This is a genomic window from Candidatus Binatia bacterium, from assembly GCA_036493895.1.
Lineage (GTDB): Bacteria > Desulfobacterota > Binatia > UBA1149 > CAITLU01 > DATNBU01.
Genome location: DASXOZ010000019.1, coordinates 56,994 through 114,664, shown reverse-complemented (window position 1 = coordinate 114,664; position 57,671 = coordinate 56,994). Strand labels below are relative to the sequence as shown.

The 57,671-nt window shown below is 66.2% G+C and carries 41 protein-coding genes (2 of these 41 cut by a window edge); 16 read left to right on the top strand and 25 right to left on the bottom strand.

Features of this window, described 5'->3' with window-relative positions:
- The 5 genes from VGK20_05565 to VGK20_05545 all read right to left on the bottom strand — a co-directional run.
- On the bottom strand, positions 1 to 527 hold the start of the coding sequence (locus tag VGK20_05565; GenBank protein ID HEY2773502.1) for an acyltransferase. The gene continues 805 nt to the left of window position 1, outside the view; only the first 527 of its 1,332 coding nucleotides appear in the window; its start codon is at positions 525 to 527; the stop codon falls past the left edge of the window.
- 286 nt (positions 528 to 813) lie between these two features.
- Positions 814 to 1,269: a hypothetical protein gene (locus tag VGK20_05560; GenBank protein ID HEY2773501.1), complete on the bottom strand. Its 456-nt coding sequence runs from the start codon at positions 1,267 to 1,269 to the stop codon at positions 814 to 816.
- Positions 1,266 to 1,928 carry a hypothetical protein gene (locus VGK20_05555; GenBank protein ID HEY2773500.1) on the bottom strand — a complete coding sequence of 221 codons (663 nt, stop codon included), beginning with the start codon at positions 1,926 to 1,928 and terminating at the stop codon, positions 1,266 to 1,268. The genes VGK20_05560 and VGK20_05555 overlap by 4 nt, the downstream gene beginning before the upstream one ends.
- A gap of 133 nt (positions 1,929 to 2,061) precedes the next feature.
- On the bottom strand, positions 2,062 to 3,471 hold the full coding sequence (locus VGK20_05550; protein HEY2773499.1) for a sulfatase: 1,410 nt from the start codon (positions 3,469 to 3,471) through the stop codon (positions 2,062 to 2,064).
- A complete protein-coding gene (locus VGK20_05545; GenBank protein ID HEY2773498.1) occupies positions 3,468 to 5,015 on the bottom strand; it encodes a GDSL-type esterase/lipase family protein in 1,548 nt (515 codons plus the stop codon). The genes VGK20_05550 and VGK20_05545 overlap by 4 nt, the downstream gene beginning before the upstream one ends.
- Positions 5,016 to 5,107: 92 nt before the next feature.
- Here VGK20_05545 and VGK20_05540 point away from each other — a divergent pair, with 92 nt between their 5' ends.
- Positions 5,108 to 5,755: a hypothetical protein gene (locus VGK20_05540; GenBank protein ID HEY2773497.1), complete on the top strand. Its 648-nt coding sequence runs from the start codon at positions 5,108 to 5,110 to the stop codon at positions 5,753 to 5,755.
- Complete coding sequence (locus VGK20_05535) at positions 5,752 to 6,207, top strand: hypothetical protein (GenBank protein HEY2773496.1); 456 nt, start codon at positions 5,752 to 5,754, stop codon at positions 6,205 to 6,207. Before VGK20_05540 ends, VGK20_05535 begins: the two co-directional genes overlap by 4 nt.
- Before the next feature lie 56 nt (positions 6,208 to 6,263).
- Here VGK20_05535 and VGK20_05530 read toward each other — a convergent pair whose 3' ends face one another.
- On the bottom strand, positions 6,264 to 7,796 hold the full coding sequence (locus tag VGK20_05530; protein HEY2773495.1) for a sulfatase: 1,533 nt from the start codon (positions 7,794 to 7,796) through the stop codon (positions 6,264 to 6,266).
- 488 nt (positions 7,797 to 8,284) lie between these two features.
- Here VGK20_05530 and VGK20_05525 point away from each other — a divergent pair, with 488 nt between their 5' ends.
- Both VGK20_05525 and VGK20_05520 read left to right on the top strand, forming a co-directional pair.
- Positions 8,285 to 9,814 (top strand): GDSL-type esterase/lipase family protein, encoded by a 1,530-nt coding sequence (locus tag VGK20_05525; protein HEY2773494.1) that lies wholly within the window; start codon positions 8,285 to 8,287, stop codon positions 9,812 to 9,814.
- 93 nt (positions 9,815 to 9,907) lie between these two features.
- Positions 9,908 to 12,310, top strand: coding sequence for a class I SAM-dependent methyltransferase (locus VGK20_05520; GenBank protein HEY2773493.1), 2,403 nt, complete (start codon positions 9,908 to 9,910; stop codon positions 12,308 to 12,310).
- On the opposite strand, the gene VGK20_05515 is transcribed toward VGK20_05520, so the two are convergent.
- The 5 genes from VGK20_05515 to VGK20_05495 all read right to left on the bottom strand — a co-directional run bounded on the left by VGK20_05515 (position 12,311) and on the right by VGK20_05495 (position 20,705).
- A complete protein-coding gene (locus VGK20_05515) occupies positions 12,311 to 12,529 on the bottom strand; it encodes a hypothetical protein (GenBank protein ID HEY2773492.1) in 219 nt (72 codons plus the stop codon).
- 109 nt (positions 12,530 to 12,638) lie between these two features.
- Positions 12,639 to 14,765: a glycosyltransferase family 39 protein gene (locus VGK20_05510; protein ID HEY2773491.1), complete on the bottom strand. Its 2,127-nt coding sequence runs from the start codon at positions 14,763 to 14,765 to the stop codon at positions 12,639 to 12,641.
- Entirely contained in the window at positions 14,755 to 16,917 is a 2,163-nt protein-coding gene (locus VGK20_05505; protein HEY2773490.1) for a hypothetical protein, read from the bottom strand. The genes VGK20_05510 and VGK20_05505 overlap by 11 nt, the downstream gene beginning before the upstream one ends.
- A 172-nt stretch (positions 16,918 to 17,089) precedes the next feature.
- On the bottom strand, positions 17,090 to 17,974 hold the full coding sequence (locus VGK20_05500) for a 2OG-Fe(II) oxygenase (GenBank protein HEY2773489.1): 885 nt from the start codon (positions 17,972 to 17,974) through the stop codon (positions 17,090 to 17,092).
- Positions 17,975 to 18,128: 154 nt separating this feature from the next.
- Positions 18,129 to 20,705, bottom strand: coding sequence for a fused MFS/spermidine synthase (locus tag VGK20_05495; protein HEY2773488.1), 2,577 nt, complete (start codon positions 20,703 to 20,705; stop codon positions 18,129 to 18,131).
- A gap of 261 nt (positions 20,706 to 20,966) precedes the next feature.
- Here VGK20_05495 and VGK20_05490 point away from each other — a divergent pair, with 261 nt between their 5' ends.
- From VGK20_05490 to VGK20_05480, 3 genes are read left to right on the top strand one after another with little or no spacing between them, the layout of a single operon-like run.
- Complete coding sequence (locus tag VGK20_05490) at positions 20,967 to 22,559, top strand: flippase (GenBank protein ID HEY2773487.1); 1,593 nt, start codon at positions 20,967 to 20,969, stop codon at positions 22,557 to 22,559.
- Between the two features lie 31 nt (positions 22,560 to 22,590).
- A complete protein-coding gene (locus tag VGK20_05485; GenBank protein HEY2773486.1) occupies positions 22,591 to 23,460 on the top strand; it encodes a zinc metalloprotease HtpX in 870 nt (289 codons plus the stop codon).
- A 13-nt stretch (positions 23,461 to 23,473) separates the two neighbouring features.
- Positions 23,474 to 25,171 carry an alkaline phosphatase family protein gene (locus VGK20_05480; protein HEY2773485.1) on the top strand — a complete coding sequence of 566 codons (1,698 nt, stop codon included), beginning with the start codon at positions 23,474 to 23,476 and terminating at the stop codon, positions 25,169 to 25,171.
- Between the two features lie 19 nt (positions 25,172 to 25,190).
- On the opposite strand, the gene VGK20_05475 is transcribed toward VGK20_05480, so the two are convergent.
- The 4 genes from VGK20_05475 to VGK20_05460 all read right to left on the bottom strand — a co-directional run bounded on the left by VGK20_05475 (position 25,191) and on the right by VGK20_05460 (position 29,418).
- Complete coding sequence (locus VGK20_05475) at positions 25,191 to 25,940, bottom strand: hypothetical protein (GenBank protein ID HEY2773484.1); 750 nt, start codon at positions 25,938 to 25,940, stop codon at positions 25,191 to 25,193.
- A gap of 17 nt (positions 25,941 to 25,957) precedes the next feature.
- Complete coding sequence (locus VGK20_05470) at positions 25,958 to 26,746, bottom strand: class I SAM-dependent methyltransferase (GenBank protein HEY2773483.1); 789 nt, start codon at positions 26,744 to 26,746, stop codon at positions 25,958 to 25,960.
- Positions 26,747 to 26,749: 3 nt separating this feature from the next.
- Positions 26,750 to 28,468 carry a glycosyltransferase family 39 protein gene (locus tag VGK20_05465; protein HEY2773482.1) on the bottom strand — a complete coding sequence of 573 codons (1,719 nt, stop codon included), beginning with the start codon at positions 28,466 to 28,468 and terminating at the stop codon, positions 26,750 to 26,752.
- A gap of 80 nt (positions 28,469 to 28,548) precedes the next feature.
- Entirely contained in the window at positions 28,549 to 29,418 is an 870-nt protein-coding gene (locus VGK20_05460) for a methyltransferase domain-containing protein (GenBank protein ID HEY2773481.1), read from the bottom strand.
- A 127-nt stretch (positions 29,419 to 29,545) separates the two neighbouring features.
- Between VGK20_05460 and VGK20_05455 the strand changes: the two genes are divergently transcribed.
- Positions 29,546 to 30,808, top strand: coding sequence for a lactate racemase domain-containing protein (locus VGK20_05455; protein ID HEY2773480.1), 1,263 nt, complete (start codon positions 29,546 to 29,548; stop codon positions 30,806 to 30,808).
- Positions 30,809 to 30,815: 7 nt separating this feature from the next.
- Complete coding sequence (locus VGK20_05450) at positions 30,816 to 32,423, top strand: FAD-binding oxidoreductase (protein ID HEY2773479.1); 1,608 nt, start codon at positions 30,816 to 30,818, stop codon at positions 32,421 to 32,423.
- A gap of 22 nt (positions 32,424 to 32,445) precedes the next feature.
- Here VGK20_05450 and VGK20_05445 read toward each other — a convergent pair whose 3' ends face one another.
- On the bottom strand, positions 32,446 to 33,411 hold the full coding sequence (locus VGK20_05445; protein HEY2773478.1) for a GDP-mannose 4,6-dehydratase: 966 nt from the start codon (positions 33,409 to 33,411) through the stop codon (positions 32,446 to 32,448).
- Positions 33,412 to 33,542: 131 nt separating this feature from the next.
- On the opposite strand from VGK20_05445, the gene VGK20_05440 reads away from it, so the two are divergent.
- Positions 33,543 to 34,319 carry a hypothetical protein gene (locus VGK20_05440; protein HEY2773477.1) on the top strand — a complete coding sequence of 259 codons (777 nt, stop codon included), beginning with the start codon at positions 33,543 to 33,545 and terminating at the stop codon, positions 34,317 to 34,319.
- 39 nt (positions 34,320 to 34,358) lie between these two features.
- On the opposite strand, the gene VGK20_05435 is transcribed toward VGK20_05440, so the two are convergent.
- Positions 34,359 to 36,236 (bottom strand): ABC transporter ATP-binding protein, encoded by a 1,878-nt coding sequence (locus VGK20_05435; protein ID HEY2773476.1) that lies wholly within the window; start codon positions 36,234 to 36,236, stop codon positions 34,359 to 34,361.
- Complete coding sequence (locus tag VGK20_05430) at positions 36,233 to 37,981, bottom strand: ABC transporter ATP-binding protein (GenBank protein HEY2773475.1); 1,749 nt, start codon at positions 37,979 to 37,981, stop codon at positions 36,233 to 36,235. The genes VGK20_05435 and VGK20_05430 overlap by 4 nt, the downstream gene beginning before the upstream one ends.
- 90 nt (positions 37,982 to 38,071) lie before the next feature.
- On the opposite strand from VGK20_05430, the gene VGK20_05425 reads away from it, so the two are divergent.
- Positions 38,072 to 39,076, top strand: coding sequence for an aminopeptidase (locus tag VGK20_05425; protein HEY2773474.1), 1,005 nt, complete (start codon positions 38,072 to 38,074; stop codon positions 39,074 to 39,076).
- A gap of 20 nt (positions 39,077 to 39,096) precedes the next feature.
- Here VGK20_05425 and VGK20_05420 read toward each other — a convergent pair whose 3' ends face one another.
- Positions 39,097 to 39,303 carry a hypothetical protein gene (locus VGK20_05420; GenBank protein HEY2773473.1) on the bottom strand — a complete coding sequence of 69 codons (207 nt, stop codon included), beginning with the start codon at positions 39,301 to 39,303 and terminating at the stop codon, positions 39,097 to 39,099.
- Between the two features lie 433 nt (positions 39,304 to 39,736).
- Between VGK20_05420 and VGK20_05415 the strand changes: the two genes are divergently transcribed.
- The 4 genes from VGK20_05415 (at position 39,737) to VGK20_05400 (ending at position 46,824) form a co-directional block, all read left to right on the top strand.
- The gene (locus tag VGK20_05415; protein HEY2773472.1) at positions 39,737 to 42,292 is read left to right on the top strand and encodes a hypothetical protein; all 2,556 of its coding nucleotides are present in this window, start codon (positions 39,737 to 39,739) and stop codon (positions 42,290 to 42,292) included.
- Positions 42,293 to 42,488: 196 nt separating this feature from the next.
- On the top strand, positions 42,489 to 42,788 hold the full coding sequence (locus VGK20_05410) for a dockerin type I domain-containing protein (GenBank protein HEY2773471.1): 300 nt from the start codon (positions 42,489 to 42,491) through the stop codon (positions 42,786 to 42,788).
- 337 nt (positions 42,789 to 43,125) lie between these two features.
- The gene (locus VGK20_05405; GenBank protein HEY2773470.1) at positions 43,126 to 45,726 is read left to right on the top strand and encodes an FtsX-like permease family protein; all 2,601 of its coding nucleotides are present in this window, start codon (positions 43,126 to 43,128) and stop codon (positions 45,724 to 45,726) included.
- A gap of 144 nt (positions 45,727 to 45,870) precedes the next feature.
- Positions 45,871 to 46,824 (top strand): 3-oxoacyl-[acyl-carrier-protein] synthase III C-terminal domain-containing protein, encoded by a 954-nt coding sequence (locus VGK20_05400; GenBank protein HEY2773469.1) that lies wholly within the window; start codon positions 45,871 to 45,873, stop codon positions 46,822 to 46,824.
- On the opposite strand, the gene VGK20_05395 is transcribed toward VGK20_05400, so the two are convergent.
- Together VGK20_05395 and VGK20_05390 are read right to left on the bottom strand one after the other, a co-directional pair.
- The gene (locus tag VGK20_05395) at positions 46,825 to 47,520 is read right to left on the bottom strand and encodes an ABC transporter ATP-binding protein (GenBank protein HEY2773468.1); all 696 of its coding nucleotides are present in this window, start codon (positions 47,518 to 47,520) and stop codon (positions 46,825 to 46,827) included. It lies immediately after the preceding gene.
- Between the two features lie 16 nt (positions 47,521 to 47,536).
- On the bottom strand, positions 47,537 to 48,085 hold the full coding sequence (locus VGK20_05390; GenBank protein HEY2773467.1) for a PadR family transcriptional regulator: 549 nt from the start codon (positions 48,083 to 48,085) through the stop codon (positions 47,537 to 47,539).
- 1,183 nt (positions 48,086 to 49,268) lie between these two features.
- On the opposite strand from VGK20_05390, the gene VGK20_05385 reads away from it, so the two are divergent.
- Positions 49,269 to 50,702: a DUF1329 domain-containing protein gene (locus VGK20_05385; GenBank protein ID HEY2773466.1), complete on the top strand. Its 1,434-nt coding sequence runs from the start codon at positions 49,269 to 49,271 to the stop codon at positions 50,700 to 50,702.
- 21 nt (positions 50,703 to 50,723) lie between these two features.
- Here the strand turns inward: VGK20_05385 and VGK20_05380 are convergent, their stop codons facing one another.
- From VGK20_05380 to VGK20_05365, 4 genes are all read right to left on the bottom strand, one after another.
- Positions 50,724 to 52,151, bottom strand: a complete 1,428-nt coding sequence (locus VGK20_05380; protein ID HEY2773465.1) for an efflux transporter outer membrane subunit — start codon at positions 52,149 to 52,151, stop codon at positions 50,724 to 50,726.
- Positions 52,144 to 55,371 (bottom strand): multidrug efflux RND transporter permease subunit, encoded by a 3,228-nt coding sequence (locus VGK20_05375; protein ID HEY2773464.1) that lies wholly within the window; start codon positions 55,369 to 55,371, stop codon positions 52,144 to 52,146. Before VGK20_05375 ends, VGK20_05380 begins: the two co-directional genes overlap by 8 nt.
- Positions 55,368 to 56,678, bottom strand: a complete 1,311-nt coding sequence (locus tag VGK20_05370; protein ID HEY2773463.1) for an efflux RND transporter periplasmic adaptor subunit — start codon at positions 56,676 to 56,678, stop codon at positions 55,368 to 55,370. Before VGK20_05370 ends, VGK20_05375 begins: the two co-directional genes overlap by 4 nt.
- 298 nt (positions 56,679 to 56,976) lie before the next feature.
- A protein-coding gene (locus VGK20_05365; GenBank protein ID HEY2773462.1) for an ion channel crosses the window boundary here: on the bottom strand, positions 56,977 to 57,671 show its 3' portion. 193 nt of this gene lie beyond the right edge of the window; the window shows 695 of its 888 coding nt (coding positions 194–888); its start codon lies beyond the right edge, outside the window; it ends in the stop codon at positions 56,977 to 56,979.

Below are 57,671 nucleotides of genomic sequence, written 5' to 3'. Positions count from 1 at the left end.
GGCGCCGCGACTTGCGAAAAACTGTTCGCGAACACCATCCATGCCGTCGCCCTGCCGAGATCTGCAGTCGATGCGGAAGTCAGCACGGTACCGACGACAATCGCGGTCCAGTACGCGGGAATGATCCGCAGCACGCGACGCCGGTGAAAGCTCATCGTCGAGAATCTCTCCCCGCGCGTTGCCGCTGGGAAGATCGGCAGTGACAGGCAGAATGCGCTGAGCACGAAGAACAGGCTGACGCCGGTTTGGCCGCCGGCGACGAACGCGCGCAGCAGCCCGACGGCATGGCCACCGGCAGCCAGCTTCGCGGTCAGCATGCCGTCGAGGTGGTGAAGAACCACCATGAGGATCGCCAGGCCACGCAGCGACTCGACCTCCGGCACGAACCCTTTCGCCGGAGCGCTCGCGAGCATTGCATCGGCAGTGCGACGGATATCGTGCGCCGTGACCTTGCGTGCCTGGAATTCGGGTAACGCGCGCGCCGCATCGATTGCACGAGACGGAACGCGAGGCGGTGTCGTCGTCATCTCTACCCCGCTCGCGGCCGGCGCCGAAGCCAAGGCGCCGGACCGGGCCGGCTTCGCGTAGCACGACGGCAAGTGTCATTGCGAGCGACAGAAGGGGGAAACGCTCGATTTTTGGCGCAGTTGCGAGGCGGATCGCTCGTTTGTGGCGAACCTGGTAGCCACGCTGGCAGGTGAAAGAACGGATCCCCGGGCGGGAGCGGCTGCCTGCAGGGCGGATCAGGAGCGGGAGTTGCCGGGGCAGGAGAGCCCCGGAATCAGCGAGAATTCCGCGTCAAATCACGACAAATCAGTGACAAATCTTGAGCGCGAGCCCGGCTTCGAGGAGCCGGTTGCGACCCGGATCGATCGTCCACTGGCCCGAAACGTTGAGCGGCAGGGCCCCGAGCGGCGTGCCGCAAGTGGAGGCCAGCGGCAACGAGCCGAGGCTGCACCGGGTGCTGACTCCGCTCGGCGCCGGGACCTTGAGCTCCCAGCTTCTGCTGGCGCCGCCGTCGCTCAGCGTGATCGTCACGGGCCCATCGATCGGCGCGACCAGGCTCATCGCAATGTCGAGCCTGTCTTTCGGATCGGCAAGAACGGGCGCAGCCTCCTGCGGCACCGTGATCCGGAACGAAGACTCCGGCCCTGTCGACCCGAGCTCGAGGCGCACGCAACGGGGCACGGCCGCCGGTGCGCAGGCGCAAGCGAATACCGCCGAAACAGCGAGTGCGCGCGAGGCAGCAGCGAGCAATGCGCGGCTCATTGCGGGCAGTCCCGGAACAGTACGAGAAGCGGCGCGACCGATGCCGGAGCGAATCGCACGAGAAGTCCTTCGGGCGACAGCGCGACGCAGTCGACGTCGCCGCCGGCCGCGACGCCGCCCGCTGCTCCGCCAACTGTGCCGCCCGCAAACGACAACGTCATGCCGACCCGCTTGTTTTCCCAGAATGCGATCTGCAGCACGTCGGGTCCTCTCCAGTAGCCGCCGGCGATCACGCGCGGAAGACGGACAGCGAGCCGGGGAGCACGGTCGATCTTGTCGAGCACGAGATCGGCGTTGGTCGCACTGTCTCCCAGCTCGGCCAGCACGGTTCCGGTGCTCCTGTCGATCTGCGAGAAACGCAGCGGCGGCAGCGACGACAGCAGCTTTTGCAGCGCGGCGTCATCGCTCACCTCCTTGGCTGCAAAAAGCGGTGCCATCTCGAGCGCGGTACGCTGGAACGCCGGCGGGGTAGGCTTGAAGAGCTGGTCGACGCTGAAATCGGCGAGAAAACGCACGACGGGAGACAGCGAGAACGGGCGGCACGAGATCGTCGCACGCTCTCCGGGTGCGAGCGACGCACAGACAGGGCGCTGAGCGTGCGCCGGCGCGGCCAACAGCAGCAAGACTGCGGCCGCGGCAAAAGCGGAGCGCGTGGACAAAGTGCCGGCGCGCCTCACGAGGAGGGATACTACGGAGCGCCTGCGAAGCGGTCAATGCTCGCTCGGCTTGCGCGAGCCGAGCCACGACGCCTGGCTCGCGAGAACCTCCCCGTCGTGGTGCCAGGCCTTGCGCTTACTGCGCGTAGCCGAGCGCCCGGAGCTGCTCGCGGCGCGCCGGGTCGAGCAGCCCGGTTCGCGGTGGGGCGATCGACCGCTGTGCCACTGTGCGGGCATCGCGCGCAAGCACCGTGCCCGTCATCGCCTCGCGACGCGGGGCCTCGTCGTCGCCGGCGGGCGTGTGCTCGCCTGCATCGGCATCGAGGTCGAATAGCCTCGTGCCGCGCGCCGGATCCATCAGCAGCTTCCACTTTCCATCGACCATCGCACGGCGATGCTGCTGGCGGTCTCCTTCGAAGCGCGCCTCGAGATCGGCGTAGACGGGGCCTGGGCTCGAAGCGCCGGCCAGCGCGGTCGCGAACGACGGCTCGATCGCCGCCGACTCCGGCGCCGCAAGGGCGCACATTGCATCGATCGTCGCACGCAGCTCCGCGAGCGACACCGGAGCCGCGGCTACGCTCGCTGCAGGAACGCCGGGCCCCGCCATCAGCAGCGGCACCCGCAGCAGCTCGTCGTACAGCGTGCGGCCGTGCTGGACACCGCCATGCTCGCCGAATTCCTCGCCGTGGTCGGCGGTCACGACGACGATGGTGCGATCCCGGGTTGCGTTGGGAAGAGCGTCGAAAAGATTTCCGATCGCGGCGTCGGTCGCTGCGATTTCGGCGTCGTAGAGCTTTTGCAGCACCGCCAGCGTCGCCGCATCGGGCGCCGACGGCGCGAGAAGCACCGGCCACTGAGCCGGGCCTGCCAGCGGCTCGTCGTCGGCCACGCCGAAGCGGCGCGCGAAATCGCGAGGCGGCGAGTAGGCGGCGTGCGGATCGAAGTAGTGCAGATAGAGAAGAAAAGGACGCGCCTGGTCGCGCGAGCGCAACCACGCGAGCGCCGCCGACGTCAGCTCCGCCGCACTCGCCTCGAACACCCAGCGGGACATCGACGCGTCTGCCGGCACGGCGCCCATCGTTTTCGGCGCGGCAGCTCCGCCGTGAAGCACGTCGAAGCGATCGAAGCCGCGCGCCAGGCCCTGGCGCGGCGTCACGAAGGCGGGATTGGCCGACAGCGCGACGGTCTCGTAGCCGGCCTCGTGGAAGTCGTCGGCGAGCGTCGAGAGGCTGTCGGAGACCACCGAGTCGCTGCGTTCGACGCCGTGCACGGCCGGATACAGCCCGGTCAGGATCGACGACACGCTCGGCAGCGTCCACGAGCTGGCGGCGCGCGCGGCCGCAAAACGCGTGCCGCGTGCAGCCAGGGCATCCAGGTTCGGCGACGTAGGCCGCGAGTAACCGTAGCAACCGAGGTGGTCTGCCCTCAGCGTATCGACGACGATGAGCAGGACGTTTGGATGCGACGCGCCGTCTCGCGCGTTGCAGGAGCACATCACCGCGCATGCGAGCGTGAGTCCCGCAGCGATGCGTGCCGCGAGCCTCACGGACGTGCCGCGGCCGCCGCTCGCTGAAGCGACGGAGCCTGGAGAACCTGTGCGAATACGGCCTCGGCAATTTTCTGCTGTCCTGCCGCGTCCGGATGCAGCGCGTCGCTCATGAGATAACGCTCGCCGAACGGCTGCACGGCGGCATCGGAGTCGCGATTGAAGCGTAGCACGCGCTCGGCGTTGCTCGCCGCCAACTGCGTAGGAACTGCGAATTCCGGACGGCCGCCGGCGTAGAACATGTAGTGCAGCGAGGATGTCGACGGTGGAGTTTCGACTGCGGCCGTGAACACGCCGTCGGCGGCGCGTTCGTCGCCGTCGTCGCCGTCGTCGTGCATCGGCGCGTCGAAGCGGAACCCACTGCCGATTTCACCTTCGCCCTTGACGTGCACCTCACTGCTGCCGATCGCGAGCTGAGTGCGAAAACGGATCAATGGGCCACGGCCTTGCGGAGCGGGGAACTCGGGCCGGCCAAATGGGACGATCGGTACGTGCGCGTAGAGGAGCCCGAGGCGGTGGGAGCGCCTGATGTCGGCACGCAGCCATTCGGCGCGAATTGCCTCGACGGCATCGACGAATGCGAAGCCGTCGCGCAGCGTGGCGCTGCGAAGCGCCGCCGCTGCCGGCGTCGCGGCGAAGTCCAGATTCACGAACAGCGAATCCACGGCAGCGGCGCGGGCCGTTTCGCCGATGCGATGCACCGTCGCAGCGATTTCCGGCGGGGAGACGCGATGGCAGTCCGTGCCCGAAGCCTGCTGGAGCAGGCAACCGGGGCTCGGGCCGCGTGACCCGGAATGCGACCGTGCCTCGGGCGCCAGCAGGCGCGCGGCACGACTACTTGCGAGCAGCGCCGAGAACGTGCCGCGCGGCTCGTCGCGCAGGTTTTCCGAAAGCCACATCTGCTCGCTGTCGCTGACCGCTACGGGCTCGAGCTGGTCGGAAGTGCCGAAGGCAGAAATGACCAGCGCCGGTTGCAGTCGAAAGCCGTCGCGAAAAAGGAACCTGGCGCCCTGTACCCACGACCACTGCGGCACGGCCGCGTTGAGCACCTCGAAGTGCAGCGACGGGTAGCGCGTCGCGAGCATCCGCGAAAGCAGCGCGGGCCAGTCGCTTCCCTGATCGACGTTGAATCCCTGCGTCACCGAGTCGCCGAGGCAAAGGATGCGGAAGACACCGGCGGCCGGCGTCGCGGACACTTCGTCGCCGCGCAGGCCTCTCGAGTCCAGCCGCAGCGTCCACTGCCCGGTGACTGCCGCGGAGAACGGCACGACCGGCTCGGTGCGCTTGATCGACGGCCGGTTGCGCCACAGCAGGTCCTCATCCGGAACTACCGAGGCATCGACAGGCATTGCGAAGCCGGAACCAGGAGCCCGGTCGCGCACGAAAGCATCGGGCACGGCGAATGCATCGAGCGACGGGCGTTGCTGCTGCCATTGCAGCAGCCTTGCGACCAATTCGAGCGCGACAGGCACCGCGACGATGCACGCGAGAAGGACGAATACCTGTAAGGGGCGCGAGGATCCGGTCGGCGAAGGTCGCTTCATGAAGCCTTGCGGGAAAGGTCACCTAGTCGAACCACGGATCGCCGGTGCCTGCAAGGTTTGGCTCGGCCCGACCGCGCTGCTACTACAACGCGATGCAGCGGGTGAAACTGCGCCTCGTCGCAGCGACGGTGCTGACGATCGCTGCGTGGCCCGCTGCGGCGCCCGGGCAGGTTCCGGTTTGCCCCCAGCCGGACCCGGAGCGCCCGATGATCAGCGCGTGTGCCGCCGGAGGACGCTACGCCGTGGCGGCGTTCCTCAACAACCTGTCGATCGACCAGACGCTGCGCGGGGAAGGCGCACCGATCCTGCGCGACCTGCACTCGGTGTTCGCGACCTCGGCGCCGCAGGGTTTCCAGAAGCAGAACGCTGAAGTGGGCGATTACCTGGGCCACCTGCCCCCGCTGCGTCTTTCCAGATTCGATACGGCCAGCGGCTCGGTCGAGATGGCCGTGCCCGACGATTCGCGAACGGCGCAGTTTGAACTGCAGGCGGGTGGACATGATCTCAAGCTCGGCATCGAGCTTCCCGAGCGCATCGAGGGTGGCTACTGGCGCACGCCCGGTGTGTTGCAGGTCGCGTTCTGGTCCGGCCGCCGCGCGAAGTTCCACACCCAGCTCACCGACGGCTCGGCCTTCGATGCCGAAATCGCATGCCTGGTCGTCAGCGGCGACGGGATTCGCATCGTGACCACCGGCGACGATACACCGGATGTGCTCGTCCGCATGGATGCCTGTCCGTGAACGCAGCAAGCATCCGCGCCTTCGTCGCGCTTTCGTGCGCGCTCGCCGTGGCAACGTGCGCGCCGCCGGCGCCGCAGCCCTGCCAGCGCTATGACGCGCTGTCGCTCAACCGCGAGAACAACTTCTCGAGCCGCGTGGACTGGAAGTCCGCCAGGATGGTGAACCTTGCCCAGGAGCACGTCGAGCTGGCGATCTCGGCGGTGCGGCCGATGCGTGGCCCGCTCGAGCTCGTGCACGTGGTCGGCGATACCGAGGCGGACCACTGGACCGTGACGGTGCCCGACTACAACAACGCGCCCGTCTCCCTTTGCCTGATCTCGCCGCCCGGGGTCGTCGCCAACTGCGGCGCTTCGCTACAGGGTGTTCCGCTCTCGCCCACCGGCTACTGGTACCTGCGAACCGGAGAGAACACGGTGCTGGAGGCGGGGCTTTCGTTCTTTCTCTGCGACTGACGGATCGGGAGTTTTCAAGGCCGGCCCGTTGCGCGTGTTCCTCGGATAGCCACTGTTCACTTCAGGTATCCGAGGCTCTTCAGTTTTTCTTCCTGCGTCGGCGTCAGGTTGAATTTTTCGCCCGCCGGCTCCGCCGAGTCGTGAGCGTGGATCTGCTGTTCAAGTACGGAGACAACGGCGGGATCTGGGACGCTGAGCGGCTCGATCGTGCCTCCATTGTCCCCGGCGACACGAAAAAGGTTTTTCGCTCCAAGCTCAGCACAGCGCTCGGCAGTCAGGGTCCGCGGCTCACTCAAAACCCAGGTGCCGTTCCCGTCGCGCGCGGGAGCATGTCCCCATGAGCAGGAGCCACGGAATTCGTTTGTTGTCAGTTTCCAATTCGGCGTTCGAACACCGCGACTGATCATCGGCCCAAGCAACGCGCCTGTCTCCGGCGTCGTCTGAGGCCAAAAGAAGTAGAGTGGCAGGTAGGTTTCAAAATACGCTACCTGGAGATCTTTCGGGACCCGGTTGCCGTCCAGATCCCCTCCCACGGGCAGCAATGATCTGCCAGGTCCTGCCTCGGCGGGGATATTCTCGAGGGCCAGCACGGTAGGAAGAATGTCTACGTTCTTCGCGATATCCACCCGCTTCACGCCAGCTCCCATCGTCCCGGGATAACGTACGATCATCGGAATGTGGACTGCCACTTCATCGAGCCGAAGGGTGTGCCCGACATACCCCGATTCGCCCAGGTTCTGCCCGTGATCGGCGTGCAGGATTACCATTGTCTTGTCGAGCAGTCCTGTCTCGCGCAGGTGATCAATCAGCCGGCCTACGGCTCGATCGGTCTGTTGCACGGCGCCATCGTATGCGACTACTACCTCGCGCTCCTGAGGGAAGGTGCTGCGTGTACGGTCATATTTCTCGTGCGGACCGAAGTAGTGGACCCAGAGGAAAAAAGGGCGCCCATCGCGGGTATTGTTCAGCCATTGGATTGCGGCAGCAGTGACGTCGGCGTCAGGTCGGTACCAGTCGTTCTCTTCCTTTTTCTGGACGAACTTTGTCTGTTCATCCCAGTTCTGAGGATACGATTCGGTTACCGGATTCACCGGCGCGTTCGGGTCGACGAGCTCAGGCATCGAGAACTTGTCATCGTAGGTCTCGAACCCTTTGTTCAGTCCGTACACTGAATCGAGAGGGAAGGACCCGACGACTGCTCCCGTCTGCATCCCGTGATCGTGCACAATCTGGGCGAGGGTGCTGACGGCGGGATCGAGCTTTGAGCGCGGATCTCGCAGCCCGTGGTAAGCACTGTAGTGCCCCGTCATGACAGACGCCATGGACCCCGTAGTCCATGGCATATCGCAATACGCATGTTCGAAAAGCGCGCCCTCGGCGGCAAGACGGTCGATGTTCGGCGTGTTATTGGCAGGATGGCCGTAGCAAGCGAGGCGATCCGGTCGGAGCGTATCGATCGTGATCAGAACGACTGAATGCTGCTGCGTCGGAGGCGATCCCGGCGGGCCACACGCCACGGCGGCAAGCATCAAAAAGAGACAAACTGCCGGCCAACTTCGAAGCCGCACCGGATTCGACGAACTTTCCATGATAAGATGACAGACCGTCGGGGAAGCGTAACGTTAACGCAGAGCCCCATCATTATCAATCGCGGATCGCCGAGACGATGGGACCTCGGGAATGGGACTGTCCGGAACTTCTTGAATGCCTCGAACACCGCCGTATTTGCTCACCGCTCGATGATCGCCATGCACCCCAGCGTTTCGGTCGCGAATGACCATCTCGACCGAAGCGTTCAGGTTCTCGAGAATGACCAGGTTCATCCGCGTCGCGCGTTTCGACCGGTCAGAGACGAATCGTCTCGGATCCGCGAAATCCAGAATGGTTCCCCTCACTTCGCCCATCCGATATACGCAACGATGGTGAGACCGCTCGCTGATGATCCTGCACGCGGACCACGGCCGGAACATGGTCGGATTCGGCGTCCCGGAACACGGCATGCGCGCATGGACGAGGTGACGACGCGCATTCCTCCCATCGCGCCGCGTCGGCTGCCCCAAGCGAAGGACCGCAGGCGATGAGCGGTACTGCCCGGCCCGGTCTTTCCCCGTCGGCCCTGTTCGCGCTGAAGCTCACCGGCAGCGTCCTGTTCACCGTCGTACTTCTCGGCGTCGTCGAGATCGTCGCCGGGCTGTTCGCTCCTCCGATCGTCGCCAGGGAGATTCCCGGCGATTCCGTCTCGCGCACCGTCACATACATCGAGGTGAATCCGGCGCCCCTGGTGCGCGACGTCGACCTGCTGTGGCGCAACCAGCCGTCGACCACGCGCACCCAGCCGGTCAATCCGCGAGCGTTCGGTCGCGACGACCAGTGGACGATCGAGAACAATTCGGAAGGCTTTCGCGGTCCGGAAAGAACGGCGACGCCCGCCGGCACCAAGGTTCTGCGCGTCCTGTGCGTCGGCGATTCGATCACGTTCGGATTCAGCGTCGACCAGGGTGACACCTACCCGGAGCAGCTTCGCCGCCTTCTCCAGTCGCGTTATCCCCAGCAGCGTTTCGAGATCATCAACGCCGGCGTCCCCGGCTGGTCGTGGCTGCAGGGCCTGCGCTTTCTCGACCTCGATATTGAACGCCTGAAGCCGGACGTGGTCGTGATCGGGCACGGCACCAACGACCAGCTTTTCCCGTCGAGGGTGACCGATGATGAGCGATTCCTCAGGCTGGCCAGCCCGGCAACACGGTTTGCGCAGCGCGTCTCAGGCTTCGCCGCCGAGACCAACCTGTATCGTGCGATCTCGCGACTGTTCCCCGAGCGGCCGATCGACCAGCCGAGCGCCGGCTGCCGCGAGCAGATCGTGCGCACTGGCTCCTGCCGCCGCGTCTCCGTCGAGCAGATCGCCTCGGCGGTGCACGAGGTCTACGCGCTCGCGAAGGCCAAACGCGTGGATCTCCTCGTTGCCAACACCGATTTCGTCCAGACGCCCGCTATTGGCGGCGTGCGAAGCGGCGTCGAAGCCGACCACGTGCCGTTCGTGGATCTCGTCGATCAGGTGACCCGCCTGCGAGAGGACGACGAGAACGCGCGCGCCGACCGCCTCGGTCTTTCGCGCGCGAGCCCGCCGCAGGGCCCGAAGGAGGACCGCAGCGTGGTGCTTCGCGTCCAGGTGCCAGATCCGAAGCAGGAATACCGCGTCGACGGAGTGGGGTACTTCCGCCCGGACTTCCGCTTTGCCGAGGCGCTGTTCGACGACGGCACGCACGGCGACGAGCGAGCCGGGGACGGAGTGTTCTCGACGACGGTGCAGGTTCCGGCCGAGTTCTCCGCGATCGAGTACAAGTACCACCAGGGCTCGGTGGACGAGTTCGCCGCGATCCCGCCGCTTGCTTCGACGCTCGGCGATCGGGTATTGAAGATGCCGGGAAGCCGCATCGGGCCGGTGGAGGTGTTCGGGCAGTCGTTGTTCATGGTCGAGCGGGCGCATCCCAATCGCGACGGTCACCAGGTGATCTCGCGGCTCATCGCGGACAAGCTGAAAGATCTTCCGGCGTTTCGCGGCCTGGTCGAGACGGCTGCCGGGGCCGGCGGAGCGCGCGCCGGAAGCTGAACAACGGGGCCGTGAGCACGAGGCGCAAGGCACCGGGAGGTGCGGCGCCGTCGGCGCGCTGTCCAGGAATCACCCCATCATGCAGGAGACGTCATGAGCCATCCGCTGCCCCAGCGCCGCCACTATCTCGCGGTCTTCTTCGCGAGCCTGTCGCTGCTGATGCTCGAGATCACCGTCGCGCGCATGCTGACGGTAGCGCTGTTCAGCCATTACGCGTTCGTCGCGATCTCGCTGGCGATGTTCGGGCTCGGCCTCTCCGGCCTGGTGGTCTACCTGCTCCCGCGACATTTTCCGGCCGAACGCGTCGACGAGCAGGTCACGACCTTCCTGTCGTTGTTCGGCCTGACGGCGGCGCTGTCGGTGCTCGCATTCCTGCACATCCACGTCGTGCAGTCGCTGTCGCTCGCGGGACTCTCGTCGCTCGGCCTCGCCTACGTGGTCCTGACGGTACCGTTCTTCCTCGGAGGCATCTGCATTTCGCTGCTGATGACGCACTTCTCCTCGAGCATCGCCAGCATCTATTACGCCGATCTCGTCGGGGCGAGCCTCGGCTGCCTCGGCGTCGTCACCGCGCTGGGCCTGCTGCCGGCGCCCCAGGTTGCCGTCGTGATCGCCGCCGTGGCGAGTGTGACAGCGCTGTTCATCGCGTTCGGATCGGCGCACCGCCAGGCGCTCGCCGCCACTTCGGCGGCAGTCGTCGGCGTGCTGCTCGTGCTGTCGTTCACCAACGACCTGTACGAGATGCGCTACATCAAGCAGAGGACGGACACGTACAGCGAGAAGACGACCTGGAATTCGTTCTCGCGCGTCTCCGCGTTCGCCGAGGACCGCAACGCGGCGCAGATCCTGCCGATGCGCTCGCCGTACCAGTCCTACCAGGACGGGCCGTACCCCCCGACGAAAATGCTCGACATCGATGGCGCCGCATGGACGCCGATGATGGGCTGGAACGGCGATCCTGCATCGATCCAGTGGCTGCGCGACAGTGTCCTGTACGTGGCCCACGAGATCCGCCCCCACGCCAAGGTGCTCGTGATCGGCACCGGCGGCGGCCGCGACCTTCTCGCGGCGGTCGCCTACGGGCAGCCGTCGATCACCGGTCTCGAGATCAACCAGTCGATGCGCCACACCGTCGAGGACCTTTACGCGGACTATGCGGGGCATCCGTATACGCACCCCGGCGTCCACGTGATCATCGACGAGGCGCGCAGCCGCCTGTCCGGCCTCGACGACAAGTTCGACATCCTGCAGCTCAGCCTCATCGACACGTTCTCGCTCAACGCCGCCGGCGGCTTCGTGTTCAGCGAGAACTACCTCTACACCACCGAGGGATTCCAGGAGTACTACGATCACCTCACGGACAACGGCATCCTCAGCGTCACGCGCTACATGGTCGCGCAGTACCCCGTCGAGGTGCTGCGCATCGTCGCGATGGCGCGCGCCGCGTGGGAAGGCCGGGGCGTCCAGGACTTCGCGAGCCACATCGTCGTCCTCAAGCAGGACCTCAACACGACGATGCTCGTCAACAAGTCTCCGTTCACGAAGGAGGAGCTCGCCAAGCTCAAGGAGCGGGCCGGTTACCTCAACGCGCAGATCATGTGGATGCCGGGCGAGCAGCCGGGGCACCTGGAGGTCGCGCGCGTCATCAGCAGTCCCGACTGGCGCACGTTCATGTCGCACTACCAGTTCTTCATCGATCCGCCGACCGACGACCGACCGTTCTTCTTCAACTTCCTGCGCGGCCTCCTCCCGACGGGCATGGACGATCCATTCCACTTCCTGACGATGTGGAACGACGCGCTGGCGCTCATGTACATGCTGATGGGCACGGTGACGGTGCTGGCGGTGCTGTTCTTCTCGATTCCGCTGCTGCTGTTCCGGCGAGGACCGGCGCACCGGGTGCCTGCAGGCGTGGCGGCTCCGCTGCTGCTGTACTTCGCGTGCCTCGGTTACGGCTTCCTGATGATCGAGATCCCGCTGCTGCAGAAGCTCATGCTGTTGCTGGGAGCGCCGGTCTATGCACTGGCGGTCGTGCTGTTCGCGCTGCTGTTCTTCTCCGGCAACGGCAGCCTGCTGTCGGAACGTCTGGCCGGAGACAACGTGCTCGGCACGCTGACGCGGGTCCTGACCGGGATTCTCGTGATTTCGAGCGTCTACATCGTCGCACTTCCGTCGGTGATCCATTTCCTGCTCGGCGATCCGATCGCCGTTCGCATCCTGGTCACCGTGCTGCTGCTCGCGCCGATCGGGCTGCTGCTCGGGATGGCCTATCCGCTAGGTATCACGCTGCTGCGCACGTGCGGTGAAGAGCTGGTGCCGTGGGCGTGGGGTCTCAACGGCGCGATGTCGGTCGTGGCCTCGGTGGTCGCAATTTTCATCGGCAGCAAGATCGGCTTTACCGCGGCATTCCTGACGGGCGTGCTCGCGTACGCGGTCGCGCTCGGCTCGATGACGCTGGCGATGCGGATGCGGGGGCCGGCCTCGCTGCCTTCCTGATCAGTCGCCCGCCGGCGCCGTTGCCACGGCAACGGAAGGTGTCGTATTTTCCTGCAGGTGGGCCCTGCGGCCGGCCGACATCGCGTGCAGGCGCGGCCGCGCAGGCTGGATCCGGCTCGCCACGCCCCAGTGCACGACAACAGCCGTGAGGTTGGCCGCGGGAAGCCCGAGCGACAGCAGGATCTCGCGCGCCGGTCGCACGTCGTCGGAGAACAGCACGACGAGATACGCGAATACGACCGGCGCTGCGCGGTCCTCACGCGTGGGAGAACAGCACCATCGAAGCGATCAGATATCGGTAGAGACCGGACATCGAGCGTCCTCGTGCTCAGGACCCCGAAGACGCGTCCTGCCCGGCACTGCACCACGCCGGCAGCGAGTCGGGCGCGAGCTCGCGCGGCAGCGCGATGTGCATGCGCCGCCTCACTGCGGCGGCCATGATGTCGCCGAGTCCGGTCGAGACGGGATAGAAGCGGTATCTGCCCGGATGCGGAGCGAGCTCGGTGCGCAGCATCTTTTCGCCCGCGGCGCAGTTTCCCTCGAGGATGGTCGCCGATCCGGCCAGTGCGCGCGCCTCGAAAAAAGCGGGGTCGGCGGAGACTGCCGTGACGATCAGCGAACGGCTGCGCTCCAGCGCGGCGGCCAGGCGATCCGGATCGCGGCTGCCGTCGGGTTTCAGCACCGATTTCAGCGTCAGCAGTGCCAGGTCGTAATTCGATTCGGGGATCGTCGGGTCGAGCTCGACGGCACGCCTCGCCGACGCGAGCGCCGCGTCCGCCCAGCCGAGGCGGTCGTAGATCACCGCCATCGTGTTGCTGTATTCCGCCTGCGTCGTGCGCTCGTAGATGATCTTGTCCGGCGGCGTGCCGAACGACTGCGTCGGCTGCATCCGCGCGGCGCTGCGGATGTCGTAGAGCGCCTCCAGGGGACGGCCTTCGTCGAGCGCCATCGTCGCGAGGTTCTCGTAGGACAGGTGCCAGCTCGTCGCCAGTCCTGTTTCAAAGAGCTCGCGCGCACGTTCGTGCCAGCCGCCGGCGTAGTAGACAACCCCGTAGAGGTTCTGCCACACCGGCGATTTGGTGCTCGCATCGTCGAGCCAGTGCCGCTCGAGGAAGACGCCGTTGGAGAAGACGATGGTCGTCGCCACGGGGAACACGACGCCCCAGGTGCCGAGCAAGCGGCGAAGCAGCGGACGCGACGCGGCGACGCGCTCGGCTCCGACGGCGAACCAGAATGCGAACAGCACCGAGGCAGGAGTGAGGTAAGTTGCCTTGACGGCCGCGTTCATGGGCACGGTGCGCGTCGCCTGGATGAACAGCGCAAGCGCCGCGGCAAACGCCAGAAGAAGCGGCACCAGCGTATCGTCCCAGCCGTACCGGCGAATGCGCATGAGGCCGGTCCCCAGGCCGACCAGCACCAGCACAGTCGGCACCAGCCCGAGGCTCAGCATCACCTGGCCGGCGTGCCGCGACACGTCGCTGACGGTGACCGGCGGCAGCACCTGCGCGCCGACCGCGTCGAAAAACGTGTTTGCGAAAGCCCCGGTCCACACCGATTCGCGAAGCGAGCTGTGCTCGACGCCGAAAGGCAGGTCGCCGGTGAGCGGGATGCCGCGCGGCCACTGGGGCCGCAGCACGATCAGCGGATCGAACAGCAGGTACTCGAGCAAGTCGCGCTTGCCGCAGGTCTGGAGGTCCTCATGGCGGCGCACCATGAACTCGTCGCGACTGACTTTGAACGGATCGTGGTACTCGATGATGTTGCGCGCGTAGAACCACCCGCAAATCGGCAGCATGGCCGCCCCGACGGTCGCGATCGCAACGACGCCGCGTTTCCAGTCGCGCCGCGCCAGCGTCTGCAGGCCGAGGGAAGCGAACGAGGCCGCGACGATCGCGACCGCGGTGAACTTCGTCAGCATCGCCAGGCCGAGGCAGATGCCGAGCACGAGGCAGCGCGGCACGTCCGGCTTGCGCAGGGTCCAGAGCAGCACGAGCACTGCGATGCTCGAGAGCACCGCGTTCAGGCTTTCGTTGCCGAGGTATCCGGCAGTGAAGACGTGAACGGGCAGGAACAGCATGAGGATGGCCGCAAGCGCGGGCCACAGCGGATCGCGCGGAAACCAGCGGCGCGTGATCGTCCAGGCGACTGCGGCTTGCGCGAGCCCGAGCGTTGCCGTCAGGCAGGTGCCCGCGCGCAGTCGCGCGACGGGGTCGAAGCCCGACAGCAGATTCCAGATCGACGCCATCAGCCAGTAGTACAGCGGCGGATGGAAGAACGACCAGCCGGAGGTGGGCGGCGGGATCCGCCAGTTCTCGGCCATGAACCAGATGTAGGTGAAGTGCCCGAAGCCGTCGAAGGCGCGCAGCGCAGGGTAGGTGAGCGCGTTGTTGATGCGCACTGCCCACGCGACGACGAACGCCAGAGCGAGCAGCCACGGCGGGCGGTTACGAGGCATTCGCACCCGGCGCGGCTTGCGCAGCGTCCTGCGCGTCTTTCTCTGCTTGCGCTGCTTGCGCCGGCTTGCAGAGCGGTACCAGCAGTTCCGGATCGAGCGCAGCCGGGAAACCGGTGATGTACCGCCTGCGCTTGATCGACGCCGCGAGCATGTCGCCGACACCGGTATCGACCGGGTAGAGCCGCGGCGCGTGCATCGATTTCGCGTCGGCGAGCGCGGCGCGCGCGTCGTCGCAGTCTCCGTCGATCGCCTCGAGCGTCGCCGCCAGCAGCTTCGCCTCGCGAAACGCCGGGTCGAGCACCAGCGTGTCGAACAGCAGGCGCCGGCTGCGCGCGAGCCACGCGTCGCGTGCCGGGGCAACCTTGCTGGACGGACCCGCCACGGCATTGAGCGCGGCCAGCAGCGCCAGGTCGTAGTTCGCCTCCGGCAGGTTCTTGTCGTTTGCCAGGGCGCGCGACAATGCGTTCTCGGCCGCGGCGTCCTCACCGAGGCGGTGGTAGATGACGGCCATCGTGTTCAGGTATTCGGCGGCCGTGTTGTGGTTGAACAGCTCGCGGTCCCACGGTGTGCCGAGGGATTGAGAAGGCTGCAGCTCGAGCGCGCGGCGCATGTAGTAAAGGGAGCGCATCGGTTCGTCGTCGATCGACAACGACGCGAGGTTCTCGAATCCCAGGTGGTAGTCCTGGTCCGCTGCCTGCTGCAGGTAGTCGCGCGCGCGCTCGTCATCGCCGCCGGCGTGGTAGATGACGCCGTACTCGTTGAGCCAGATCGGCGTCAGCCAGGAATCGGCGAACCATGATTGCGCGATCGTGCGCCCCTGAAGGAAAACGGCAGTGCTGAGGATGGCCAGGACGCCGCAGGAGGCCAGCACCGGCCGCACCCAGCGCACGTGCCGGCGCTGGATCCAGTCGAGGCCGAGCGCGAACCAGAAGCCGAACACCGCCGAGACGGGCAGCAGGTACGTGGCCTTGACCGCTGCGTGCGTGGCCACCGAGCTGGTGCCCTGGACGACTACGGCGATCATCGCGACGAACGTGGCGACCATCGCAACGACCGTGTCGTCCCAGCCGTCGCGCCACAGGCGGCGAATCCCCACGGCAAAACCGAGGACCACGAGCAGCGACGGCACCATCCCGAGTGTCATCAGCGCCTGCCCCGCATGGCGTACGGTGTCGCTCGTCGAAATGGATGGCAGCACCCAACCGCCGTAGCCGTCGAACCAGGTGTTGGCGAAAAGACCCGTCAGCACCGACTCGGCGGCTGCATTGTATGGCACCAGCAGCGGCGTTTCCTGCACCAGCGGCACGCCTCGCGGCCACTGGGGCCGGCGCAGGATCACAGGATCGAAGAGCACGTACTCCCAGATCGTGCGCCGTCCCTTGGTCTGGATGTGCTCGTAGCGCGCCAGCACGAAAGTCTCGCGGCTCATCTTGAACGGCGTGCCGTAGAGCATGATGTTGCGGCCGTAGAACCAGCCGCAGCACGCGAGCACCACCAGCCCGCACACCGTCATGGTCTTGAGCCCGCTCTTCCATTCGCGGCGGATCATCGTGCGCGCGCCGATGGTCGCGAAGGTGCCGACGACGGCCACCAGGCCCGTGAACTTCGTCAGCATCGCGGCGCCGAGCCAGAGGCCGAGCCACGCGGCGCGCAGCGCAGTGGGCCTGTCGAGCAGCTGGAGCAGCGCCAGGAACGAGATGCTGCAGAAGATTGCGCACAGATATTCGTTGCCGAGGAAGCCGGCCGAATACAGGTGCACCGGCAGGAACAGCATCATGGCGGCCGCGGCTACCTGCGCGATGCGGTTACCCGGCAGCGCCCGCCCGACCAGAAGGAAGCTGACCCACGCGTGGACGAGCCCGAGCATCGCCATCGTGAGGGTCCCGAGCTTGAGCCGCATCAGCGGATCGACGCCGGGAAGCGCGTCCCACAGCCACGCCATGAATGCGTAGTAGAGCGGCGGCTGGAAGAACTCCCAGCCCGACGTCGGAAGCGGAATGCGCCAGTTGCGCGCGAGGAACCAGATGTAGCTGAAATGTGCGTAGCCGTCGTAGGCACGCACCGGCGAGAAAACCAGGGCGTTGTTCACTCGCACCGCCGCGCCGATCGCGAACATCAGCGCGACGATCAGGAAAGTCGTTCGGCGGCTCATTCGGAAAAGCGACCCGGGCGTCGGTCGCTGTCAGGCGATCGACGATAACGGCGTGGTGGGGGGGAGTCAAGGTGGCCGATCGCCCCAAGCTACCGGAATGATGCGCGAAATTGCGCCATGCGCATCACCGTCGAGATGCGCCGCCGGCCCGGCCGCTGCCCGCGCGGTCTCGCTACTGCGGTTTCTCGCCCGTCAGCGCCCTGGTCACTTTCGTGATCAGCGTATCGGAGATGCCGAGGTGCATCTTGGCCCACTGGTACGCACGCAGTGCCACGTTGTCGGCCTTGACCATGATGTGCTTGACGGAAGAGTCGGCCGGCCTTGCGTAGTACGTCGTCGCGACCGGCTTCGCATCGGTCGTCTCGTCGACGGTGTAATAGTACCACTGCAGGCTCTTGCGGCTGCGGTTTTCGGGGCAGGTGAGGGCATCGGGAAAGCCGTGCAGCGCACGCGGCGTGTTGAAAACGACGGCGCGATTGAGCACGCAGTCCACGCTCTTGACCGTCTCCTTCATGCGCGAGTCCCAGAGCTGCAGCGCGCCTCCCCATGCGGGGTCCCAGTCTTCGTTGAAATACAGGATCAGGTTGCAGCGGCGCCGCCACGTCGGCTGCTCACGATGCATCGTGAAGTCGGTGTGCACGTTGAGGAAGCCGCCGGTCCACGACTGGTGCATGCCGCCGCCCTCGATTTCGGGGTCGGCCAGCAGGCCCTCGATTCCGGTGATGCGGCCGAGCAGCGCGACGAAGCGCGGCGAGTTCATTTCGCGGATGATCGCATCGACGACCGGCGGGAATTCCTCCCAGCGGTTCGTGCTCGCCTTGTTCTCGTTGACGTGGCGGTAGCGGATCCAGTGCTCGTCGGCGTGGCCGGGAAACGTCCTGGCGGCTTCGCGAGCCGCGTCGTCAACGAGGAAGCCGTCGAACGCCAGGTGCGCAAACGGGCTGTTGGATCGGTAGCGCTGCGCGAGCTCGTCGGCCTCGGCCTCGTAGCGCTCGTAATCGAAGATCTGCCCGGCGACCGTGCGGTCGCTCTCCGTCGCTGCTTCGGTAGCGTGCATTCCAGTTCCCTTGCGCCGAGAGGGGCTGAAGGGAGCAAGCGCTCCCAGGCCCGGGACACGGCGGCCTCTCCCCGGCCGTCTGACCCACTCTTATGGCGAGAGTGGGTCAGTAGCGCAAGGTCCTTCTCGAGGGGCACCTTGCCCGGTCGCAACATCAATGCGGCGCGGCAGGTGCGCCTTCGGAGGACACGGCGGGCACGGCTGCGGGCGCTCGCAGCGCTTCCACCCATCGCTGCGGCAGGCTTCCGTCGCTGCGCATGCGTTGCCACTCCGGTTCGCTCAGGGCGAGCGTTCGACGCGGCGTGAACCTTGCGCGCTCGATGCGCGCCGCGATGGCAGCGGGATCTTCCCCGCCGAGGTTGGTCAGGTACGGGACGACCGGGCGGCCGAGCTTGCGATACTCGGCCAGACGGGTCAGCACGAACCAGAACGGCGTCTTCTGCTTGTCGCCGCCGGCCTTGGCGTCGGAGCTGAACTGGCCAAGGCCGAATCCGGACCCGGCGTACCTCGGCATCGTGAAGTCGAGCACGGTACGGTCGTCGCGGGTCGGGGCAACGCCGCGCACGAAATCCGCGAACGCGACGTCGTCGAAGAGGAACATGCTCAGCAGTTGGTCGACGTCCCGCACCTGGCTGAGCGTCATGTCCCGGTGCACGCGCGGCTCCTTCATGTGCTCGCGAAGGCGCGAGTAGTCGATGGCCAGCGGCTGGCGGCTTCCGACCAGCAGCGCGCAGCCGCTGCCGAGTTGCCACCACATGCTCTGGTGCGGGAACACGGCCGCGAAGGCCGCGAACAGTTCCTTCTCCTCGTTCATCGTGCCGTTGCCGGTCGGGATCCACTGCATCATCAGGCCATCGGGCGCGAGATGGGCCAGCGCGTCGCGGTAGAACTCGACGGTGTACAGGTTGATGACGCCGGCAGTGAAGGTCTCGGGCGGCTCGAGCAGGATGACGTCGTACATCTGATTCGTCGTCATCAGGTAGTTGCGCCCGTCGTCGATGATCGTGTGAACTTTCGGATTGGAGAGCACGTCGTCGTTGGTCCAGAACAAATGGCCGGCCTCGAGCACGTGCGGGCTCAGCTCGACATTGTCGACGCGCTCGAGCTCGGTGTGCGAAGCGACGGCCGAAAGGCTGTTGCCGACGCCGAAACAGATGTGCAGCACGCGCTTCGGCGTGCCCGGGTGCAGAAGCATCGGCAGGTGGCCGAGGAAGAAATTGACGCCGAACGACATCGTCGAGGCCGTGCCGCGCTGGTCCTCGTAGACGATGGTGCGCTGTCCGAAGGCGTTGCCCACGCCGACGGTATCCGTCGATCCCTCGCGATAGAAATCGAGAACGCCGGGCCTGCCCTGCAGGAACGTGTCGCGAAAGACGTCGCCGGCAGGGACGAACAGCGCAGCTGCCGCGGCCACGACTGTCGCAGCGAGCACTGCGGCCTTCGCCCTCGGCAGAGCGACGGAGGCCACGAGCCCGGCGGGCACCAGGCACAGCGCGATCAGCAGCCTCTGGGTGCCCCACATGCCGATGACCGGCACGAGGAGAAACGAGCACGCGATCGAGCCGACGATGGCGCCGAGCGTGTTTGCTGCATAGACACGGCCCACCGACGAACCGACGTCGTCCCGCCCTGACGCGTAGACTGAGGCGGTCAGCGGGAAGATCGCGCCGAGAAAGACCACCGGCGGCAGCAGCACCAGCACTGCCCGCAGCATCATCATCCGCAGCGAATCTTCGAAAGTCGTCACGATGCCGCTGCCGACCATCCAGTCGGTCCATTCGCGCAGTGACGGAAACGCCAGGATCGTCACGACGAAGCCGGCCGCCACACCTGTCTGGAGCGCCGCAAGGACGAGCAGGGGACGGCGGCGGTGGGCGAGCATCGTCGTGTAGACCGCGCTGCCGAGCGCGATGCCGAGAAGGAATGCGCTCAGCATCGACGTGAACGCGTAGGTGGAATTGTAGAGGTACCGCAGCAGCGCGCGGCTCCACAGCACTTCGGCAGCCAGCGAGACGAAGCCCGAAATGCCGGCACAGAGCAGGATCAGCCGCGAGAAGGCCGTTTCCTCGATTTTCGGCGAATCGCTGCGCACGGGTGCGATCTCGCCGGAGGCCTGCGCGCGGCCGGCGATGGCCGCGGCGCCCGCTGCCAGCAGCAGGTTGCTGACGGCGGCGATCCGCGTCGTCCCCGTCAGCCCGAAATGCTCGATGAGCCAGAAGCCCGTCAGCGCGCAGCCGAGGATCGCGCCGGCCGTATTGACGAAATAAAGCACGCCGGCGCCGCGGTGAAGGCCGCGACCGGTCGTCGTCCAGTAGTGCACGAGGACGGGATAGGTGCCTCCCATCAACGTCGTCGGCACCAGCAGCACCCCTGAAGCCAGCAGTGTGCGCGCCAGCGAGAACGTCGCGTACGGAAGCCCGAGCTGGGCCAGCGCGATGTAGAGCGGGCGAAGTCCGTGCAGCAGCAGCGGCACGACGAGCGCGTAAAGACCGATCCCCGCTTCGAGCAGCGCGTACAGGCGCAGCGGGTTCGAGAATTTCTCGACGCGCCGTCCGAACCAGAAGCTGCCCAGCGCCAGCCCGCCCATGTACGTGGCGAGCACGGCGGAAACTGCGTAGGTGGTGACGCCGAAGATCAGCGACAGCTGGCGGGTCCAGAGGACCTCATAAATGAGTCCGCTGGCGCCGGAGACAAAGAACAGCCCCGTGAGAAGCAAAACGCGCCGGGGCACGAGGATGCCTGTAGCTGTCAGTTGACCGCGTTGCAATTGCCGTCCCGGCGCCGCCGGTGTCGTGCGAGCAGCTCGTGGGCGTGCGGGCGGCGGGAATTCGCCGCGCTTTCTTCGCAGATATTGCGCCAAAATGGTGCGCACTTGCTTCGCCGGCTGCCCCGGGGATTCATCGCCGGGATTTGCCCGCGGGCTTCGCGTCGGTCATCCCGCTCGCGTGCCTGGGCAGACTTCTTCGCGACCGGCGGGAACGGGCGGGATTCGATGAGGGAAAGCGAGGGGACCAGCTTCGGCGAATTGGCTGTCTCGGACTGCACGGAGGTGGAAACCCCGCTGTTCGAGGCCGGCGAGGACGCCCCGGCTGACGACGCTGCCGGGCCCGCCGACGCGGCTGCGCAGACGGCCGCGCGCGCCGAGGCTTCGCACCATGCCCACGACGTCGCGCGCCGCGCCTGGTACGGCCTGCTGACGCAGGCTGTCGACAAGATCCTGCCCGTCATCATCCTTCTCTACCTCGCGCGCGTCCTCGACCCCGCATCCTTCGGCATCTACGCGTTCGTCATCGCGTACCTCGCGTTTTTCCAGATCGTCTCCGACTACAGCATCGACACGGTGCTGGTCCGCACGATGAGCCAGGATCCGGCCGAGCGCGACGCGCTGCTTTATGCCGGTCTCGGCCTCAAGCTGACGATGGCGCTGTGCTCGGTGTGCATCTCGGTGGCGTTCGTCGGCATCGCGTCGAACCACCAGACGCCGCCGTCGCTGATGCTGGTCGCCGCCTTCAACCTCCCGACGGCGCTCGGCGGCGCGTACCGGGCCTGGCATCGCGCGCGCCTCGAGATCTTCGCGCTGTTCTGGCAGGCCGCGCTGCGCGCCGTCCTGCTGGCGATCGGCGTGTGGATCGCCGTGCTGAACGGCAGCAGCCTGACGTCGATCTTCCTTGCGATGTCGGGCGCCAACCTGCTGACGTTCTTCATCATTGCGTTCGTGCTTCGCAAGAAGATCGCGCCGCGCATCCGTTTCGACCTGCGGCGCTGGCGGCGCCTTGCCGGAGGCGTCATTCCGCTGATGCTCAACGCGTTCGCGATGACCGTCAGCCTGCGCATCGGCCAGATCCTGCTGATGACGCTGAGGGGACCGGTCGAGGTGGGTCAGCTCGGAGCGGCCTCGCGCGTGACCGAGGCTTTCTCGCTGCTGCCCGAGGCGCTGATGATCAGCATCTACCCGCTGATGGCGGGCCTGCATGCCCGCGAATCGCCGGCGCTGCTGACGACCGCCGAGCGCTCGGTGCGCTACCTGGTCGTTGCCACCGGAATTCCGGTCGTGCTGTGTGCGGTGCAAAGCGGGCTGATCATGAGCAAGCTGTTCGGGCCGTCGTTCGTCGAGGCCGGCGTCATCCTGTCGCTGCTCGCGTTCACGGCGCTGTTCAGCGCCACCGGCACCGTGATCCTCAACCTGCTCGTCGCGACCCATAACGAAAAAGCCATGTCGCGCAATACCCTCGTCTTCGCCGGCGTCGGCGCGACGCTGTCATGGCTGGCGATCTCCACCTTCGGCACGATCGGCGCTGCGGTCGCGGCGCTGGCGACGACGGCGGCTTCCCAGGTTTCGCTCGCGATGCTGCCGTCGACGCGGCGTTACGTGCGCGCGACGCTGGCCTCGGCGGCCCGGCCGCTGGCGGCGGTGCTGCTGACGGTGCTGGCAACCCGGCTGACGGGCCTCGAAGGGGTTGCCTCGATGGCGGCGAGCATGGGAATCTACGTGATCTTCGTCGCTGCCTTCGGCATCTTCGGTGCCGCCGAGCGGCGCCTGCTTCGCTCCCTGCTCGAAGCCCGCGGAATCCGGGTCGGGAACTAGCAGGCGGAGCCGCTCGCAGGAGAGGCTGGACATGAACAACACCATCAAGACGATCCTGCTGCTCGGCATCCTTACGACCCTGCTCGTCGGCGTCGGTCGCGTGCTCGCGCCCGGCAGCACGCCGATGCTCCTCGTGATGGCGCTGATGATGAACGCCGGTGCCTACTTCTTCAGCGACAGCATCGTGCTGCGCGTCTCGGGGGCGCGCGAAGTGAGCGTCAGCGAGGCGCCCGAGCTGCACACGATCGTCGACGAGCTGGCGCGCCTTGCCGGGATTCCGAAGCCGAGGGTGTGCATCATCGACCAGCAGCAGCCGAATGCCTTTGCGACCGGACGCAACCCGGCCCACGGAGTCGTTGCGGCGACCAGCGGCATCCTGGAGCTCCTGGACCGCCGCGAGCTGCGCGCAGTGCTCGCGCACGAAATGAGCCACGTGCTTCACCGCGACATCCTGATCCAGTCGATTGCCGCAGTGATGGCGACGGCGATCAGTTATGCGGCCCAGTCGCTGATGTGGTCGGGAATGTTCGGCGGCCGGCGCGACGACGAGGAGCGCGGCGGCGGCCTTGCGGCCCTGCTCGTGATGCTGGTCGCTCCAGTGGCAGCCAGCCTGGTCCAGCTCGGCATCTCGCGCTCGCGCGAATTCGACGCCGACCGCGCAGGCGCGACGCTCTGCGGCGACCCGATGGCACTGGCCGATGCGCTCGAGAAGCTCGAAAACTGCTCCCACCAGATTCCGGCCGACGTGGCTCCCGGTACTGCCAGTCTCTACATCGTCAACCCGCTGGCGGCCGGCGAGCGCCTGTCGCGACTGTTTTCGACGCACCCGTCGACCGAAGAGAGAGTCGAGAGGCTGACGGCGATGGCCCACGCGATGCAATCGCAGGGTGGGACCCGCTGAGGCCGCCGAGCCGATGCGTGCTGTATTCTTCGCCGCGGCGCTCGTGTGGCTGCTGGCACCGCCGGTGCCGGCAGAGGCCGGCGCAACTGCGCCAAAAGTACGGCTGATCCTGCAGATCACCGTCGACCAGCTTCGTGCCGACCTGCCGCTTCGGATTCGCGACCGCTGGACGAAAGACGGGTTTCGCCGGCTCTACGAAAACGGCGCGGTCTTCACCGAGGCCCACCACGGTCACGCCAACACCGAGACCATCGTCGGCCACGCGACGCTGGCGACGGGCGCCGATCCGTCGGTGCACGGAATGATCGGCAACACCTGGCTCGACCGCACGACGGGCGCGATGCACTACAACATCGAGGATCCTGCCTACGACGTCGTCGGCAACGACGGCGCCGCGGTGCCGGTTGCCGGACACGCCGAGGCAGGCAGGCCTTGCCGTTCCCGCTCGCCGCTGGCGCTGCTCGCGCCGACGCTGGCCGAGCAGGTTGCGGCAAGCGATGGCCGCGCAAAAGTATTCGCGGTGTCGCTCAAGGACAGGGCCGCGGTGCCGATGGCCGGACGCGCCGGGAAAGCGTTCTGGTGGTCGGACGCGACCGGCGAGTTCATCTCGAGCAGTTACTATTTCCCCGACCACCGCCTGCCGGCCTGGGCAGTGGCGTGGAATGCGAAACACGGCGCCGATCATCTCGACGGACAGGCATGGACGCTGCTTCTCGATCCGTCGACGTACGTGGAACGCGCGAAGGACGACATGCCGTGGGAAGTTCCGCCGGCAGGAATGTCGCGCGTGTTCCCACACCGCCTCGATCGCAGCGTCCTTGGCAAGTCGTACTACGCCGCCGTCGAGGCGAGCCCTTTCGGCGACGACCTGGAGCTGGATTTCGTACGACGGCTGATGCGCGCCGAAGGCCTCGGCCGCGACGACGTCACCGACTACCTCTCGGTGGCGTTCTCGGCCAACGACTACATCGGTCACCGTTACGGTCCCGACAGCCTCGAGATCGAAGACGAGCTTCTGCGCCTCGATCGGGCGATCGCGAAACTGCTGGAAACGGCCGACGAATACGCGGGCAAAGGCCGCACGCTGGTCGTGCTTACGGCCGACCACGGCATCGCCGAGCCTGTCGACGAGCTGCGTGCCGAGGGGAAGGACGCAGGGCACGTCGTGCTTTCCGAGATCGAAAAATCGGACGGCATCCTCCGTCTCGAGAAGCGTTTCGGCCGCGATTTCATCCGCCGCCAGTGGCCGCCGTACGTTTACCTCGATACGGACGCGCTGAAGAGGCGTCACGTCGATCCGGAGACGGCCGCGCGTGCCCTCGCGTTCGAGCTTGCCAAGGCCCCGGGCGTGGCCGCTGCGTTCACGCGCGAACAGATCGAAAGCGGGCAGCTGCCAAAGACCGACGTTGCCCGCGCCGTGGCTCGCAGCTTCTATTCGAATCGTTCCGGCGACATCCACGTCGTGCCGAAGCCCGGCTGGCAGATCAGCTTCGAGGGCGAGACGGCGACGCAGTTCGCGACAGGCCACGGCACGCCGTGGGACTACGATACGCACGTGCCGCTGGTGTTCGAGGGCGCGGGAGTTCCGCACGTGACGGTCGACCGGCGCGTCGAGACCGTCGACGTCGCGCCGACGCTGGCCGCGCTTGCCGGTGTGCCCGCACCCGCACGCGCGACGGGACACGCGCTGATCGTTCCGGCGTCGCGCTGACGGCCTGCGCAGGCGCGAATCAGCTTCGCCTGGCGAGCCGCAACCGCCGGAACACGAGAAGGTGCCCGAGCCAGGCTGCCTGCACGAGCACCGTCGGGATCCACACGAACGGGAACGTCGCGACGATCGTATTGGGCGGATCGTTCGGAAACACGCGCAGCGGTCCGGGCATCGACGTGATCGCGATCGTCACGATGATCGCCAGCAGCACGACGCCCATCAGGTTCCACAGGCGCACCAGGATGCGCGGCGGCTCGGCAAAGCACGCCCAGATGCCGAGAAGCGCCGCGACGATTCCTGTCGCGATGTCCTTGTTCATGCCGTCGAACGTCATCTGCACCGGCAGCACGCCGTCGAGGCTGAGCTGGTAGAGGATCAGCTCCAGCGGAGCACGGAAAGCCTGGAGGCCGATGAGCGCCGCCAGCGGAATGCCCCGCGCGAGCATCGCACCGAAACGCGACAGACCGAGTACCGTCGTCAGCGCGAAGGAGATCAGCGCGAGCGGCATCATCGGCGGCGGCCGCACCTCGAAGTGCGAAAGCACCCCGCTTGCAGCCAGCGCACCGGTCGCTGCCAGCCACGCAAGGATCGCCACCGTGAAACGGCGCTGCAGTCCGGAGGGGCGCCCGCTTTCCAGCGTATCGTGCCCGTCGCGCCCGGCGGCGACGCCGACCAGCGCGATCATCGCGGCGACGACCGCGATCACCACCGCAACGAGCCCGGCAACGGCTGGAAGGGACGGCTCGGGTGCCTGGAGAAGACTCCTCATCGAGCCGCCTGTCTATCTCATTTTGGTGCTTGCGCCAGTGAACTGCGCGCAGCGTCGTCGCCCGTCGCCGGCCGCCGCGTTGCGATTGCCGCCAGCGACACGCCGATCGGCAGCCCCGTGGTCGCGGCCACAGCCGCTTCGGCGCGACCCACGCCACGAAGAAGCCAGTTGATGGGCGCCGGCACGATGCCGAGGTCTGCGCCGTCGCCGCCCGAGCCTGCACCCGGAAGAATGCGGCGAGCCAGGCGCAGCGCAGCCGTCGGAGCGAATATGGTGAAGTTCGTCCATCCGAGCCTGTCGATCTCGAGCTCGTCGACGCTGAGCAGCGCATGCAGGGAGCGGCGCGTGTAGCGGCGCTTGTGCTCGAGCACGACGTCGTGGCGGCTCCACAGCGACGGCCACGCCGGCACGTGCACTGCCAGCGCCCCGCCCGGGACGAGCACCCTTGCGAGCTCGCGCACGAAGCCGCGGTCGTCGTCGACGTGCTCGATCACGTCGTAGGCCGTGACGATATCGAAAGACGCATCGCGAAACGGAAGCTGGGGAGCCTCGGCTGCGACCACATCGTCGACACCGCGCGATCGCACGAACGCAAGCGCTTCGAGGCTGCGGTCTGCAGCCGTTACGCGGCCGAAGCGCGACAGCTCGAGAGCGTTGGCGCCGGCCCCGCAGCCGATGTCGAGGATGCGAAGACCACTCCTGCGCAGGCGGGTGCCGAGCAGGCGGCGCATCAGCAGTCGTTTGCTCCAGAACCACCAGTGCGCCTGCTCGACGGCGTACATCTCGGCGATCTGTTCGCGTTGCATGCCTCAGGCTCCGCCCGCTTTCGCGTCGCTGCCGGCAGGTCCGTCGGTTCCCGTGCGGTGAAGCAGCAGGACGCGGGCCTTTCCTGGCAGGAGCCAGCGCGGATACTCCCGCGAGGCTGCTTCGTCATAGCCGGCAAGCGGCCCGAATGCGACGATCCATTCGTCGTCGACGACCCACCACCAGCTCTTGTGCAATGCGTCCTGGCCCGCGGCGGCCTGCGCGTCGGTCGGTGACGTACGCAGCCTGGCGGCAAGGCGTTCCGCGTTGTACTCGAAGCCTCCGTCGATGTGCGTGGCGTCGATGCCCTTGCTTTCCAGCTCCGAAAGCAGGCCCCAGCGCGCGCGGTTCCATGCGAGGTAGTCATGCGTGCCGGCGACGGAATACAGGGCCATCGCGATCGTCGCCGCTACGGTGAAGGCTCCGGACCTCGGCGAAGGATCGAGGCAGACCAGTGACGCGATTGCCAGCGGTACGAGCACGACGAGGTAGCGGTCGAAATAGTAATGCGCCTGCAGCAGCGTGCCCGCGCCCGAGAGCAGAAGTGCCATCACGCAGAGCCACGCGACGCGGTAGCGCGTGTCGTTGCGGATCGCCGGGGTGGACGCAATCGGGCCGCCGAGTCGCACCAGAAGTGACAGGCGCGCAACCAGGCGCGAGGCGGAAATCACGCAAAGCACCGTGAGGATCGGGCGTGCAAGGCCCGGAATTTCGGCAGCGTCGGGCTTGGCCAGGAACATCGCGTCGCGCGTCGTGCGGGCGCCGACGTGCAGGAGTCCCATGATGTTGCCGAGATAGAACATCGCAGATCCGTTGCGCACCCACACGAATCCGGCGATGCCGCCAAGGACCGCGAGGGTGAGCGCGAAGACTCTCTTTTCGCGACCGGTGGCGAATGCGGACGTCGCGGTCCACGGAAGGATGAGGAAGCCGAGTGTCACCAGCGCCCGGAACGCAACGTCCAGCGCGGAGACAGGCGCCAGCCTTGCCGCCTCGACCAGCTTGTTGTGCACCGCCAGCGGCGTTGCCGACGAAGTCGCGGCCCACGCGGTGTAGGCGATCACCGTCATGACGGGAACCGCGACCACCGCGGCCGCATCGACGAGGCGATCACCCGGCCGACGACCTGCATCGCTCTTCGTGCCGGCATTCGGGGCGATCCTGCCTGGCGGAAGGAGGGCGGCCAGTGCAGCCGCTGCCGAAATCGACACCGCGTGCTGGCGGATGAGGAATGCCGCCGCCGCTGCGACGCCCGCCAGCACCAGGCCCGGCCGCGAATGCAGGCGCAGCGATCTTGCCGTGAGCCACAGCGAAACCACGGCGAGAGTCGCGAACGGCACGTCGGTCATGAATGTGAACGAGAGATTCAGCCAGAGCGGGCAGGACGCGACGACGGCAGCGCCGGCTGCCGCAACGCAGGGGGAAGCTCCGCATTCGACGAGCAGCGCGGAGGTCGCGACGATTCCGCACACCGACATCGCGAGCGTCGTCGTGCGCAGGACTACGTAAGAAAAGCCCGCGACCTTGCACGCGGCCGCACCGTACAGAGCCTGGAGAAACAGGCTCGCTCCCGTCCACGGCAGCAAGTCGAACTTGCCGTTCTCGCACAACGAGCGAGCGGCATGCGCGTAAGACCAGTCGTCGCCGAGCGGGAAATCGCCACCGATTCCGATCGCCGCGACGGCGACGAGCCACGCCGCCAGGACGGCGAGCAGGGGCAGCAAGGCGCGCCTCGGCGCGCCGTGCAGGGGCGGAAAGGCGCGCCGCGGCATGCTTTGGTTGTACGCGAGAGGACGGCGGCGGGCTACCGACCCTCGGGGGAAAGCCGGCAAAGCGCGAGCAGGTCCAGTGCGCGGTCGATATCGCCGGTGCCGACGCGGAAATCTTCGGGAACGATCGGCGGCTCCTGAGCCGGGCTCGCGCGCCGCCGCACGATTCGCGCCAGCCGTGCGAACGCGAACTCGACAACCGCGCGCGGCAGCACGTGGCGAAGCCCAAGCGGATCCAGGCGCAGGATGCGCGAGACTGCCCCGGCACGACGCGTCTCGAAGCGCTCGACGTTCTCGTTGCCGAAGACGCCGCGGATCTCGACGTTTCCGAAGACGGCGCCGAGCTCGCGTGCCAGCTCCTGCTGCGTGTACTCGCGCACGTGGTAGGGATTCTCCGATACGGTGCGCAGGCGATTCGGAGTCGTCAGCACGAGCACCCCGCCGGGCGTGAGCCTGCTGGCAAGGCCGCGAAGGAGCGGCAGCGGTGAGGCCATGTGCTCGAGCACCTGGAAGTTGAGCACGACGTCGAAAACGTCGGACTCCGCGTGAGCGCCGGCGGAGAGGTCTTCACGGCGAAAATGAAGGTTGCGATAGTTGCCGCCGCTCCACAGGCGGCGGCACGTCCCGATCGCGTCGCTCGAGTAGTCGAGCCCGACGACTTCGCGTGCAGTGGCGGCAAGGGTCCGGGTTCCGAACCCTTCGCCGCAACCGGCGTCCAGGACGCGCTTGCCGGCTACCAACTGCTCCGCGAAACGGTATGCGGCGACGTGACGCGCGTAATCGTACTCGAAGCCGGCGCCCCAGCCGGGCCTTTCCCCCGTGAAAGCGCCACCCTCGTGGCGCCCCGGCGAAGACGGCGGCGACGCGTCCGCGCTGCTCCACTCGTCGGGATTGGTGCTGGGCATGGCGACGCGGCGCCTTGTATGGCAGGCCCCCGCACTCGGCAACAAAGGGGGGCGCTTCAAACATCGCGCACGTTGTGCTCTAAATTGCCGGCGAACGGCGGACCCGCCTCCCGACGCCTTCCACCGCATGGGATCCGACCAGCCTCCAAGTTGGCACGAGCTTCTTTCCGGGTTCGACGTGCGCGAAGTCACGCCGGCGATGCCCGAGGCTCGCATCGATGTCGATGCGGCCACGGTCGACGCTCTCGAGGCCGCGGGCCTCGAGCAGTTCGCGCGCGGTGCGGCCTCCGAGGGCCGCTCGCTGACTCTGCTCGTCAACGACACGCACCGCTTCACCGATACGCCGAGCTTTCTGCGGGCCGTCGTCTCGGTGCTCGACCGCAGGCTCGCCGCCGAAAAGCCGCCTCCGCTGAGGGTGCTCGTCGCCGCCGGCAGCCACCGCTCGACGCCCTCGGAGCGCGAGGCGCACGACAAGGCGATGCTCGGCGAGCACGCCGACCGCATCGCCGAAGTCGTCTGGCACGACGTCCGCGACGAAAGCTTGCTGAGAATGGTCGGTAACACGACGTTCCACTCGTGGATGTCGGAGGCCGGCTTCTATCTTGCGTGCGGAAGCATGGAGCCGCATTACTTTGCCGGCATCACCGGCGCACACAAGACGCTCACCGTCGGCGTGATGTCGCTCGAGAGCCTGCGTGCGAATCACCAGAACGCGTTGTCTTCGACCGCGCGACCGCTGAAGCTCGACGGAAATCCGGTCCACCTCGCGATCGTCGACGCGCTGGCAGACCTCGAGGATTCCGGTGCGCGCCTGCTCGCGCTGAACCAGGTGATCGTCGACGGCCGCGTCGTCGCGATCACTGCCGGCCACCCGCTCGAAGCGCTGGTGGAGGGCTCGTCGTTCGTGCGCGGGTGTTTTTCGGCAACCGTCGGCGAAGAGGCCGATCTCGTCGTCGCCGAAGTGCGACCGCCGCTCGATCGGGACTTCTACCAGGCCGACAAGGGGATCAAGAACACCGAGGCCGCGGTGCGAAGCGGCGGCGTGCTCCTTCTCGAGGCGCGCTGCAGCGGCGGAGTGGGCATCGATCATTTCGTCGAGCTGCTGCGCGCGGCACCGGGCGTCGAGAGGGCCCGCGAAATCGTCGCGGCGCGCGGATACCGGCTCGGCGACCACAAGGCCGTGCGCCTGAGGGCGCTGACCGACGAGCGCGCCGTGCACGTCGGGGTGATCAGCGGCGGAATCGACCCGGAGCTGGCCGGGGTGCTCGACGTCAGCCTGTTCGCCGACCGCCGCAGCGCCGTCGAGTGGGCGCGAACACTGCTGGACGACCCGTCGCCGCGTGCGATCGTCGTCCGCGATGCGGGCAACATCGCGCTCGAAGTCTCCTGACCCCGCGATGTCGTCGAACCCTCACTGGCTTGCGCGCACGCGCGCACCGCGCGGCGAGCAGCAATTGCGGCGGGAGCGCGATCCCGATGTCGTGTCGGGGTATCTTCAAGATGCGGCGCGCTACCCTGGTGGACACACCGACGAGGTGTGCTTTCCGGCAAGCGAACGCGACGTCGCTACCCTGCTGGCTGCGCGGCGTCCCCTGCTCGTCGTCGGTGCTCAATCATCGCTGACCGGCGGCGCGACCCCGCACGGCGAGATCGTCGTCTCGACGTCGCGCCTGACGCAGGTCGGTCCGTGGAGCAGGCATGCGGTGCAATGCGGAGCCGGCGTCGTGCTGCGCGACCTCGACGCGGCGTGCGCCGAACGCAACTGCGTATTCCCTCCCATTCCCACTTTCGACGGCGCGACAGTCGGTGGCGTCATTTCCACCGACGCAGCCGGCGCCGCAACGTTCCGGCACGGGACGACCAGGGCGTGGATCGACGCGATTACCGTAGTGCTGGCCTGCGGCGAGGTGCTCGACGTCGAGCGCGGCCAGGTGCTCGCCGGCGACGACGGATCGTTCGAGATCGTCCTGCTCGACGCAAAGCGCGTGCAGGTCTTCGTGCCGCGCCCCGCGCATCCGCAGGTCCCGAAAATCTCCGCCGGTTATCGCGGCGCGCCGTCGATGGATCTGATCGATCTTTTCATCGGCAGCGAAGGCACGCTCGGAGTGGTCACCGAAGCGCGGCTGCGCCTTCTTTCGCCGCGGCCGGCCTGGCTCGCGGTGCTGGTGCCGGTGGGCGACGACGAGCAGGCCGTGCGGTTGACGGCGGATCTTCGCGAGGCCGCATTGCGTGGGCGAGCCGGTGACGACGACGGCGTCGACGTCGCGGCAATCGAATTCATGGACGGCCGCTGCCTGCAGGTACTGCGCGAAGATTCGGTCGCCGAGAAAGTCGGAGTCGCGTTGCCGGCAAGCGCGGGGGCCCTGCTTCTCGTGCAGGTGGAGCTCGATCCGTCGTACGATCGCGCGCGAGCCGTAGAGGAGCTTTCCACGGCGGCGGGCGACGCAAAGGGGCCGATTGCCGCCCTGTGCCGGATCCTGCGACGCCACGGTGTCCTCGAGGCTTCGATCCCGGCTCTTCCCGGCGAAGAAGAGCGGCGCCGCGCGCTGTTCGCGCTGCGCGAAGCCGTTCCCGACGGCGTCAACGCGCGCGTACGTGCCGCCGCGCTGCGCTCGGGTCAGCCTGTGTCCAAATCCGGCGGCGACGTCATCGTCCCGTTCGACCGCCTCGCCGAAGCGCTCGCGCGCTACCGGGCAATCGTGGAAGCGACCGGGCTCGACTCCGCGATCTGGGGCCACATCTCCGACGGCAACCTGCATCCGAACCTGATCGCGCGCGATCTGGCTGGAATGGAAAAGGCGCGCGAAGCGCAGAAGACGATCGGCGAGGTTGCGATCGCGCTCGGCGGAAGCCCGATGGCGGAGCACGGCACCGGCCGCAGCGCGTGGAAGAAAGACCTGCTCGAAAGCCTGCACGGAAAAGAGGGCGTCGCATCGATGCGCCGCACGAAACAGGCGCTCGATCCCGACTGGCTGCTGGCGCCCGGTGTGCTCTTCGACCGTTAGCCTCGCCGATTCTCCCGCCGTTTCACCATTTGTCGAGCAGCACCAGGTCTGCATCGACCATGATGCGCACCAGATCCTCCAGCGACGTCGTCGCGCGCCATCCAAGGTCCTTCGCGATGCGCGACGGATCGCCGATGCGGGCGAGGGAATCGCCGGGACGTGCGAGCGAGGCGTCGAAACGGATGTGGCGGCGCCACTCCAGTCCGACGCTCGCGAACGCGAGCCTGGCAAAATCGGCGACGGTTGCTGAGCGGCCGGTTGCGACCACGTAATCGGCAGGCTGCGGCGCCGCGAGCATGTCACGCATCGCGGCGACGTACTCGGGCGCGTAGCCCCAGTCGCGCGAGGCCTCGAGGCTTCCGAGCGTCACGTGATCGCCGAGCCCGCGATGAATGCGCGCCACCGCCATCGCGATCTTGCGCGTGACGAAGCGCGTCGGGCGTCGCGGCGACTCGTGGTTGAACAGGATTGCCGAGCACGCGAACAGCCCATGCTCCTCGCGCGCCGCCGCAATGGCGCGATGCGCGCGCGCCTTGCCCCTGGCGTAGGGCGATGCCGGAGCCAGCTCCGTGTGCTCGTCCTGGGGCTTTCCGCTGGGCGGCCCGAAGATCTCCGCCGAGGACGCGTGGCACAGGCGGATCGGCAGGCCGCACGCGCGAATCGCATCGATCAGCCTCTCGACGCCGCCGCCGTTGACGTCCTCCACTTCGCCGGGATTTTCCCAGGATCCGGGCACGAAAGTCGCAGCGGCAAGGTTGTAGATTTGGTCGGGCCGGCAAGCGTCGATCGCGCGGCGCAGCGAGGAAGCGTCGCGCAGGTCTCCGCGGAGGGCCTGGACGCCCGCCGCGACCGGTGCGTCACTGCGGGTGAGCCCGAAGACTTCGATGCCGTCGTCGATGAGCTGCCCGGCCAGGTAGTGGCCGTCCTGCCCGGAAATTCCCGTCACCAGCGCCCGCCGCACCCGCGGCTCCGAAACGCCGCTGCTCATGGGATCATGGGATCGTGCAACTGCGGGTCCGCCGCAGGGCAGCCTAGCGCGGCGCCGGCCTCACCGCTACACGCCGCGGCGCGGCGCAGCGATTCTTGCAGGCTGCGTCGTTATGAAGGATGCTCGCGCCCATGCGATATCCTGCTTCGCTTCCCGTCTCGCTTCGTGCATTCGTCCTGGGAACGGTCGCGGGAGCTCTGTTCGGCTCTGCGGCGGTGGCGGCAGCAGCGTTCGGCTACGCGGGCTGGCAAAAATTCACGAATGATTTCAAGAACGGTTACGTCACCGGCTTTCTCGACATGGCCAACGTGGCACGCAACCTCGATGCCGGCGGCTGGGTGGACGAGAAGTATCCGTGGACACCCAAAGTGAAGCCGCCGGAGTGGCGCGGCGTCGTCGACAAACTGTACAAGGACCCCGCCAACCAGGTCTACAATGTCATGAGCATCCTGCAGCTTGCCGCGAAAACGATCGCGGACAGGCACGGAGGGGCGCTGGACCCGGACGAGCGCATGCGCCAGCGCACCGAGTCCGTGCTCAACGAGCTCCGCAAGAAAGCCATCGCCGAAGGGCAGGATCCCTCGAAGGTTCCCAACATCCCAGGTCACATCGTCGTGCCGGCCAGTCCCGGCGACGCGGCGGAGGAGCCTCCTCACCAGCGCAAGTGGTGCCGCTGCGACGGCAAGGATCCGAATCAGCTGAAAGCCGAGCGCGAAAAGGCCGAGGCCGAGGACAAGGCGAAGCAGAATGGGGCGGCTGCACCGCCGATTGCACCGCCCGGAACCGAGGCCACGAAGACTCCGCCGAATGCCGCGCCTGCGGCGCACGCCGGCGGCGGCGCGGCCGGCTCTGCGCCGGCGAAAACTCCGCCCGTCGACACCAAGGCACCGGCAAACGGTTCGAAATAGATCGATCGGGAAAGGCGCAGCAGGCGCCGCGCGAGCGTTTCAGGCTGTCGCGACCGTCTCCTCGACGGGATGCGCGTGTTCCGCGTCGTCCCGCTGGAGCTGGTACAGCCGCGCGTAAAGACCACCGAGGCGAAGCAGCTCCTCGTGGGTGCCGCTCTCGCGAAGCGCTCCGTGGTGCAGCACGACGATTCGATCGGCGCTCTCGATGGTGGCAAGCCGGTGCGCGATGACGAGCGAAGTGCGCCCTTCCTGCATGCGCGCCACCGCGTCCTGGATCAGCTCCTCGGTCTCGTGATCGACGCTCGAGGTGGCCTCATCCAGCACGAGGATGTCGGGCTTGTAGGCCAGCGCGCGCGCGAACGACAGGAGCTGGCGCTGGCCCGTCGAAAAATTGTTGCCGCGCTCACGCACCGGCGCGTCGTAGCCTTCGGGCAGGCGCTCGAGGAAGCGGTCGGCGTGCACCGCGCGCGCGGCCGCGTGCATCTCTTCGTCGGTGATGTCGTCGCGTCCCAGGCGAATATTGTCGGCCGCCGTGCCGGCGAACAGAAAGACGTCCTGCAGCACCGTGACGATGCGGCGCCGGAGGTCGCCGAGGTCCCATTCGCGCACGTCGACGCCGTCCACCAGCACGCGCCCGCGCTCGACGTCGTAGAATCGCGACAGCAGCTTGGTGATCGTCGTCTTGCCCGAGCCGGTGGCGCCGACGATCGCGACGTGCTCGCCGGCGGCGACGCGGAACGAGACGCCGCGCAGCACCGGCTCGCCCGGCAGGTACGAGAACCACACGTCGTCGAACTCGATGGTTCCGGTGCGCGGCGGCGCCGGAACAGGCTGCGAGGGGCTCACGAGCCCCGGCTCGAGCTCGAGCAGCCCGAACACTTTTTCGCACGCCGCGATCGCCGATTGCAGCACTGCATATTTCGTCGAAAAATCGCGCACCGGGACGAAAAAGCGGTTGATGTACTCCATGAACGCGACGAGCGTCCCGAAGCCGACTGCGTTGGATACCGACGAAGCGGCCGACACCGGCTCGCCGATCACGAGGTGCGCGCCGTACCAGAGGATCGCGGCGGTCGAGATCGCGCTCACGGCCTCCACGATCGAGAACAACGACGCTTCGTAGATGTTCGACCAGTGGTTGGCGTCGCGGTAGGCCTCGTTCAGCTCGCCGAATTCGCGGCCCATGCGCTCTTCGCTCGCGAACAGCTGCACCACCGCCATGCCGGTGATCGACTCCTGCAGGTAGGCGTTGATGCGGGCGATGCGGTCGCGGATCAGCCGGTAGTACGTGCGTGTCCTTCGGCGGAAGAAGTCGACGAGAATCAGCATCAATGGCAACGTCGCCATCGCTGCCAGCGTGAGTTTCACGTGCAGCGTGAACATGATGACGACGATGCCGACGAGCGTCATCGCATCCATCAGCATCGTGATCGCGCCGGCCGCGAACATTTCGTTGATGACGTCGACGTCGGTCGTCATGCGGGTAACGAGCCGGCCGACCGGGTTGCGGTCGAAGAACGCGGTGTCCATCGACTCGATCTTGCGGAACACTGCCAGGCGAAGGTCGGCCAGGCTCTTCTGCGCCAGCATCATCGTGACGACGTTCTGCCAGTACAGCAGCGTGAACTCGCCGATGAACGCGGCGGTATAGGCGAGCACCCACCACAGCAGCCCGTCGGTGGTGCCAGCGGCGATGCAGTGGTCGATGGCTTTCTTGATGATGTACGGCTGCACCAGCAGGCACGCCGAGATCAGCGGCAGCAGCACCACCGAAAGGAAGAACAGGCCCTTGTACGGCGCCAGGAAGCGCCACATCGCGCGCACCATCGCGATGTCGCGGGTGCCGAGAATCGCCTGTTCCTCGGTGATTCCGCCCTGAACGCGCTCAGTATCGGTGGCGGAGGCGGCGGTGCTCACGCCATTGCCTCCAGCTCTTCGCTGATGCGCTGGCGCTTCCACAGGTCGGCGTAATGGCCGCCCATGCCGAGCAGCTCGGCGTGGGTGCCCTGCTCGACGATGGCGCCCTCGTCGATCACCGCGATGCGGTCGGCGTTGCTCACCGACGAGACACGGTGCGAGATGACGATGGCCGTGCGTCCGCGGCGCACTTCGTCGAGGCGCTCGAGGATGCGCCGCTCGGTGGCGGCATCGACGCTCGACAGCGAGTCGTCGAGGATCAGGATGCGCGGCTGGCGGCCCACCGCGCGCGCCAGCGTCAGGCGCTGCTTCTGGCCTCCCGACAGGGTCACCCCGCGCTCACCGACCGGCGTGGCCAGCCCGTGCGGGAATTCGGCGAGGTCGCCCTCCAGGCCCGCCGTCTCGAGGATCTTCGCGAGCTCGTCGGTGGCGATGGAGTCGCGGCCGAACTCGACGTTTTTCTCGATCGTCGTCGAGAACAGGAAGGGATCCTGGGGCACGAAGCCGATCGCGCTGCGAAGAGTGCCGAGGTCCCAGCGCCGCACGTCGACGCCGTCGATGAGCACGCTTCCGGCAGTGGTGTCGAACAGGCGCGGCGGAAGGTTGGCAATCGTCGACTTGCCCGAGCCGGTGCGGCCGAGAATGCCGAGCGTGGTGCCGGCCGGAACGTCGATCGAGATGTCGCGCAGCACCGGCGCGCCGTCCGGGGTGTGCCCGAAGCTGACGTGGTCGAAGCGCACGTCGCCGCGTACCTCGTCCGGGCGATAGGCATCGGCGGGAGAGGCGATTTCCGGCACGATGTCGAAGATTTCGCCGAGGCGGACGAGGGCGGCCTTGCCGCGCTGCCACAGCGCGATCATGAAGCCGACGGCCATGATCGGCCACGCGAGGATCTGCAGATACCCCATGAACGCGACGAGGGAGCCGAGCGTCAGGTGTCCGTGGACGACATCGTAGCCGCCGAGGCCGAGCACGATGACGACGCCCAGGGACGACACGGTGCGGATGGCCGGGAAGATCTTCGCGCGAAGCCGCGCCACTTCCATCGCCTCCACCTTGTAGCGCTCGTTCATTTCGATGAAGCGCTCGGCGCGCCCTTCTTCGCGACCGAACGATTTGACGACGTGGATGCCGGCCAGCGTCTCCTGGCCGAACGCCGACATCTCGGCCAGCCGTTCCTGGGTGCGCACGGTGGATTCCATCATCGCGCGCATGTAGCGGCGCATGTAGACGAGGATCACCGGGAACGGCACGAGCGCGGCAAGCGTCAGCCTCGGGTCCATCCAGAGCATCAGCGAGAACGCGTAGAGGCAGTACATCGGCGTGTTGATGAACGTGAGGAAGCCCGGGCCGAGCAGCATGCGCACGGCCCCGATGTCGTTGACGAGGCGGGACATCAGGTCGCCGGTGCGCTGGCGCTGGTAATAGCCCTGGTGCAATTTCAGAAGGTGGTCGTAAAGCTCCCCGCGAAGGTCGTACTCGACGTCGCGCCCGGCATTGAAGATCAGGGTGCGCGACCACGTCCTTACCACCGCTTGCACGACGGCGATCGCGACAATGGTGGCCGCATAGCCCGACACGGTGGCCAGTTTCTGGTCGGGGGGCAGACTGCTGCCGAGGACGTCGAAGGCCTTCTGCGTCAGCTTGGGGATGGCCATGACGAGCGTGGCCGTTGCGAACAGGGCCAGTCCACCGACTGCGTAGCGGGCACGGTAGCGCCGCATGTACTTCCAGAGACGTTCCACTTGTCGAATCGCTCCCTTATAGCGGAGGGCGCCGCGTCAACGAAAAGGCCGAGCGCACGGGCCGCTGCCGCAGCGGCGTGCGCAGTTGCAATGATGCTCTGCGGCGGATGCCGCGCTGCGTATCTGTCGCGCCTCGCCTGGGAAGAGGTTCGCTATCTCGGCAGTGCATCGGCGGCCACAGATATGCTCGCAACTGCCGAGAATCCCGAAAAGCGCCACGCGCTCGAAGTGCTGATCGACGTGCGCCGCTTCGCGCAGCAGCAGGGCCTCAACGTCGGCGGAAGCTACCGCAAAGTGGCCGATGCCGCGCGAGCCTCGTCCTTCGAAGTGGTGACCGCGGCCTATGCCGATCACCTGGAGCCGTACACCTGGTGGTACCCGATCATCGGCGACATCCCGTACCGCGGCTATTTCGACCGGCCGTCGGCCGAGGAATTTGCCGCCACGCTGCGCGCCAAGGGCTTGGAGACGATGATCGTCGAGGCCTCGGCGTACTCCACTTTAGGCTGGTTCGACGATCCACTGCCGTCATCGGTGCTCGATCGCGGCGAGACGGCAGTGGTGCTCACGGTGCTGCACGAGCTGACGCACCAGACGTTCTTCGCGCCGGGCCGTGTCGCGTTGAACGAGACGCTGGCGACGGCGACGTCGTGGAGGCTGGCCGAGAGCTATTTCCTGTCCAAAGGCGACCAGAAGCACGCCGATGCGATGGCCAAGGCCCGGCAGACGTGGATCGAGCGCAGCGACCTGCTCGACAAAGCCTCCGACCGGCTGAAGGAGTTCTTCGACCAGTCGCGCAAGCAGAAGCTCGCGCGTGAGGCGATGCTCCAGCAGCGGCAGGACATCTACGCCGACCTGCTCGGCAACATGGAGCACTCCGATCCGGTGTTCGCCGAGATGCTGCGCACCGACGGGCTCAACAACGCGTCGTTCCTGGCCGCGCACCGCTATTCGCAGGACGGAAGGGCGATCGACGCGTATCTCGCGGCGCAGCCGAGCATCGAGAAGGCGCTGGCGCGGCTGAACGACGCGCAGGCGAAGAGGATCGATCTAAGGGATGTGATTGCCGGGACGACGGCACCGAAGGCGAAGTGAGTCGGGGACAGGCACCAGCTTCAGCCGGCGCTGCGGCGCCGGCCGCGCACAACGCGGCCAATGTCTCGACGTAGTCGCGGTTCATCGGTGCTTCCTGTCTTGAACATCCAGCTCTGCAGCGTCAGCGTCCAGACCATCTGCATCCGCTCGGACGGCGTCAGCGACGCAAGGTAGCGATCGGGGCCTTCTTCCCCGAGACGAGTCTTCCTGGTGGGAAGGTCGCGCACGGAGGCACTCCATCACCCTGCCGGGAAACGAGCATGTGCCGGCGACCGAGAAATCCGGGCTCGACCAGAATCCTCCGCGAACTGCGCCCACAGGCGCCCTGACTGTTTTATCGTCCGCGAACAGCGTTCCGCTGAGGACAAACCAACGCGCGGTTCATTCGGTACGTGGTTGTTCCCGGGCGCGCGACCTCGGGTACATCAAGTGAGAACGGGCCTTTTGCACTTTGCTGTGTCTTCACGGTACCATCCGCGGCACGACCGCCTCGACTCCTGGAGCAAGGTTTAAGCCGGGTTGCTACGACCGCTGCGAGCTGCATCGGACGTCGCACCCGGCTCTATGTCCCGAGGATTCGCTGATCTGATAACGGTTTTCACCAACGATAGTTGTCGCGCTGAGAGATCTGCTCCGGCTGCCGGTAAACGAGAAGAAGTGATGGCGAATGACGGACTAAACGAAGGTTCTCTTGAAGTGAAGGGCTGGGGAGCGACGCCCCATGCCGGAATCTACGGAGCCCTATTCTTCGTATCTATGGGTCTCCTGACGTTGGAGATCTCATTGACTCGGCTCTTCTCGTACACCGTCTGGTATCACCTCGCATACTTGACGATCAGCGTGGCATTGCTCGGGTTTGGGGCGAGCGGTGCGATAGTAGCGGTTCGGCCGCAGCTTTTCGCGCGCAGAGGTCAGGATCGTCTGGTCACCCTGGTTGTCGCCGCCGCGGTCCTCACGATCGTTCAGCTTTTGATTGTTTCGCGCCACCCTCTCGAAGTCGGTGAAATCATGAGTTCACCGGCGAGCTTCGCGAGTGGGCTTTTGGGATACTATGTCGCTGTCGGCGCGCCTTTTATGCTCGCTGGATTTGCGGTCAGCGCTCCCTTTGCAGCCTATCCGCGAAGGATGGGTCTACTTTACTTCTTTGACTTGCTTGGCGCGGCGCTGGGATGCCTCTTCGTCGTCAAGCTGATCGAACCGTTCGGCGTTCCTGGCCTCATCCTGGCTGCCGCCGCCCTCCTCTTGTTCGGTGCTGCGGTGCTCAGCTTTGGAGGCGGCCGCCGAACTCTCGCATCGGGGCTAGCTGGTGTCGCGCTTCTGCTTATGCTGACAGCGCCGACGCTCGGAGATTCGATCCCGATCTTCATCACTAGCAGCAAACTGGACATTCGTGCCTCGCAATCCGGAACAAGCCCGGTAAACGTCACCAGCCAGATGCTGAGCAAGTACGCCGCTGATGTGGCCAGAGGTGCCGCTTATTCCAGCTGGACCGCGCTAAACAGAGTCGATGCGTCGGGTTGGGAGAACCCGTCGAGGTTTCAGTACTGGGGCAAAGTCGGAATCGCACGTGGATACGGGGGTCCTTATCCGGCAGTGGCCGAGCTGACCTACGATGGCAGCAACGGGTCGGCTATCTACTCCTATCACGGATCATTCGATGATTTCGCGATGCTCGAGCCGCATCTTTTGCATACTCCGTACCTGTTGAGCCAAAAGCCGAATGTCCTCGTGATCGGCGTGGGCGGCGGCATCGATATGATGAACGCCATCAAGAATGGCGCTACTCATGTGACGGGCGTGGAACTTCAACCCAAGACCGTCAATCTTCTGAAAGAACAACTGCGAGGCTTTACTGGAGGATTCTACGACAGACCTGATGTTACGCTGGTGGCCGGCGAAGGGCGGCATTTCATGCGCCAGACGGATCAGTCGTTCGATCTCGTGGAAATTACGGCGGTAGACACATTCTCAGCGCAAGCGACCGGCGCTTATGTGCTCGCGGAAAGCTATCTGTATACGGTGGAAGCCTTTCAAGACTTCTTGTCCCGGCTTCAACCTGATGGTGTCCTGTCGCTCGTCATTGGCGGCCATATCTATCCCGGCACGCTGCCGCCTTACGGGACCCGTCTCGCCCTGAACGGATATCGCGCTCTGGAGAACGCGGGCGTTGAGAATCCGGGATCACACCTGATGGTGGTTGGAGCAAACTCGCTCGACGGCATGACGCAGGGCCAGGATGTCCTGATCAAGCGCTCACCGTTTACACAAGACGAAATTGCGAGGGTAAAGGGTTTCGCAAAGACGAACGGATTCCCGGTTCTTTTCGCACCCGATGCGAGCCCTGAAGGCTATCAGTTGTCGACGGTCCTCGGATCGGACGAAGCTGCCAGAAAGAAGACAATCGATTCCGAGTGGTTCCGTGTGGATCCTGTCTACGATGACGATCCGTTCCTCTACAACGTAGGAAAGTGGTCCAATTTTTCGCGACAGCGCGATCTGGGCTTTGCGATGCCAGGGTCCTTCGTGGGCCAGGTGGTATTGATCCTGATGATCGGCCAGGCCCTGCTGCTTGCCTGCGTCCTGATTCCAGTGCCGCTCCTCTTCGGGGCGCGCGAGGGTTTGAAGATCCGCGGCGCGATGTCGTACCTCGTCTACTTCCTGTCCCTGGGCGTCGGCTTCATGTTCGTCGAGATCAGTTTCGTACAAACCTTCGTCCTGTTCCTTGGTTCCCCAACTTACGCGCTCTCGGTGACGATCTTTTCACTCTTGATGTTCTCGAGCTTTGGTAGCTTCCTCTCGTCCCGATTCATCGACAGACCAGCCGATATTCTTCCACGCTTGGCCGCCATCGTGGTTCTGTTGATCGCCACATACGCGCTTTATTTGGGATCCGTCTTCGGTGCATTCCTTCATCTCGAGCTCACGCCGCGCATTCTGATCGCGGTTCTTGCGCAAATGCCGATCGGCCTGGCACTGGGAATGTTCATGCCGCTGGGTGTGGCGTGCCTCTCTCGTCGACATGCACGGCTCGTGCCCTGGGCTTGGGGCGTCAATGGTGTCGGTTCGGTCGTCGGAACGACACTGGCTGCCACACTCGCGATGTCGTGGGGATTCACCCTGGTGAAGGCATGTGCGGCGCTTCTTTACGTACTCGGGACGATTCTGATGGTTCGCCAGGTTAATCGTGAGATGTCATCACCGTCGGAGCCAGCTTAGGCCTCCCCCTCGGACGGACGTCCATGGTGACTGTTCTGGAATCAAATGTGTTCGTCCGGGAAAGTTTACGAGAGATAGGCTGGACACCATCCCCGGCGGGGAGGGCAGGGCCGTGCCAGTGGATTGGCACCCGACGATTGAGTCGGCACCGGCAATGGAGCATCAGCTGGTCTCTGGCGACCCTGGAGGACCCATCATGCGAAGCCGAACCAAGCTCCCGATCTGGTTATCCGCGGCCTTCGTCATTGCGTCCGCGTCCGCCGGTTGGGCCAACTGCGGCGACCCGTCGCACGATGGCCAGGTCACGGCTGACGACGCGCTGATCGTGCTGCGTGCCAGCATCGGCATCGGGCATTGTATCCGCTCCGAATGTGACATCGACGGTTCAGGCAAGGTCACCGCCAGTGACGCGCTCGCGGTCCTGAAGCTGGCCGTCGGTGAGGACGTCACGATCAATTGTCCTTCCAGCACTACGACGGTGCCGAGCTCGACGTGATCTGCTCCGGCGCGCGTCCGGAGAGTTAAACCGTCCAGACCAAATCCGTCTCTGCGACCGTATCCAGACTCGATCCGTCGCGTCCGGACCGGGCCGCTGATCTATGTCCGGTTGTCTTGTGGAGGCAGTTACCGGGTTGGGCTTCGAGGGACGAAAGCATCGCCCTCTCTCGCCGGACGTCGGAACGCCCCATCGTCCGCCGCCATTCGATCTCCTATTTCCGATCGAAATAACGATTTCGCCGTAGCCCTTCGCTCGCTGATCGGCAGACCTTACGATCGCACTCGCCCGGCTCACCGGTGCGGGCTGCGGCCATGAAGGTCCGAGGTCTCCTCCCGTGAAAGCCCTGAGCGTTCTGCTGCGCTACATCAGCGTGCCGGAGCTGCGTTCGCGCCCGATCCGTTCGGTGCTGATGATCGGCACCATCACCACCGGCGTTGCGCTGCTGACCGCGATGCACGTCGCGACCGACAGCATCGTCAGCGGCTTTGCCTCCGACCTGCAGCGGCTCGGCGGCAGGGCGGACCTGCAGGTGACGTTCGGTACCGGCGAGACCGGGTTTCCCGAGGACTGGGTCACGAAGATCGCCGCGCAGCCCTACGTCGAGCAGGCTGCGGCGCTCATCCACAGCCAGGTCACGTTCGAAGACGGCAAGCCGGACACGGTCGAGTTGTTCGGAATCGATCTGCTGCAGCGCGACGTCCTCGACCTTTACGAAGTGCAGGTCCTCGAGCGCGAGAAGGAAGACTTCACGATCCTGAACGATCCCCGCGGCATTTTCGTGACCGATGTACTGGCGCGCGAGCGCGGGCTGCATCTGGGATCGAAGACGCGGCTTGCGGCCGTCGACGGTACGCACGAGTACACGGTGCGCGGGATCGTCGCGACCAAGGGACTCGCAGCATTTCTCGGCGGCAGGCTCGTTGCGATGTACCTTCCCGCGGCGCAGCCGGTTGCCGGCAGGCGGGGAGATCTCGACACTTCGCTGGTCGACCAGATCGACGTGCGGCTGAAAGACGCAACGAAGCTCGAGACGGCAAGATCGAGCCTCGATTCGATGCTGCCTGCGGGATTTCACGCGGACACGCCGCTGCAGCGGCGCATCGTCGGGCAGCATACGGTCGAAGGCCTGCGCGCGACGCTCGTCGGCATGAGCTCGCTCGCGCTGCTGGCGGCAGTGTTCATCATCTATGCTTCGACGACGACGATGGTCGCCGAGCGGTTGCCGGCGATGGCGACTCTCGTGTCGGTGGGCGCAGGACCGAAAGAGCTCGTGCGTGCGATCGTAGTCGAAGCGGTTGTGCTCGGGGCCATCGGATCGGCGTTGGGCATCGCTCTTGGCGTCGCGCTTTCGTCGGTGGTCGGCAAGGATGCTGCGGCGGGCATGGGGCTGAACTATTCGCTGCCGTTCGATTCCGGGCGCGCCGCTTTCGACCCGTTCGTCGTTTTTCTGTGGCATCCCCTTGGCGGAATCCTGACCGCCGCGTGTTCGGCGTACATGCCCGCGCGCAAGCTGCGTCGCGTGACACCGCTGGTGCTGCAGCAGGGGGACGACGCGGCGGGATTCGGTGCGAACGTCACGTTGTCGTTAGCGCTCAAGGTCGCGATTTTTCCGGGTGGGTTTGGTCTCGTCGCGCTCGCTTACGGAGTTTCCCACGGTTTGGCGGACTGGGTCTCTGCCGGCGGAATCTCGATCATCATTGCATCGGTGCTGCTGACGCTGCCGATCCTGCGCGGCGGCTGGGTGGCCGCGGGACCCGTGCTTGCTCGCTATTCGGGCATCTCCGGCAGAATCGCGGGAGAGAATCTGATCCGGGCCCTGGATCGCAGCCTCGTCACCGCCTCCGCGATTACCTTGAGCGTGGCGATCGCTGTCGGCGCGGGCAGTCTCGCGCAGAGTTTCCGCAACTCGGTACGCAACTGGTACGGATTCTCGGGAGACGCGCTGCTATCCTCACGCGCCGTCACCGGAGGTTGGATCGCGGCTCCCGTGGAGCGCGATATCGAGCAACAGCTGCAGCGGACGTCCGGCATTGCCGACGTACAGACCCTCCGCGTCGTCCAGGGCCAGCCGTATCACGGGGAACGGATTGCGGTCGCTGCCTTGAGCGACGGACTCTTGAGCGAAGCGATCGAAGACAGCCGATTGCTCGGCGGCGTGAGCCGGGCCGAGGTCGTCGAGCGCGTAGCTCACGGAAAGGGCGTGGTCGTATCCGAGAATTTCGCGACGCACTTCGGACGGCCCCGCAGCGGCGACACGCTTTCCCTCGACACCGTCTCCGGCGAGGTGAGGCTCCCGGTGCTGGCAGTCGTTCCCGACTACGTCTCGGACAAGGGCTCGATCATGGTAGGGCGCGACGTGCTCGCGGAGCGCTGGAGGGATGATCTGGTCAACTACTATGACCTGCGGCTGGCCAGCGGAGTGGCGGTCGATGATCTGGCAGCGACCGTGCGCGGGTTTCCCGGGGGCGAGGGCCTGGTCGTTACCCCGACCAGCGCGATGGTGGCGCGCGTGGACGGTTTGATCGGTGAAGCTTTCGCCGACATCGACACGATCAAGCTGCTCGTCCTGTTCCTGACCGCCGTGGGCATTGCGGATCTGGTCTTCTCCAATGTCCTGTCTCGGCGGCGCGAACTGGCGGTTCTTCGCATGGTCGGCCTCACCGAATCCCAGCTCGTCCGGACCGCACGTCTCGAAGGCCTCTGCGTGACGCTTGGTGCGGCGATTTGCGGCGCGGCGGTGGGAACGGTCTGTGCGTGGATCTGGGTTCACTACAATTATCCGGTGCTCGTCGGATACGTGCTGCGGCTGTCTGTCGCATGGAACAGCATCTGGACGTCATTTCTCCTGGCCGCCGTGACAGCCTCCGTCGCAGCGACAGTCGCGGCCCGTTACGCACTGGCCCAGCCCGCGCTCTCGGTGGTCCGGTACGAATAGCGAGCGGTCGGCACATAGCCCGACGCGTGCATCCGCCGGCGGCGTGGGCAAGACTTCGCCCGCTTTCCAATGGGCGTTCTTTCGATTCTTGGAACCGGTTCTGCGCTCCCGTCGCGCGTTGTCGCCAACGCGGAACTGGAGGAGATGACGGGGTTCTCCGGCGCGAGAATTCTCGAAATGTTCGAGATCGAGCAGCGGCACTGGGCGAGGGGACGGGAATCGCCGGAGCCGGAGCCGGGCCAGCGCTGCAGCGACCTCGCTCTTTCCGCGGGAATGGCGGCCATGCGAACCGCCGGAGTCCATGCGCGAGATCTCGGTGCACTGATCACGGTCACGACGACGCCCGATTCGCTCAATCCTCCTCCTGACGCGATCGTAGCCCAGGGACTCGGCGTCCCGGGTCTCCTGTCCTTTTCGCTTCACGCGCCTTGCACCGGGGCGTTTCGCGCGGTGCAGCTCGCGACCGGGCTGCTGCCGCTGCTCGATGGTCGGCCAGTGCTGATTGCGGCTGCGGAGACGTTCTCGCCGTTTTTCCGATTCGGGCCGGCGATCCCGACGGAACACGTACTGAACTCCATCCTTTACGCAGACGGAGCCGGCGCAGTCGTGGTCGCTCCGGCGACTTCCGATCGTCCGAACATCGAGTGCGTGGATCTGCACCTCAATTCGGACGATGCGCCCCCGGGAATTACTTTTCCCGGGATGCTGTCTGCGAGGCCGCCGACCGAGGAGCGCTTCTCGAGCGCGGACTATCTCGGACACCACGATTTTCGCCGGGTGCTGCGGCGTGGCAGCAAACTTGCGGCCGGCGCAGCATCGCGAGTGATGGAGCGCCTGGGCCTGCGGGCCGAGGACGTCCGCCATTTCGTGACGCATCAGGCCACCGGAAATCTTCGTCGCATTGCGTCCGCGTACGGCCTCCCTCCGGAAAAGATCGCCGTCAACATCCATCGAGTCGGCAACACGGTGTCCGCGTCGGTCCTCATCCTGCTCGATGAGCTCGTCAAGGACGGTGCGGTGGCGCGCGGCGACGTGCTGATTCTGCACGCCGCGGAAAGCTCGACGTGGAGCAGTGCCGGCATGGCGATTCGCTGGTAGTCAGGCCGCCGATTCGCTGCCTAGAAAAATGTCCTCGGAGATCCGCCCGTCGCTCAAGCGGACAATGCGATCGCAGAAAGAGCCCCACACCGGATCGTGGGTGACGACGAGCATCGTCACGCCGGTAGTCTCGTTGAGGTCGCGCAGAAGCTCGATGATCTGACGACCGACGACGGAGTCCAGGTTCCCGGTCGGTTCGTCGGCCAGTACGACAGACGGAGAGATGGCAAGGGCGCGGGCGATTGCGACCCGCTGCATCTCGCCGCCGGAGAGGGAACTCGCCTTATGGTCGGCACGGTGGTCCATTCCGACCAGAGCCAGGTTTCGATCGACCGCTGCCCGGATTTCGGCCTCCGGCCGCTCGTCGAGGCGCAGGGGAAGGGCGACGTTCTCTTCCGCGGTCAGATAAGGAAGCAGATTGAAGAACTGGAAGATGATGCCGACTCTGCTGCGTCGCATCTTCGAGAGGGCGTCGGGATCGAGATGACCAACGTCCTGGCCGTCGATCAGCACCTCGCCCGAGTCTGGCGCGATCAGTCCCGCGGCGAGGTGGAGCAGGGTGCTCTTGCCGGACCCGCTCGGCCCCATGATCGCGCACATCTGACCGCGCGGCACCTCCAGGTCGAGCGAACGCAGCGCTTCTACGCGCGCTTCGGCGTTGCCGAAGTGTTTGTGGATTTTGTGGAACTTGACCAAGCCGGATCAGCGCAGGTCAAGACTGGCGGATCAGGCGACGCTCGATGCTCTCGAGCCACGCAAGGTCCGCGCGGACGCGCATCTCCGCGCCGTCCAGGATCATTTCGGTTGCGCGCATGCTGACGCCGGCCTTCTCGAGCTTGCGGCGGCGACGTGTAACCCGCGCGAGCCGGGTAAGATAGACGCTGCGCTGCTGCTTGATGATCTTGTAGACGCGGTCGACATCGTCGGCGCCGAGGAACAGCAGTTTGAGGATCATCTCGTCGCGAAGCGGCTGGGCGTTCGCGTCGACGGGAGACAGCAGCCAATCGTCCAGATTCTGCTTTCCCTTCTCCGTTATGCGGTAGACCTTCTTGTTCGGCCGTCCCTTCTGGATCTCGTCCGCGACCGACAATGCCCCGGACCCTTCGAGCTCGTCGAGAATGCGATACAGGCGTCCGTAGTTCAGCGCCCAGAACTCATCGGCGATCGCTTCGCACTCGCCTTTGAGCTGGTAGCCGTGAACACCTTCACTTTTGCTCGCGATGAGCCCGAGGACCGCGTATCGCAGGTTTCCGCTCGCCATCAGAAGACCCCTGGGGAAGAATGGGCCGCATCCGACCATATGCGGCGCGTGCGGGTCAACCTCGCGGAGGTCATGCGCGCGCGAATCCCTTCCGGTCCGGAACAGATAGTTTGGGCCGATCCGCGGCTGGGAAATGCCGCCGCCCGACGCCGCACGCAAAAGTGCGCATCGGCCGGTCGCGACCTAGAGGAGTACAGGCGTTCTGTGCGGGACAGACTCGCGATCAGGCCCCAAGGGGGGACGAAGAGCCTGACCGTGTCTCGGTGGCCGGGACCGGCCGATGCGCGTGGATAACGTTGTATGGGCGACCGTGGTGCGTCAACGGTATTGGGCGACCCGGCAGATATTTCGCCCACGCAAAAGTTCACGAAACGGTCATCCAACCTGACGGATTTTCCCCCGCCTACGGCGGCGTTTTCGCGTCAGCGCCTTTCATTCCGCGCTCTTACGCGCTCCCGATGTGAAAATGTCCACGAGCGCCCCATGTGGGGAGCAATCGTTGCGCCGCGATTGCGCAGCTGCGCATCGGTCTGCCCGCTTTAAGGGGATGGGTGATTTGTCGGTGTCGCCGCCGGGTGCCGACTCCCGGCGGGAGGGTGCGGCAAGGGTCCCGCGTCGGAACGCGAACTGACCCCTGTCGCCCCTCCTCCGAGGTTCGTCGTGGCGGGTGGCCGGAGCCCGCGCACGCTCGCTCCTGATCGCGCTCGCCCTGGGCTGCCGGCCAGCCCCCGTGCTTCCGGCTCCCTGACGCTCCTCCGCGCGACCTTTACTCCCGGCGAGCCGAGGACATCGGCGACCGCGCATTGCGCGTGGTGCCTCTGTCCCTGCTCGAAATCCGGCCCACGACGAACCCCTTCGCCGAGGTCCCCCGCAACGCCGGCTGCTTGCACCCTGATCGTCCCGTTAAGGCAGTCCCGGGCGCCGCCGCCGGCGGTCCGAAATCACAGAAGCAACGGGCGTGCCGCAGTTGCGCGTCCGAGGCCGCCGTCAATAAGTGCGTGGCGCGGTTAACATTTGTTAGGTGCAGGCGGCGAGAGCTGCGGCCGGTACCGGGTGCGTCTCCCGGTCTTTTCCCCACATCCGGTCCTTTGACGAGGGCAATTGCCGCGGCTCGGCCGCCTCCGGGGCACAAGCATGCTCGAAGGGCGTTGCCTACATTCTGTTGGTACGGCAACATTCTGGAATGCTGCACTCGATCCTGTCCCCCTCTGCTGCGTCGCGCGGCCGCGCGCGCTTTGTTCTCTCGACGATGCTTGCAGCGGCGATGCTCGTTCCTTCGCTGCGCGTTCTTGCCGACGACGACAGTCTCGACGGTGAGAAACATCGCGTGCCCGCGCACATCGGCACGCCCGCGGCCAGCGGCGGAGTTGCCGAGCCGGTGATCCCCGCCGGCGCCAAGGGCGGCGAAGTCAAGCCCGGCGACAAGATCGACAAGACCAACGCCGAGCGCGTCAAGGATCTCGTCTCCCCCGGTGTGCGCTGGTGCGTCGAGAACGGCATGGAGATCAACGTCGTTCCCTACGAGAAGATCCCCGTTCCGGCCGACTACCAGGCGGCGACCGAAAAATATTCGCCGCAGGTCAAGCTCGGCAAGGACAACACGGTGGAGAACTGGGTTGCCGGAAAACCGTTCCCGGTAATCGACAACAACGATCCGCAGGCTGCGCAGAAGATCATGTACAACTTCGAGCGCACCCACTACTTCACCGAGACGCTCGACCTGAACCTCACCGACGCCGACACCGGCGCGCTGTATATCGACGCCAACGGCAATCGCCACTACAACGTCGAGCGTCACTTCGTCCCCGAATGGCTTCGCATCTTCCGCTACGAAGGCCGCATCAAGCATCCACCGATGAAGGTGGAGCCGAACAACGACCGCACCTTCCACAAGGCCGGTCTCTATCCGCTGATCGAGCCGTTCGACCTGAAGGGCGTCGGCGGCGTCTCGTTCCGCTACCAGGACCAGGCGCGCCAGGACGACACCTGGCTTTACCTGCCTTTCGTACGCCGCGTGCGCCGCATGTCGAGCACGCAGCGCTCGGACGCGCTTTTCGGCCAGGACATCGACGTCGACAGCTTCGGCGGCTACGCCGGCCAGATCCCGTGGTTCGAGTGGAAGCTTCTCGGCGAAAAACCCCTGCTGATGTCGATGCACGGCCAGAGGCTGCCTCCGCAGACCTGCAAGTCGGACGGCGGCATGACGTTCTGCGAGCCGTGGGAAGTGCGCCCGTCGGTGTACATCGTGCAGGGAAAATCGAAGTTCCCCGGCTACGCGTACTCGAGCCGCGTCATCTACGTCGACAAGGAGAGCAACATCATCGGCTACTCCGACCTGCAGGACCCGGCCGGGCAGCTGTGGAAGACCGTGATGATCAGCTTCCGCGTCGACAAGAAGCCCAACCCGAAGGTCAACTTCACCTACGACGAGCCGCGCATGTTCGCGTATGCGTACTCGGTGATCGACACGCAGCTCATGCACGGCACGCGCGTGGCGATCCCCGGCATGGCGTTCCAGAACGAGGCCGGGTGGTACCTCGATCTCGGCTACGATGCGCCGACGTCGGTGTCGGACGACTGGTTCACGATCGCGTCACTGATCAAAGCGGGACGCTGATCACCGAACGCGCCAGCTGAATTACAGCTTCCAGCCGCCGCCGAGGGCGCGGTAAAGGCTGATCATCGTGACGAGCTCGTCGCGCTGGGTGCGCACGAGGTCGACCTGCGACGGGAAGAACTGCTGCTGTGCCTCGAGCACCTCGTAATAGCTCGCGATGCCGTCGCGGTAGCGCTGCAGCGACAACCGCACCGACGTTCGAAGCTGCTCGACCTGGTCGGCCCGCCGCTCGCGCACGCTTCGCAGCGTGTCGTGGGAGACGAGCAGGCTCGAGACCTCCCCGAAGGCCTGCACGGTGGACTGCGAGTAGTGCTCCACTGCCTCGTCGAGCTGTGCGTTCTGCGCGCGGTAGCTGGCCAGCAGCCGTCCGCCCTCGAACAGGGGCCCGGAAAGCGTTCCGCCCACCGCCCAGATGTAATTCGCATGCTTGACGATGTCCTCCAGCTCCGAGCTCTGCCCGCCGTACAGACTGGTAAGGCCGAAGCGTGGGAAGAACGAAGCCAGCGCCGCGCCGGCTTCGGCATTTGCCGCCATCACGTCATGCTCGGCCTGCAGCACGTCGGGCCGCCTCTGCAGCAGCTCGGACGGCAAGCCGACGGGAATTCGCGCCGCGATTGCCGGCTGCGCGAGGCTCGAGCCGCGCTCGATCGGCCCGGGAATACGGCCGAGCAGTACGCAGATCTGGTTTTCCTTGGCGGTGATCTGGCTCTGGATGTCGGGAATCTGGGATTCGGCTCCGCTCAGCGCCGCGTCTGCACGCGAGACTTCGAGCAAGGTGCCGATGCCGCCTTCGAAGCGGTGGTTGAACAGGTCGCGGGTCTCGCGGAACGAGTCCGCCGACTCGCGCGCGATGGCCATCTCCTGGTCGAGATCGATCAGCTCGAAGTAGCTCGTTGCCACGTCGCTCGAAACGGTGAGCAGTACGCCGCGCCGGACGTCCTCGGCAGCGTAGAACTCCGCGGTCGCTGCTTCGGTCAGGCGGCGAATGCGCCCCCACAGGTCGATCTCCCACGCGAGGCTGAAGGCACCGAGAAACGAATTGAAGGTTTGCTTGGTGGTGGTGATCTGGCTGCGCTCGCGCGTCGCCTGGGCGCTGTAGTCGATATGCGGCAGCAAGTCGGCGCGCGCGACGCCGACGAGCTGGCGCTCCTGCTCGACTCGTGCGGTCGCGGCCTTGAGGTCGTGGTTGGCCGCCACCGCTTCGGTGAGCAGGGCTTGCAGGTCGGAATCGGCGAACACTTCCCACCATCCGAGATCGGCCAGCGTCGCTGCGTCGGGCTCGCCGCTCTGGCCGCGGATCGATTCGGGAACCTGCACGTCGGGCCGGTGGTAATTGTGGCCCAGTGCGCATCCCGCACAGGTGGCAAGCGCAGCAACCGCCACGGCGACCGCGAGCGTCGCGACCGGCTTGCCGCGATATCGGCCAGAGCTGGAAGCGGTCTCAGTCATGTCTGGCCTGTTCGCCGCCTCTTGCTGCGTCCGTATGCGCCGGCGGCTGGGACGGGGCCGCGTCCGCCGCCGGCGCCTCGCCTTGCGGACCCGCGGCCGGGCGCGTGCGCTTGGCCAGCAGCACGTAGAACACCGGCGTAAGGAAAAGACCGAGGATCGTGACACCGAGCATGCCGCTGAAGACGGCTGTTCCGAGCGCGCGCCTCATCTCTGCGCCCGCCCCGGTCGCGCGCGCCAGCGGCAGCACGCCGAGGATGAATGCGAACGAGGTCATCAGGATCGGGCGCAGCCGCAGCCGCGCCGACTCGGTGGCGGCAGCGAATCGGTCGAGACCTTCCTCTTGGCGCTGCCTGGCGAACTCGACGATCAGTACCGCGTTCTTGGCGGCCAGGCCGATCAGCACGATGAAGCCGATCTGCGTGATCAGGTTGTTGTCCATGCCCTCGATCCAGGTGCCGAGCAGCGCGAACGGAATGCACATCGGCGCGATCAGGATGATCGCCAGCGGCAGGCTCCAGCTCTCGTACTCGGCCGAGTGGACGAGGAAGACGAACAGCACGCAGAGCGGGAAGAGCAGGATCGCGGTGTTGCCGGCCAGGTGGGCCTGGTAGGCGAGGTCGGTCCATTCGAGCTGCATGCCGAGCGGCAGCGTGCTTGCGGCCAGGCTCTCCATCGTGTTCATCGCCGCGCCCTGGCTGCCTCCGGGCGCGGAGTCGCCGGTGACCTCGGCGGCAGGAAACATGTTGTAGCGCACGATGCGGTCGGGGCCGTTTCGCCATTGCAGATCGACGACGGAGCCGAGCGGCACCATCTCACCCTGGGTGTTGCGGGTTTTCAGGCGCGTCACCTGGTCGGGCTCGGCGCGAAAATCTCCTTCTGCCTGGGCCCTGACCTGGAAGGTGCGGCCGAATCGATTGAAGTCGTTCGCGTAGATGGAGCCGAGATAGATCTGAAGGGTGTCGAACAGCGTCCCCAGAGGCACGCCCAGCTTCTCGGCCTTGACGCGGTCGATGTCGGCGTACAGCAGCGGCGTCGATGCCCGGTACGTCGTGAAGACGCCGGACAGATCCGGGTTCGCGCGCGCCGCGCTCACCAGCGAATCGGTCGCGTCCTGCAGGGCCTTGGGTCCGCGGCCGGCGTGATCCTCGACGAGCAGCTTGAAGCCGCCCGAGGTTCCGAGTCCCTGCACCGGCGGAGGCGCGATCACGAAGATGTTCGCAGCGGCGATCGCGCCGAGTTTCTTCTGCAGCGAGGTCCTCAAGTCGTTGGCGGTTGGTCCGTTGACCCTTTCTTCGAACGGCTTGGGGCCGACGAAGATCGCGCCGGCATTGGCAGCGGTCGCGCGCGTCGCGCCGGAAAACCCCGCGAACGCCACCGCGAACTGGACTCCCGGCGTGTCCAGGATGAGGTCGATCGCCTGGCGAACCACCGCATCGGTGCGCTCGAGCGACGCCCCGTCGGGAAGCTGGATCGCGACGATCAGGTAGCCCTTGTCCTGCGCAGGAATGAATCCGGTCGGAACCGTGCGGAAGCCGAAGACGGTAAGAGCCAGAAGTGCGCCGTACAGAAGCAGCGCGAGCGGGCTTCGGCGCGTAACCTTGCCGACCGCTGTGGCATAGGCCGCGTTCACGCGCTCGAAGATACGATTGAACGCGCGAAAGAACCTGCCGGTGATCCGGTCCCAGGCCCGCGAAAAGGGGTCTTTGGCAGCCCCGTGAGGCCGCAGCAGCAGCGCGCACATCGCAGGGCTCAGCGTCAGCGAATTGAATGCCGACAACATCGTCGCCACGGCGATCGTCAGCGCGAACTGGCGGTAGAACTGGCCCGAGATGCCGCCGAGGAACGCGGTGGGAACGAACACTGCGGACAGGCCGAACGCGATGGCGATGACCGCGCCGGTGACTTCGTCCATCGCGCGGCGTGCCGCTTCGGCCGGATCGAGGCCGGTGGCCATGTGCCGCTCCACGTTCTCGACGACGACGATGGCATCGTCGACGACGATGCCGATGGCCAGCACGAGGCCGAACAGCGAGAGCATGTTGAGCGAGAACCCGAACACCGCCATCGCGGCGAAGGTACCGACCAGCGACACGGGGATGGCCAGCAGCGGGATCAGCGCCGTACGCCAGTTCTGCAGGAAGAGCAGCACGACCAGCACGACCAGCCCGATCGCCTCGAACAGGGTGTGGATCACTTCCTGGATCGACTGGCGCACGAAGATCGTCGGGTTGTAGACGATGCGGTATTCGAGCCCCTCGGGAAAGTTCTTCGAAAGATCCGCCATCGTCTTCTCGACGGCGTCCGAGGTTGCCAGGGCGTTGGACCCGGGCCTCTGGGCGACGGCCATCGCGACGGCGGTCTCGTGGTTGAGGTAGCTGTTGGTGGTGTAGTCGCGCGCGCCGAGCTCGATGCGGGCGACGTCGCGCACCCGCGTGATGCGGCCGTCGGCGCCGGTCTTGACGACGATCTGGCCGAATTCCTCCGGGTCGCGCAGTCGCCCGAGCGTCGTCACGGGAAGCTCGAAGGCGTGGCCGGGCGGTCCCGGCGCCTGGCCGATGACGCCGGAGGCGACCTGGATGTTCTGGGATCTCAGGGCATCGACGATGTCGCTGGCGGCAAGGTTGCGGCTGTTCAGCTTCTCGGGGTCGAGCCAGACCCGCATGCTGTACTCGCGCAGCCCGAACATGTTGACGTCACCGACGCCGTCGATGCGCCGCAGCACGTCGCGGACCTGGATCAGCGCGTAGTTGCCGATGTAGAGCTGGTCGAAGCGCTTGGACGGCGACACCAGGTGCACGACCATCAGCAGGTCGGGTGAGCTCTTCAGCGTCGTGATGCCGATGCGGCGTACGTCGTCGGGAAGCCGCGGCTCGGCAATTGCGACGCGGTTCTGGACGAGGACCTGGGCCGTATCGAGGTTGGTGCCGAGCCGGAACGTGATCGTCAGCGTCATCTGGCCCGACGTCGTGCACTGCGAGGACATGTAGAGCATGTCCTCGACGCCGTTGACCTCCTGCTCGATCGGAGTGGCGACGGTGTCGGCGACGACCTCCGGCGGTGCGCCCGGATAGGAAGCCTGCACGACGATCGTCGGTGGCACGACCTCCGGATACTGGGCGACCGGAAGATTCTCGTACCCGACGGTGCCGAGCACGATCGTCACGACCGCGAGCACCGTCGCGAAGATCGGCCGGTCGATGAAGAAGCGCGAGATGTTCATCGCTGCGGCGGCGAGGAAGCGGGCGCTGGCGAAGCGGGCTTGTCGGCCGGCGGCTTCGCCGGCGGCGGTGCAACCGAGGAGGCGCCAGCAGCGGCATCGGCCGGCGGAGATGCGGGAGTGGCGGCACCGCGCGCTTCCGGCGGCAATAGCTTCGAGTTGTCGACGCGATGCGGATCGACGAGCGCGTCGGGGCGCACCCTCTGGGTGCCCGCGACGATGACCCAGTCCTGGCGCGTCAGCCCGTCGCGCACGACGCGCGCCCCGTCGAGCAACGGGCCGGTCTTGATGTAGCGGATTGCCGCCTTGTTCTCGTCGTCCACGACCCAGACGAATTTCTGCGACTGGTCGTTGCCCACCGCTTCGTCGGGAATGACGACGGCGCCGTACGGTCCGCTGCCCGGAAGACGAAGGCGCGCGAACAGGCCGGGCGAAAGCAGAAGGTCGGCGTTCGCGATGATCGCGCGTCCGACCATCGTGCCGGTGCCGCGATCGAACTGGTTGTCGACGAAGTCCATCGTCCCCTCGCGGGGGAATCCCTCTTCGTCCGCCACGCCGATCCATACGGGATGGTGGAATTCGCGTGATGTAGGACGCTCGCCGCTCTCGGCCAGGTGCATGTATTTCAGGTAGGAGCGCTCGTCGGCCTCGAAGTATACGTACAGGGGGTCGAGCATCACGATCGTCGTGAGCAGGGTTCCTTGGCTGCCGACGCCGCCGTTGACGAGGTTTCCCTCGGTGACCAGCTTGCGGCCGATGCGCCCGCTGATCGGCGCCGTCAGTTGCGTGAATTCGACGTCGAGCCTGGCGCCGTCGACCGCGGCATCGGCCTGCATCACCGCGGCATCGGCCTGCTCCACGTTCGACTGGCGGATGTCGGCCTCTTCCTGGGAGATCGCATGCGTGCGGATCAGCTCCGCGCTGCGCGCGAAATTTTTCTGCGCCAGGGACAGGCGGGCCTTGGCCGCGGCCACGTCGGATTCCGCGTGGCGAAGCGTCGCGTCGTAGGGACGCGGATCGATGACGAACAGCAGGTCGCCCTTGCGTACCATCGCGCCGTCCTGGAAGCGGATCGACTGCAGGTAGCCGCTGACGCGGGGGCGGATCTCGACCGAGTCGATTGCCTCCAGGCGCGCGGTGTACTCGTCCCAGTCGAGCACTTCGCGCGGTACGGGCTGCAGCACGTCGACGCTTGGGGGCGGAGGACCCCCGCCCGGCGCGTGATGACACGCCGCCGCGGAAGCAATGACCAGTGCGACCGCGGCAACAAGGAGCAGCTGCCGGCGCAGGAGCTTTGTGCGGCTTTTCAACCGCGGCTCCCGCCCGCAACCCGATCGGAAGCGCCGCCAAGATGTGCTCGCATCCACTCGACTCCGTGGCGCGCATGAGCGCGCGTGTTCCGGTCCCGATCGTTTGCGGCGGTGGAGGCCGACCGTCGTGAGACCTGTATCACGCTTCGGCAGACATGTTCATCCGCCACGCGAGGCAACTGAGGGGAGACAATGGAGGGGAAAAAGACTGCGCGGCGGCAGCCCCAGCCGGGTGACCCGGACTCGACGTCTCGCAGTCTGCGCCGGCGCTGCGGGCCGGCGCCCGGCCGGCTAGCGGCTAAGTTGTCCCGCCGTCGTTCGCGACGACGTGGTCGAAGCGGCCGAAATCCATCGTGCTCTGTCCGCCCGACTCGCTGAACATGTCGGCAAAGCGCACGTTCCACAGGATGTCGGCTGCATTATAGGCGTGCCTTGCGTGCACCGTCTGGCCGGTAGTCTCGTCGATGCCGAGCACCGAGACGACGACCGCCGCATCCACTGCTTCCAGCGATTGTGCGTCGGCGCCGACGAGCGGGCTCGGCGCGGCGATCGGATGGACGACCGTCCAGCTCAGCGTGAACAGAAGGTTGGTCTGGCGGATCAGCGCGAGGTCGTGAAACCGCCGCACCTCCTCGCCCTCGAGCGTCACCTCGTCGCGAAGCAGCGCCACGTGCGCGCTGGCCTCGACCAGGCTCGTGCCGCGCTCGTTGGCCATGCGGAAGATCAGAGACGGCACGCCTTCGCGCGTCGTGATGATCGCGTTCCTGCTGAAGCGCACGCGCGCCGTCGGCCTGGCGAATTTGCTGAACGTGATGCCGGTGATCATCGCCAGGCCGACCAGCCCGACGAATACCTCGCAGACGACCACCATGTGCGCGGCAAAACTCTCGGGCGCCATCGTGCCGTAGCCGATGGTCGCGATGGTCTGGATGCTGAAGAAGAACGCGTCAGCGAACGATCCGGGCCTGGCGTTGGTCACGCCGCCGACGGTCA

Excerpts from the sequence above, each read along its gene's own strand:
- VGK20_05390 (HEY2773467.1), bottom strand. The coding sequence starts at position 48,085 with ATGGCGAGCGGAAACCTGCGATACGCGGTCCTCGGGCTCATCGCGAGC.
- VGK20_05375 (HEY2773464.1), bottom strand. The coding sequence starts at position 55,371 with ATGAACATCTCGCGCTTCTTCATCGACCGGCCGATCTTCGCGACGGTG.
- VGK20_05510 (HEY2773491.1), bottom strand. The coding sequence starts at position 14,765 with ATGCCTCGTAACCGCCCGCCGTGGCTGCTCGCTCTGGCGTTCGTCGTC.
- VGK20_05485 (HEY2773486.1), top strand. The coding sequence starts at position 22,591 with ATGAACAACACCATCAAGACGATCCTGCTGCTCGGCATCCTTACGACC.
- VGK20_05440 (HEY2773477.1), top strand. The coding sequence starts at position 33,543 with ATGCGATATCCTGCTTCGCTTCCCGTCTCGCTTCGTGCATTCGTCCTG.
- VGK20_05385 (HEY2773466.1), top strand. The coding sequence starts at position 49,269 with ATGCTGCACTCGATCCTGTCCCCCTCTGCTGCGTCGCGCGGCCGCGCG.
- VGK20_05425 (HEY2773474.1), top strand. The coding sequence starts at position 38,072 with ATGATGCTCTGCGGCGGATGCCGCGCTGCGTATCTGTCGCGCCTCGCC.
- VGK20_05470 (HEY2773483.1), bottom strand. The coding sequence starts at position 26,746 with ATGCAACGCGAACAGATCGCCGAGATGTACGCCGTCGAGCAGGCGCAC.
- VGK20_05505 (HEY2773490.1), bottom strand. The coding sequence starts at position 16,917 with ATGAGCCGCCGAACGACTTTCCTGATCGTCGCGCTGATGTTCGCGATC.
- VGK20_05450 (HEY2773479.1), top strand. The coding sequence starts at position 30,816 with ATGTCGTCGAACCCTCACTGGCTTGCGCGCACGCGCGCACCGCGCGGC.
- VGK20_05540 (HEY2773497.1), top strand. The coding sequence starts at position 5,108 with ATGCAGCGGGTGAAACTGCGCCTCGTCGCAGCGACGGTGCTGACGATC.
- VGK20_05530 (HEY2773495.1), bottom strand. The coding sequence starts at position 7,796 with ATGGAAAGTTCGTCGAATCCGGTGCGGCTTCGAAGTTGGCCGGCAGTT.
- VGK20_05525 (HEY2773494.1), top strand. The coding sequence starts at position 8,285 with ATGAGCGGTACTGCCCGGCCCGGTCTTTCCCCGTCGGCCCTGTTCGCG.
- VGK20_05400 (HEY2773469.1), top strand. The coding sequence starts at position 45,871 with ATGACGGGGTTCTCCGGCGCGAGAATTCTCGAAATGTTCGAGATCGAG.
- VGK20_05475 (HEY2773484.1), bottom strand. The coding sequence starts at position 25,940 with ATGAGGAGTCTTCTCCAGGCACCCGAGCCGTCCCTTCCAGCCGTTGCC.
- VGK20_05455 (HEY2773480.1), top strand. The coding sequence starts at position 29,546 with ATGGGATCCGACCAGCCTCCAAGTTGGCACGAGCTTCTTTCCGGGTTC.
- VGK20_05445 (HEY2773478.1), bottom strand. The coding sequence starts at position 33,411 with ATGAGCAGCGGCGTTTCGGAGCCGCGGGTGCGGCGGGCGCTGGTGACG.
- VGK20_05490 (HEY2773487.1), top strand. The coding sequence starts at position 20,967 with ATGAGGGAAAGCGAGGGGACCAGCTTCGGCGAATTGGCTGTCTCGGAC.
- VGK20_05480 (HEY2773485.1), top strand. The coding sequence starts at position 23,474 with ATGCGTGCTGTATTCTTCGCCGCGGCGCTCGTGTGGCTGCTGGCACCG.
- VGK20_05410 (HEY2773471.1), top strand. The coding sequence starts at position 42,489 with ATGCGAAGCCGAACCAAGCTCCCGATCTGGTTATCCGCGGCCTTCGTC.
- VGK20_05460 (HEY2773481.1), bottom strand. The coding sequence starts at position 29,418 with ATGCCCAGCACCAATCCCGACGAGTGGAGCAGCGCGGACGCGTCGCCG.
- VGK20_05380 (HEY2773465.1), bottom strand. The coding sequence starts at position 52,151 with ATGACTGAGACCGCTTCCAGCTCTGGCCGATATCGCGGCAAGCCGGTC.
- VGK20_05415 (HEY2773472.1), top strand. The coding sequence starts at position 39,737 with ATGGCGAATGACGGACTAAACGAAGGTTCTCTTGAAGTGAAGGGCTGG.
- VGK20_05545 (HEY2773498.1), bottom strand. The coding sequence starts at position 5,015 with ATGAAGCGACCTTCGCCGACCGGATCCTCGCGCCCCTTACAGGTATTC.
- VGK20_05520 (HEY2773493.1), top strand. The coding sequence starts at position 9,908 with ATGAGCCATCCGCTGCCCCAGCGCCGCCACTATCTCGCGGTCTTCTTC.
- VGK20_05500 (HEY2773489.1), bottom strand. The coding sequence starts at position 17,974 with ATGCACGCTACCGAAGCAGCGACGGAGAGCGACCGCACGGTCGCCGGG.
- VGK20_05560 (HEY2773501.1), bottom strand. The coding sequence starts at position 1,269 with ATGAGCCGCGCATTGCTCGCTGCTGCCTCGCGCGCACTCGCTGTTTCG.